Origin of the sequence: Moheibacter stercoris, assembly GCF_040545805.1 — a bacterium.
Lineage (GTDB): Bacteria > Bacteroidota > Bacteroidia > Flavobacteriales > Weeksellaceae > Moheibacter > Moheibacter stercoris.
This window is the reverse complement of sequence record NZ_JBEPMO010000016.1, coordinates 1-55,368: the sequence shown is the minus strand read 5'-3', so window position 1 is coordinate 55,368 and position 55,368 is coordinate 1. Positions and strand designations below refer to the sequence as shown.

The window sequence follows — 55,368 nt, the reverse complement described above, 5'->3', positions numbered from 1 at the left end:
TTGTATTTGGAGTGGTAAAAAACAGAGTATTTTACCAAGAAAATTATTTACAAAAATCTGCCTAAAAAACTTGTTTTTTTACACAGTTCATGTTACCTGCATTATTTTGTTGATTCTTCAGTGAATTTCTCTTTAATAAAATTTCTGTAATCTTTATTTAAAGGAACTTCTCTGATTCCATAACCTAGAATTTTACCATCTTTTTTTCTTAATTTATTATAAACGTGGTCAAAAAACATTTTTTTACCTAATTCATAATTGCTAGATTCAATTCCTTTTAACATTGATGAAAAAGTTCCAGATATAAAATCAGCTAATTGGATTCCTACACTTTGATGTGAATTCTCAATATTCAAACTATCTTTAATGTGGCTATATTCTTTTATAAAATCATCATTATTGATTAGTTCAAAGTATATATCTCTTAATTGTTTATCTGTTTTTTCACTTATAGGATCAAAAAATAATACAGCTAAATTTTCATCATCATGTTGAACTTCCATTTGAATTCGTTGCATATGCTCCTGCAAATGCATTTTTAACATTGACTTTTCTGAAATTATATTTGCTTTAATATTCTTTGTATGCGTTATTATAATTTTACAATATTCTAATTCTGATAAAAGATTTAAACTGTCACTAACAAATGCTATTAGCTTATGATAATCATAATCTTTCAAAAAATAAAAGTCCTTATCGCTTGTAATTTCTAAAGATTTTTTTTGAAATTCTCGTAATTGCCACAAATAAGACCACTTTATTTCTTTAGAAACAGGTAATTCATATTTTTCTTTTAATTCTAAATAATTAAGTTTTAATTTCTTCCAATCACAAGCATCAATTATCAGTGTACTTCTAATATAATAGGGATGAACTCTTAAACTTTTTTTACTGATTTTTCTTTGGTAAGAACCACATTCATCACTGAATCCAAAATATATGCTCATTGTTGGGAAATATTGCAGGTAACGTTTTGGGTATTGCCGAAGGCGGGGAAATCGAAGCGGAAAGTTTCGATTTTGCACCGAGGCGAGCCAAAACGAATTTTTATGAGTTAAATTTAAAAATAAAAAACGAATAAAATTCGTTTTTGGCGGAATGGTAGCACAAACCTTGAATTTAGCACTTTAGCCCCGCTTTTGGCAATACCTTGTTAGTGGTAGTTTTTCTTTCCATCACTCAATTAGTTTTGTGTCAAGCAACGATAATGATTGTTGCACTCCTTCGTCAAACAGTCGTCCGCTTAATTTTAATTTGTCTTTTGTCTTTACTTTTAGTTCATCTGATTTGTCAGCGAAGTAAATAACCAATTTTCTAAGTTGTCCTTTATAGTTAATCTCGGTCGTCAAATATATGCGTCCACCGTCTGCACCAGTTGATAGAGTTTGAAAGTCCGAAATTTAGATTTCAAAGTTGGATATTTTGTCGAACAGCTCCCAACTTTGTTCAAAACTGTCCTTGCTAATTTCGGAAACAACAAAATGTTCTTTGAAGTCATTAAGTAATAAATTATTGTCAGTCCAGTAACCGTAGTTGTCTTTGAATGGCATTTTCAATATTACACGTCCTTCTTTGTCCAAACCAATTTCACGCTCTGGTATTCCAGTTTCATTGTCGCATTCTACAAGCCAATATTGCACTTCGTCAATTTTGCCGTCAAAGTCTGGGTTTGCTTTGGGAATAATCGTTGTCAGAATACCTACCAATGCTTTTTTCAATGAACTTTTTATCAGTCCATCTTTTGCTGTCTGGCTGTCGCTTTTCGGTGCGTCAAATTGTATGTAGGTCGTCTTCATAAAATTACCACTAACGGGCCGCGGCTTGGCGATAGTGCAGGCTTGAATTGAGCGAAAGTTCAATTCAGACCGAAACTAAGCCAAAGCCAATTTATATTTGCTAATTTAATAAAAAAGCCAATAAAATTGGCTTTTGGCGACTTAATATGCAGAAAAGTTCAATTTATCACTTAACCCCGCATTTCGCCAAGCCGATGTTATATGATGTGCTTGTTTTAGAGTGAGTTTTTATAAAGTTCACCTAGATTAATTAGCTTTCTTCCTAAAAGATTTTCAGCGTCTTTTGGAGCATTTTCGATTTGAGATTTCGTGAGACTTTTTTCAAGTTCTTTTATTTCTTTTATAACTTCTTCTTGTTTTAAAATACTAAAGTCTACTTTATATTCATTGTATATTAAATACCATAAATAACTTTGATAAATATCTTTTTCAAAATATTCACCATTTTTATAAAAATTAGCAAGCTCCAATCTTGCAGATGTAATATTTCCACTTTGTGAAAGATTCTCAGGATTTGGAAGTTTTGCTAATCTAATAATCCATTCTTTAAATTTCGAAATATCTGATTTTACTCCGTTGCCGGTTAAATAACAATTCACAACATTCCACATACACGTTGCGTCATTATTGTTTGCGCATTTCAGTGCGTATTCAAAAGCTTTTTCAGAGTTTTGTTCAATTCCTTGACCATTTCCATATGCCATCATCATAGCATAATGTCCGTCATTAAATCCGTTATCAGAAGATTTTGAATACCATTTAATAGCTTCTTGTTCATTTTTTTGAATTCCAATTCCTTCATGTAAAAAGATAGCATAATTATATTGGGCTTCTGGATTACCCAATTCAGCGGATTTTTTTAATATAGGAAGTGCTTCTTCAAACTTTCGTTCTTGGATTAATTCTTTAGATTTTAGATTTAGTTCTTCTGCTGATTGAGCAAAAGTGAAACTTGAAATAAAGAGTGAAAATAATAATATAGAGATTTTGTTCATTTTCGCAATTTTGGAAAGCATATCATATAACGGTTCTCGGCTTTGCGAAGTGGCGGATTTTCAGCACAAAACTTCAATTGAAAAACTGAATTTGAACCTTGCACTAAACTGTCATAGAAGCACTTCACCCGCCATTTTGCAAAACCGATGTTATGCCTTCGCCCTTCTTTTTCTGTAGCCTGTTTTGTTGTCATTTCGTGTCGGTTTGGGTGCGTTGGCTTGGTGGCTCTTTTGCAGTTTTTTGTTTGGCTTTGTGTGTTTGGAAAAACTGCAAATGTGCTACCAAATGCGTTGGCTTTTTTTAATATAGTTCGAATGTTTGAAAAATAATATCATTACTAAATGCTTTATCAAAATGAGTTCTAAAATGGACTTTGTAAAATGCTCCCCAATAGCCAACAATTGAATAACTTAATGAGTGAGCTTTTTGAAAAGTTAAACGTGACATACCTGTAATTAGGTTTGTAAGAGCTTCTATTTCAACTTCATATAGTGAACTATGTTCTCTGCAACCATTGGCAAAAACAGAGCTAAACGCAATTACTTCTGTATTGCTTTTATCTCGCATAATTTTTCTTCTCCATACATCTGCTTCGGCAAAACTTAATCCCGAAATTTCTTTTGATAAGTGTAGAAATGTTTCTTGATAAATTAGGTAACCATAGGTTTCTTTTAAAATTTCCGAAACTCGAATATCGCTCGGACAAAAACGTTCTTCAACATTAAATTTATTTCTGATAATTACTGGAATATAATCTAATAAACCTGGACGAAACATTGCGTTAATGATCGATAAGTCGTGTATTGAATTGGGTTTAAATTGAGATAAAATCCGTTTTAATGAAGAAACATTGAATTGAAAAATGTTTTCCAAATTTCCCGAAGCGAAAAAGTCAAATACTTGTTGGTCATTTAATGGCAATCTATATGGGTGATATTCCTCTCCAATTTCATTTACTATTAATTGCAATCTGTTAAGGTATTCAAGTTCTAAAATGTCAATTTTCGTGTCGTAAAGTGGGTCGTTTACACCATCAAGAGCAAGATAAAATTCTTGTTCTTCGTATAAAAATGTAGAATTAGTTAGCTTTTCTGGTGTTATAATAATACCGCAAGGATGCTTTTTATAGTCGATATTATTGTAAACAATGACTTCGTAATCCGTTTCTCTTTGAGGTGAAAAAGCTATAAAATAAGCGTTGTATTCAGGGTGTTTTTGTTTTAGTTTTTTAATTACATTTTTTTGGTGTCCTTTAGGAATATCAATATCTATATCAGGTAACTGTTTTTGTTGTGGGGAAATAAATCTTTCAAATATTAGATTTTCATCAATAGAATTGATTTTGGTAATGTCCAAACAATAATTGACTATTGAATTTGCAGCACTTCCTCTACCAAAAGAGCGAAGCAAATTGAGTTCGTTGCATACTTCAATAATTCTTGAATAAAGAATGAAATAATCTGTAAATCCTTGTTTTTCAATGACGGAAAGTTCAAAGCTGATTCTATCCAAAACGGTGTCTGTAATTGCAAGTTTTTTATCTCTTGCTCCTTTGTAAACGAGTGCTTTTAATTGTTCGTGTTTTGCTGTCATTTCTATCATTCCAAATGTGCCACCAAAAGCGTTGGCTATTATATTACAAAGTTGATTATTATTCCAATGATTATTATTCCTATTGTCACAAATAATAATGTTTTCAACGTTGTGATTTCCTTGTCTTGCTTATCTAAACGTTCGGTAGTTTGGTTATTTTGTTTCTCAACCAATGTATTCAAGCTGTCAAAAGCTGTCTTAGTCAGTTTTGATTGTTCTTCAAAATTGTTTGATATTGTTTTTGTTACAATATTATTGGCTTCCGTTATCTTTTCGGTGAGTGAGTTTATTTTACTGTCATTATTCTGGATTACTTGCTCTTTGACCGTATTGGTCTTGTCAATAATCGAATTTTGAGTTTCGTTCAATTTAATTTCCAATGCCTGCTTTGCACTTGTTATTGACTCAATGATTAGTTGAGATTTTGACGAAAGTGCATCAAGTTTTGTAGGAAAGTCAATAACTGTCAATGTTTCAATCAAAGAATTACTTGCCTCTACAACGCTTCTGTAATGTTCTAAAAGGCTGTTGATTACTTCAATCTTTTCATTATTCGATGATTCTACTTTTTGAGCAACAGTTTCAAACTTTTCTATTCCTTTTCCTATAGTTTCTTCTGATTTGTCAACGACCTTTTGAATAGCTTTAAAATTTTCATCTTCGGTTTTTAAGAGAAACGAAGCCAATTCAAGATTTAAGTCATTTACCCTATTTTGATAATCCGTTTTTATGCTTTGAAGATGTTCAACATATTTACGTTGGACTTCTGAAATACCATTAGTAATTTCAAGTGATTTATCTCTGAAAAAATCAACTTGTTCTTTTGCTGATGATAAATCTTCAAGATTTTTTTGAAGTTCAAAAAGAACAGAATGTGTATTGTTATTGCTCATATTCCATTAAATATTTTTCGTTAAAATTCTTTAACCAATCATTATGAAATTCCAAATATAATTCTTCGATTATTACATCAAGTATTTTGGCAACTTCTTTACTGTTATTGGCATTTTCAATAATCTTTCTTTTGTAGCTTTCTATGTTTTGAGATAACTCTTCAAATGTTAGGTTGGTGTATTTATCTCTAAAAAGTTTGAATCCTAAAGTCAGACTTTCCTTGGCTTCATTTTCAATATTTTTGTTTATTCCGATACCTAAGACAAATAGGGCATAGGCTTTTAGTAATAACAAAGCTCCGTTTCTTGGTTCAGTTCTTAAAAGTCTTAATACAGCCCCTCGAAGATGCTTTGTATTGTCTTTTTGTGCACCACTTGGGTCAATTGTTGTTGCTTTGATATATTTCCAAAGAATATCAAAAGAAAATTCCTTTGCGTTATCTGTATCTATTGTAAGCGAATAATTTTTTCCGTCTATTTCGTGATTTTCTTTTGCATATTTCGAGTTAAAATACAGATGAATAAAGTCTTTTAGTTCTTCATTTCCGTTTTCCTGCATTCCGATTTGGCAAGCCAAAATCATATCTTCAATTGAACGCAAACGCTTTGCCTCAATTTCTTTATACACAAAATCAGTTAGGTATGATAAGCACTTTTGAAGTATGGTATCGCCTTTTGCTTCGTCAACTTTTTTGATTTCACTCTTAACACGATTAGATGAATAATATTTGAGCATAAATTTTGCTAAAGCTTCTTTATACTCATCATCTGTTTTCTTGACAATATGTATTTTATAACATTTTTTATTATAATCAACCGTATAATCGTCTATTATCCCAATTGATGAAAGACGAAAAATTGCTTTATCTGTATCAGGTTTTTTCCTTGGACTGTAATAAAGGCGTTTTAGATATTGGAGGTCTTCTTTATTTCTATCGACTTTAATAGTAAGTTTTCCTTCAATGTTTTTTAAAAAACTTTCAAAATCTCCCCCAATAGAATCGGTAATTATATCGTCTCGAACTTTATTTGTAATGATATTTTTAAATTGAGTTTTAAATTCTTCGTGAAAAATGTTTTTGTCAGCATATTTATTGGCAAATGGAATAATGATTTCGGGATTTACTTCCTGATGAAAATCAACTTCATTTAATCGCTTTTCTATTCCACTCTCAGATGAACCGATTTCTTTTAAATTTAGCCAACTTTTTAGTTTTTCTGTGTCATTATAATGCGGAAATTTTGATTTGATTTCAGCTATCAAAAAATCTAAAACTTGTTTTGAATATAGTTGGTCAAATGATGCAAATTTAGTATTTGGTGTTAAACCGATTAAGTTTATAAAACCGAATCCTTTTGGAAAAACTTCATTAACAAAAATTCTATTGCCTTTTAAATCAAGTTTTAAATATACTTCCTGATTGTCAATTTCTTCCTTTAAGTTTTCCGTTAGAGAATACAAGTTGTTCTTGCTTGGCAAAAGAATTTCTTCTAAAAGCTCATTGATAACAACCAACTCTTTCTCTTGTCCTTTGAATGAATTGTTGTGAAAGAATAATAAGTTGTCTTTATCCGTAAAAATCTCTCCTAAACTTTCAAGTATTTTTTTCTCGTTTTGGATTAATTCTTCGTTTCCGATAGCTTTTAGGATTTCGGGAACTTCTTCTTTATAAAACTTTTGGTTTTTGAGTTTCTTTAGAATTCTTAATGATTCTTCACTCATTTCGGATTCTAATGTTTCAAAGCATTTTTGATTAAAAATAGCCACTTTCTGTTGGTTGAAAAGAATTGAGGAAAGTGCCATTTTTCTATCACGACCTGCTCTCCCTGCTTCTTGTACAAAACTTTCAATAGATGCAGGAATATTTACGTGAACAGTAAAACGAACATTTGGTTTGTCTATTCCCATTCCAAATGCCTTCGTTGCTACCATTATGTTTTGCTCGTTCTCAATAAATTTTCTTTGGTTGTCAAATGATTCGGTTTCAATTTCTTTTCCGACCTTTTCATCTTCGTCAGAACTTCCCATAAAAACACCAACTTCATACTTTCCTGTTTTGGTTAAAGCATCTGCTACCGCTTTACGTTTGGCAAGTGGTAGTTTTACTTTTTTACCATCTTTATCTAATACAAATTCACCTTTTTTGTGAAGGATTTCACCTGTTTTATCACAAATAACATCGTGATCCCATGTATCAAATTTGAATTTGTCGGTAACTCCAAATAAGTGTGTTCTGTGCGGGCAGAATACAATTCCTCCGTTTTTGTATATTGAATTATTTTGATATTCGCTTAAAGCATAAAAAGTAGCTACGTCAAAATTTTCAATTTTTATATTTGGTAAATTTCCATCAACCGAAAACTTTTCTTTTGTCCATTTTAAAATTGTACTCGTTTGCTCGTTCAATGCTGAAAGCCTATCAGGAACTAAATCGACAACTTTAGTTAATGCGGTTTGCTTTTCAATTGCTGTTTGCTGTTTAACATCTCCCTTGATAGGCTGAAATGGCAAGGCTAATTCTGTTTTATCAGAAAGTATAAACTTGAATTTGTCATCTCTTTCAAAAGTTACAGTTGTATTGACAATCTGGTATTGTAATTCTGTTCTGTTTGTGTTTTCAAATCTTACGATTGCATCTGAATCAATGTTTGTCAATCCATTTCCCGAAAGTTCTCGTTCAACATCAGAAAGTACATCAAACGAAGCTGTTGCAGTCAGTCCGAAAATTGGAATTGTTTGTTTGTTTTTAGTTTTGCAATGTTCAATCGCATTTCTTCCTAAACTCAAATAAGAAGTTCTAAAATCGTGTCCCCATTCAGAAACACAATGGACTTCATCAATAACGCAATAGCTGAAATACACTTGATTTTTGTGCATTTCGTGTAAAGAAGTTCTAAAATCTTCTATTTGCAATCGTTCGGGTGAAACGAAAGTGAATAAAACCTTGCTTTCCACAACTTGATTGGTTGCGATAGTTTTTTCTTCACGAGTCAATTTTGAATTGATGAAATTGCAACTGTCAATTCCGTTTTTTACAAGATTGTCGTATTGGTCTTGCATCAGCGACTTTATAGGGTCAATAACCATTGTAACTCCCGCTTGCAGCAAAGAAGCGATTTGGTAAGTTAGCGATTTACCTCCACCTGTTGGCAAAAGTCCAATAACGCTTTTCCCCTGCAAAGCCCGATTTAAAATTGGCAATTGTCCTTCCCTAAAACCTTCTTTCCTGAAAATATTTTGTAGAAAATAAGTCAGACTCTTCTCAGCTTGGGGAATAACCTCATAAGTTTCATTTTCTAATTTCTTTGTGATTTGTTGGTAGTCAATAAAATCAGAAGTGTAAAGTTTCCTTTGGGAATTTACATAATGAGAGGAGCGAATTATAGCTTTATTCTTGCCATTAAATGGAATTTCAGTTTTTACAATTCCACGCCTTTGCAAAACAGAAATGTCAATTATCAAATCAAATTCTTTCTCGTTACGGAATTTATTTATGAGTTCGGGTTTTGTCTTGTGTAACTTTGAAATTGCAAATTCTTCTGTGCTTAAAACCTGCAAATCAATTTCTGGGAAATGTTGCTCTTTTCCTGCAAGTGCAAAAAGATTGCGGAAGTGTTGTTTTAAATCTTCAATTGCCAACGCAACACAAGGAACATCTCTTTCAATTGCCAAAATGCTCCATTGTTTTGCTTTCAAATCAAGGTTATTTGAAAGGATAAGTTCAATAATCGTTTTCTGAACTCTTGCAATCGCAAAAGGCGATAAGGTTAATTGAAGAATATCGAGCCAATTGCCCGATAACTCTTTGTTGTAATTGTTATCAATTATTTTTAGTGAATTTGAACGTTTTATCCAGGTAGCAAAATCCGTTGCGTTTAAATCTGTAATTCTTTTAGTAATCCATTTTGTTTCCTTTGTTGATTTATCTCGAAAGTTGTCTAATTGTGCTTGTGACGGATTAGAATGGAATTTTGCTCCGTCAATTTCAACAATCAATCCTTGATTGTATGTTTTTACTTTTTTCTCTCCGAATATTTCAATTTGATCTTCGAGTACATAAGGGAATTCGTAAGAGAAATCTACTCTCTGCGAATGAAAAGTATGTCCAATTTCAGGTGTTACAATTGTATCTAATTTTCGCTGGCCTTCTAAAAGTTGCTGTATAAAAGCTAACTTATTAGTCGGCAAATATTTGAATATAAAGTCATTTTCAAAGTTACTTTCAAGTTCAACGTTGTAATTTTCCTCGTATAGTTTTATTCTTGGGTCAATGATATGAAGAGCTGAAAAAATGCTATTTTGTTCTTCTTCGGTCAGTTTTGATTCATACTTTATGTTTCCTAATAGTTTAGTGAAATCTGAATCATCCTTTTTGAATTTTTGAAAAATCTCTAAAAATTCATTTTCAATAAAAATGCTTGGTCGGGTAGGAATACCACGAACGATTAAGTTATGAATAACAGAAGTAAAACTGTCTGCTGAGTTTGAAGAAATATTGCAATTCGTTTCAATGTCAAAGCAAGACAAATGCTTTAAGAGTCCTTTGACTTCTTTTGACTTGTCAAGTCTTTTAAGCGAATCATTGATTCCGTCAAGTATGTATCCTGCTTGAAATTGAGTTTGGTTCATAGTTTATTCGGAATTTTCAATGTGCGTTGGGGCAAAAGCAAATGTGCTGCATTAGGTTGGCTTTGAGCGTGTGGATGCAGCTCTTTTGATTTTGCAGAAGTGTTGGTATTTCGTCTTTCATTTTTCTGTTTGTTTATTGTCGGTCGTGTTGTCTTTTAGGGTGAGGCATAACGGTTTTCGTATTGGCGATGGTGCGGCTTTAACGCGGAAACTTTCTTATTATAAATTAATCTTCGGGACATCTGAAATGGTTAAACTTGCGATTGCTCCGCACTATTGCCAATACGATGTTACAAGCTGGTGTTTTGCAGTCTAATATCATTTTAAGCATTGTTTAACTGTCTTTTTAAGAGTCAAATTGATTTTTATTGAATGTTCAATTTTCCTTTACATTCAGTAAATTCTGAAAGCACTTTTTTTAATTCATCAAAAACTTTTCTATTCGGGCTGATTTGAATTACATATTTTTCGTTTTCAAATGTGATAATAAATTCAGTTTCTGTTAAAAATATTTCAAAGTCTTCTAATTCTCCAGATTTTTCAAAGTCGCGTGATTCAATGTAATAATAGTCTTCTTCAAATTCGTCTTCTCCATATGTTTTTTGAAGCATTAAATACTGGTCAGTTGCATTCATTATTTCCTCAACCGTCTCTTCGTAATCAAAGCCACTATCTTCTTTTTCAGACAATGTCACAGTGCAACCGAATTCTTCGTCATTAATTGATATTTCTTTACAAACAAAATTCATTTAATTTTTTTTATTATCCCGTTATCTTGTGCGAACCGTCCTTTACACTTGCTTGTAACGGGCCGCGTATTGGCGATAGTGGCGGATTAGAAAGCCGAAACTTTCAATTTTGCACTAAGCTAAGCAACAGCCTTTTATTATTTTCTAAATTTATGAAAAAAGGAAATATAAAAGGCTGTTGCGACAAAAAAAGAAGAAACTTTCAATATCTCCCTTAAACCGCCATTTCGCCAATACGATGTTATGCGATCGCCCTCTTTTTTCGACTTAAATTTGCTCGCTTTATATTGCTTTATATTGGTAGCTCTTTTGCATTTTTTCTTGGATTTGTGCGTTTGCTAAAATGCGAATGTGCTACCAAAAGCGTGGTCTATATTCGTGCCATTCGTTGTGATTCAATTTTATTAATGTCTTGTATTGTTACATTATTTTGGGTTATTAAACTTTCAAGATGTCCACGGTTTAGTAGCATAATGTTGTTAGACTTTGCTAATATTGTTGCCGATGAACTGTAATCATTGTTGGTTATGGTTACTAAGTTGAAACGTTCATTAAATTTGTTTTCATAGTAATTTTTTGCTGTACAAATCTCTTGTATTGCATCATTTCCAACTAAGGACTTTGTTTGCTTGGCTTGTATGAGGTAATTTTCTCCGTTCTTTAAAGCTACAACATCTACACCTTTATCGTTGGAATAAGGTGTAAGGTACACTTCAAAGCCTCGACTTTTGTAAAGCGATGCTATACTTGCTTCAAAAAGATTTGGATGAAGTCTGTCAATGTCAGTTAAAGAAAGTGTTTTATGCTTGATCTCTGTTTTTGTTCCAAAAATATTTCCAAATAGTTCATCAGGTGTGATCTCAGCTTGTTCTGTTGGAAATAAAGTACTAGCAGCTAAGTTTTTTCGATAAGCAAGAAGACTATCCAATACTTCATCAAAAGATTTCAATCTGTTACCTTCTTCATCTTTCATATCTTCAGGAAAAACTGCCATTGGATAATACACAAAGACATCTTTTTCTTGTCCAATTCGATAAGCTCTATCAGTCGCCTGTTCCTCTTTTGCAGGATTCCAATGTCTTGTATAATGAATAATATGATTAGCTTTTGTAACATTTAACCCTACACCTGCGGCAATTGGGGACATTATAATTACATTAAATCCTTCTTCTTCTTGAAAACGGTCAATAGTTTGTTGTCGGCTTAGTTTGGATTTCCCTTCAAGTTGTTTTGTTGTAGGCGTATCTCCGTTTATAATGCTCGTGAAAATTCCAAAAGTATCGTAAACAACTTTCTGCAACATCTTTTGAGTTTCTCGCCTGTCAGCAAATACAATTACTTTTTCATTTTTGGATTTTATGTCAGCTAAAATCCCAACGGTAGTTTGCAGTTTAGACGAACTATTTATAAGTTCATCGCTGGAAAACTTCAAAATCTGACTTTCCAATAAATACGGATGGTCTGAAATGTCTCTAACTGCCCAAAGTGATTTTAATTTTTGATTTCTTCCATCAACACCAACTAAATTTGGGTCATTTGCCATTTCAATTTCCTGCTTGTATCGGTCTAATTGAACGGAGGGCATCACTTTTTTGATTCTTGAATTTTGATTATCGTGTTTTTTAGGCAAATCTTTTGCGACATCACTTTTCAATCTTCTTTTGATAAAAACTCCAATATTCTTGCGAAGTTGCTCGGTTAGTGCTTTTATATCAGTTTTTTCATCGCTCAAAGGTTTTTGGTATTGCTTTGCAAAATCTTTGGCGTTGCCTAAAAGCCCCGGAACTGCAAAATCCATTAGACACCAAATATCGACCAAAGTATTTTCTACTGGTGTTCCTGTCATTGCAATTTTAAAATCGGCTTTTAGAGCTTTACTTGCATTGGTTATAAGTGTTCCTGGTGTTTTTATTTTTTGTGCTTCATCTAATGCGATAATTGCAAAATCAACCAACCCTAAGCTAATTTGATAACTCCTCAATGTTTCATAATTGGTAAGAATGATTTGTTTGAATTGTAATCGTTTAGCGTCTTGCTGGTTTTGAATTGGGTTATTTTCTTTTGTTAATGATACACCGCCATACAACTTACACAATGGTAAATTCTGTGGATTGAAAAATTTCTCGTATTCGTTTTCCCAATTTTCGAGCAAACTAACGGGTGCTACAATTAAATAAGGTTTGTTATCATCGCAATGTTGGCAATGCCATTCGATAAAATACAGTAATTGTAATGTCTTTCCCAATCCCATATCATCAGCAAGTAATCCTCCTGCAAAGTTTTCTTTGAATAAAGATTGCAACCACGAAACACCTTCTTTTTGGTGTTCTTTTAAACTTATGCCATTATTCAAATTCGGTATTTCGTAAAAACTGTGTTTTAAATTTTCGGGCAATTCATTTCCATTAGAAAATTCAGTTAACTCTGCATTTTCTTTTATTATCAGTACTTCGTGGTCTGTTTTCTTGTCTTGCTTTATTGGCTTATTAGGGTTTTCAAATTGTTTCTTGGCTGTTTTGATGAATTTTTCTGCTTCATCAATCGGTATTTCTGCATTTTCCCACTCAACTGTTTGCTTTTTATCTTTAACAGCTTTTTCCTTTTGCTCAATAAAGTCATTAAGTTTTTCGGGTGTTTTAAAATAGATTTTTTTCTCTCCGTGAACTTTGTCTTTTATTACAATTCCGGGAATCCATTGCGATTTGTACGGACTTGCAAAAGGATAAAACTTTGGACTGTAAACACCAATTTCTTTTACTCTGTCGCTATAAAAGACTGTAAAATCAACTTCATCATCATTAAAAAACAATTCGGGATGCTCAATGATTTCTTGGATTGTTTCTTTGTCAAAAATTTTTCTATTTGCTTTTATATTTTGTAATTCTACTTTTTGTTTTTCAGAAATTACTACTCTCGTTGTTTCTCCATTATTCCCCGATATTGGATATACATCTCGAATCATTGGTAATTTATCAAATGTGTTGGTGAAGCCAATAGCATTATCAATTTCTACGGTTGGGATAATTTCAAAAATGCCGTTATTGAAATCAACATCTAATTTGATTTTATCGGGAATGAATAATTCTTGATTGTTTAAAAATTGCTCTAAGGTCAATCCACTCTCTTTTGAAAGTGATTTTAATTCTGATAATTTTTTCAGATTTGTAACATTTCCTTTCTCGCTATCGGATAAATTATTGAACTCGTCAATAGCTTGACAAAGCAAATACTGGTTTTCTGATAGTAGATATTCGTTTTCTTCAACCTTAATTATTGCTCCGTTTTTTGTAGTTTTTAATCTTGTTCCGTTCGGTGCAAAATCATAAAATCCATATTTAAATTTAAAAGAATTATTGGTTAAAACCCCATCTGATTCTACAAAAATCTCATACGGATAACCGTTTGGCAAATCCATTATTTGCTTATCAATTTCATTTAACTTTAAAACATCAATACTTTCAATTTCGCAAGAGTTTTCCGTATAGTCTGCTAAACCATTATCGTGTAACTCGGTTAGAATTGCAAGTTGAGATAAAAATTCTGATTGTAATTTTTCCCATTCAGAAACAGGAATTTTTCTTCCCGATTCATTTAGGAAATAGAATAAAAATTTGTTTTTGTCCTGTGTATATTTTAAAATCATCCAAATATTTTTTTATTCATCCAACTATTAAACCTAGTTTCCCAAATTTGATTACCATCTCTGTGCGTTAGCCTTCCTTCATCGTTAAAATAATCGTAGTAATTATCACTTTGAATAGCCATCGGCATTGACGCATTACGCAAATCGTCCACACTATTTAATTGATAACTCAAACTTGGTTTATATGGACTGTTGATTTTATAGGCGTAAAAGGCGTAGCCTTCATTGCTGAACTCAATCAACATATAATCTCCAATGTATAATATAAATGCTGAAACATCTTTTTTGCTCGTTACCGTTTCAAATCTCGCATCTACATATTCGGCAATTCTTTCATCACGTTTAAGCATGTTTTTTGTGTGAAGCGGTCCATAAACCTTAAATGATGATATTTTGGAAGCAAAACGAAGCCAAAATTTCTTTCGTCTTTCATCATTGATGCAAACATTAAAAAATACATTGATAAATTGTTGTGTAATCCATTCATTTAGAATATTTCTTGCTTCTATGATTTCACTTCGTTCAATTTCAGTTGCATTCTCAAAAGCTGTCCAATTTGAAACAGTACTAGGGTCGCCAATTTGTGTGAAGGCAATTTTCTTTATTTGATCTTGTATTGTTACAAATTGAGGTTGGTTTGCTTGAATGATAATTTTACTGATTAATCTTTTGTTAGTAGTTGAACTATTATGTGTTAGTAATACTTCATTCAGATTATCTATTTCGTTCGATATTCTGTTTTTATTTCTTTCGTAATAAGTTACAATGACTTTCGAGAAATAGGGATAATCAAACCAAGATTCAGGAACGCCCAATATTCTTGTGGCTTCTTGAATTGGTATATTGAGTTTAGCGATGGTGTCGCCTAAGATTAAATCTCCATTTTTTGAATTGAAATATCGTTTATTGTTTTTGAAAGAAATTAATGTACTTCTATTTCCTGAATAATTTTCTAATTTATTAGCAATAAATTGTTCTAATTGCACTAATGATTTTTGAAACTTAGTTTCCCAACTTCTTAAATAACAATCTATCAGACCCACTAAAAATGAATCCCTCCAATTTAAATCTAACAGCGTCAGAGCATGTTTTAATTCATATTCATTGCTGAAAATTGGTAATAAATTTTGTTCTGAATAGTTTAAGGAATAAGTAAGTGTTCTTAATTCTCGACGTTCAAAACTTATATTGTTATTATTAATGGAATTTTTAAACTTTCTAAAAACTTGTGGAATAAGATTTTCTCCCGAAAATGAAAATGAATTGGCTCCAACTTCTTCTGTTATTTTTTGAAGTTTATCAATTCGATGGTCGTTCAGCGATGCAAGAGTAATCGGAATAATCTTTTGTGCCGACTGCTGAAATGTAGTCGGTGAAAAATGAAATTGTAATATGTCTTGCGTAGTTGGCATATATTAGTTTCTTCTTCCGTTTAATTTGCTAAGTTGTTCTGTGAGTTCTTCCAAAATATCTTCTTGTTTAGAAGATGCTCCTGCTAGAGATTCTGCTGTTTTTGTTAAAGCGTCTGTGTATTTGCCTAAATAGGTTTCAAGACTTTCTCTAACTGTTGCTTGATAGCCTCTTAGTCCTGTGTCAAGGTCGGCAAATACTTTTGACAAGCCTTTTTCAATAATCTCAAACTTCTGTGCGTAGTCGGCAGAAACGCTCTTTGCCGTTTCTAATGATTTTTGAATTTCTGTAATTGTATTTAGGTTGTTTTGTAAGAACTGATTAGAATGTTTTGAAAATTCATTTTGAGATTCTCCAAATCTACTTGACGATGTATTGATTTCCTGCGACACGTTTCTAAAGACGGAAATAACTTTTTCTAATTCTGTTTGAGCTTGATTAAGTTTTGATATACTTCCGTTTACTTCGGTAGAAAGTCCGTTCATTTTTTCAATACTTGTATTGAAAGCACTCAAAAGATTTTCAGAAACTTGAAGGTTTTTAGATTGTTCTGTTAAAAGTGTCTGTTGACCAGATTGTAAATCTCCAACTTTGCTTCGCAGAATTTCGCTCATATCTTCAACTTGCTTTCTCATTTGATTAGTAGATTCTTCCGACTGAGAAAGAGTTTGTTTTGAAATTTGCTGAACCACTTCTTGCAAACCTCTGAAATTTTCATTGAGGTTGTCAGTCATATTTTGTAATTTGATTGGGAAATCTGTCAATGAACCACCTGCTTGTCCAAGTAATCCTGCTAAGCGTTCCATTTCATTTTTAGTATCTCCGCTCATCGAAGTTTTAAATTCTTCAATCATTTTACCCATTGATTCCTGTAATTCCTTTACAATATTTTGAGTCATATCGGTTGCAGGATCTTTCAGCTTATTACCTAAAGATTCTATTTCGGCTTTTACTAATTTTAATTCCTCAACAACTGCTCCTGCAGGATTATTAAAAACCTCTTCAAAACCAGCTGATATTGTCAGAGCTAAATCAGAAGAAAAGGTTTGTAAAGAAGTTGATTGTTTTTGGGATTCCTTGTAAATATCACGCAAAACATTCCCAGGTTTTATGGTATTTCCGTTTTCATCAGTAGAAACAAAATCGTTTCTTAGTTCTTTTATGGCTTCAATTAAGTTGTTGATCGCTTGAGTTTCTTCGCTCAAAACACCTTCTTCTAATTTTTTCTTTTTGATGTTTGTCCAAAAAGAAAAACCAACTAATAAAGCAACTCCAAAAATTGATACAAGGAAAGCGGTCTTCAATCCGTTCATCAATTCGGGAATACTTTTTTCAATATTGTTACTGTCAAAATTCCACAAACCGATTGCAATACCTAGAAATGTAAACAGAATTCCTAAAGTAGGAAATAGGTTAGGAATAAAGTCAAATAAATGTTCATTGTTGTTTTCCTTTGTTCTTTTATTAATATATAGACCTGCCCAAATTGCAAATGCAGATATAATTAGAATTCCAGCTATAATTTCAAATGTCATAATTTACTCGATGTTTTTTAGTGCCTCGTTAATAATCGCTTCACTTGTGGTTACTATTCTAAATTCAACACGTCTTGATTTATCATTGTCAATTGGTTGCTTACTGTCAAATGAAAGTTTATAATCTTTGTCAACCGTTCTGCCATAGGAAAGTCCATTGGCTGTAAGCCAGTACTGTAACCTTTCTTTTTCTGTTGGTTGTAAATTAATAAAGCAGTTTTGAGAACGCAAAAAAGCTAAAACATTTCTTCCTCTGTCTTGTGAAAGTTTCATATTATCAATGTATGGATCGCTTGTCAACCCAATTGGCTTTGTATCTGTGTGACCTTCGATTCTGATTTCCGCTATTTTGTCTTTGTATTTTTCCTGTAATACAACCGATAGATATTTTGGAAGAAAATCGGTTAAAATGCTTTGAAAATGAGGTGTGATTTCAGATTTCCCTGTTGGAAAAAGCACTTGCGGATTCGTAAATTTTATAGACAAGTCATTGTCGAGTTTCAAATCCCATTTCGCAAAATCGTCTTTAAATGCCTGATTTAACTCGTTGTATAACGCAACTTTTGACTCCTCGTAGTCTTTGAATATTTGATTCTGTTCTTTTTGTCGTTTTTCTACCAATGCCATATATGAAATGGACATAAATAAAAAAATGACCATTAAAACCGTCATAAGGTCGGCTAAGGGAATCCAGTGACTATCCTTTTTTGTTCCTGACATTTGTACTAAAATTCAATTTGATTAACGCTTGATGTGTGGTTGGGTAAAAAACAAATGTGGTGCAATGGGTTGGCTTGGTGCGTTGGGTTGCACCTCTTTTGTTTTTTTGAAGCGTTGGCAGTTTCGTTCATCTTTCTTTTGTTTGTTGAATTTTGGTACGACTGTTCAAATAGGGTGTCGCATAACGGTTTGCGGCTTGGCGTAGTGGGGGCTTTTCAGCACTAAACTTGATACGAAGCTCGCAGTTCAAATTTAGAACAAATTTTCATACGAAGAACGTCCGCCCCCATTATGCCAAACCGCTGTTATAGGCAAGTGCTTATTTTCGTTTTGGTATTGTTCGCCTGCTACTTGGTTCAATTTCTTTTGTTACAATTTCCTTTATGTCGTCTTTTAGTTTTTTGTAGTCAATGTTTTCTTTGTAAGTGTATTGATAATATGAACCACTTATTGTTGCTTCGTCAGTTTCCATTTGTTTTTCTAACAAATAGTCAAACTTAGCATTTTTGCTGTCTTGGTGATACATTAAAACGTGAAACCTAAAAAGTTGGTCTTTATCTGTTCCGTCAGGGTTTGTGCTGTAAACATAATAGACGATTTTGGTAAAACTACTTGAAAATCTGTCTTTGGGTAATTCAGGATACCATTCATAGCCCCAAATGTTTTTGTCGTTTAGTTTGAAGAAGTCAAAATTATAATAGCCGTCAATTCCTTCTGGTAATTTCTTTTCCTTGTATGCTTTGTAAAGAATGTCTCTGTGTTTTTTCGCTTTGTCAAATTGTCCAAGTCCGAAATACGAAACGATAATGTTTTTGTGCATCCAAAATTCTTTTGAAGCAAATTTTTCGTCAAAACGACTTTTTCCTTTTTCTATTAGTTCAAGAGCTTCAAGTCCATATTTTAGAGATGTTTCAAATTGTTCTGTCATTCGGTTCTGACTTTCAAGTTCCGAAGTCGCACCCACATAATACCAAAGAATGTAATCATAAAGCGTGTCTTTTTTGTCGCACTTTGGTTCTATTTCTTTTAAGATTTTGTATGCTTCCAAGTAATTGTCAGCTTGCAGTAAACTGTCTGCCGTATGATACTTGGTTGAAATTTCTGTCTGTCCGAAAGCGAAAGTTGCAACCGTCAGTAAAATAAATGTTAGTGTCTTTTTCATTGTCGTGTCGTTTTTAGCATTGCCTATAACGTTTCGGGGCTTTGCGATGGTGGGGCAATCGAAGCACAAATCTTCAATTTTGCAAAAAAGCTGAACCGAAGAACAACCGTTGAACTTTGCAGTTTCGCCCCACTATCGCAAAACCCTTGTTGTACGATGTTTTTTTAATCTTTATTTGTTTTTACCCAATTATCATTCAAATTTTCAATTTCGACATTATATTCAAGATAATTTCTAAACGGTCCAAAATCGAAAATTTTATTTATTCTAATATTTTTTTTGTTGTTTTTCCAGTTTATATAATATTGCTTTTGAATTTTTTCAAATTTGTTTTTCTTGTTCCAGTATAAAGTTTCTACGTCATAATATTGAACTTGTGGGTCGATTTTCATAAGGTAAATGGGAAAATTTAATAATGAAATTAATAGAAAAATTCCTGTTATTAAGCCTATAAAGTATTTAAGAATTTTATTTTTTATTTTCCTAAGACGTATAAAAATTAATATTGCGCTATAAAAGCAAAAAACATTAAATAAAATACCAAAAATCCTATTTGTGTTAGATGATTTAAATTCGAGATTTGGGAAAATCAAATAAACTATACCTATTACAAGAAGAATGGTTAAAGTTAGAATTAGATTTATGTCATTTTTTTTGTTTGGCATACTTGTCTGGTAAAATATCGTACAACACACAAATATACGCAATAAAGCCAAATTATACAACACTGAAAATCAGTCGGTTAAGCGTGTGTGAGTTGCGCATTTTATGTATTTTTTATAGTAAAATATATTTTTTACGTATTGATTTTTTCTCAAAAGAAATTGCTTTTTATTGGCTATTTCATTCAGCGCTAGGGATTGCAGTGGAAATCCTTGTTAAAATTTTGTTTGGCAAGATTGTAACGGAAAGCCCGCTCGAGCGCCCAAATCATCCGAACAAGATATAGGCCAGTCCAACACAGCTCCCGATTACTGCTCCACCAAGAATTTCGGCAATGCTATGTCGTTTCAAATACCATCTTGACCAGGCCATGAGGCAGGTGAAGATGAACATAAATATACCGAAAATTGGATTTAGCGAAAAAATTAAGCAGCTTAAAAATAGTGTAAGCGAAGTATGTAGAGATACTTTGCTAAAAAAATTGGCGGCGTAACATACACTCATAAGAGTAAAGGCAAATACGAAAGGTTGGATAATATAGGCAGGTTGATGAGTAATATACAAAACCAAAATAAGCAAGACGAATAAGATCAATACCAAGGGGAAAAATCCTTTTCGCTGCTCTCTGTCAGACACATCAAAATTGGTGTATTTTCCTTTTTTGGTGCCCAAATACAAGCTTACGGCAATGGGTACAAACAGTGCCAAAACAATCAATCCAGATAACCATAAGGCCTTTGGAAAGGTTTCGTGCGTGAATAATTGATACACAATGAATATAGGAAATGTCAACAAGGGATGCGCTAAATTGGAAATGGCATGAGCCAATTTTTCTACTTTCATTTGATTGAATTTTCTAATGCTGAAAACAATTTCTTTAAATCTTCTGTTGTATTAAAAGCATTGAACGAATAACGTAAGTAAACTTTGTCGCCATGTGGCATAATGGGAATTTGAATCTGATGCTTATGATAGAGTTCGTCGTGCAATTTTTTGGGATTGCTGCACTCGATTTCGGCACTGAACATTTGCCCAATAAATTCGTCGGTCAAGGGAGAAAGTGGATTTGTTTTAAGAATGGAACAAAATTCTGGCGCATACTCTTGAACGATTTTTCGACAGGATTTTGAAACACTAACCCAATTGTTCTCTTGCATAAATTCAATGGCTTTGGGAATCGTACATAAAGCAGACAAATCTCGTGTTCCTTGCATTTCGTGATAGTCCAAATACTGCGAATGAGAAGGGAAATCGGCTTTGTAGCCCCAACTAACAACCAATGGATCTAACCATGATTGATGGCGAGAATTGCTGTACAAAAAGGAACTTCCTTTGGGAGCCATCATCCATTTATGACAAGCTCCAACATAAAAATCGGGGTTCATCTTTTGCAAATCAACAGGTACATGCGCAGGTCCATGCGCACCATCTACGAAACATAAAATGCCATGTGTTTGTGCCAATTCGCAAATTTCCTCTACTGGAAATCGTAATGCCGTGGAACTGGTTACATGACTGATGAATAGTAATTTGGTTTTGGGATTGATTCCTTTGGCAAATTCTGCAACGAATTCTTCTTTGGATGTTAAGGGTAAATTTACTTTTTGACGAATGTATTTCGCCCCTGATTTTTCACAATAATATTCCCAAGTTCGATCACATGCTCCATATTCTAAATCGGTTGTTAAAATTTCGTCTCCAGGATTTAATTTCAAATTTTTGGCTACGATGTTTACTCCGTAAGAAGGATTGGTAACGCAAACCAAATCATCGGCATGACAATTTAAATATTGTCCCAGTGCTTCTCGAGAATTTCGTAAATAAATAGGAGATTTATCAACTATAAACGAAACGGGTTCAAATTCTAATTCTCTTTGAAATTCTTGGTATTTCTCAAAAATAGGCATGGGGCAAGCTCCAAATGACCCGAAATTTAAGAAAGTAATGTCTGGATTTATTTGGAATAAGTTTTTCATTGTCATGAGAATTTATAGTTTTGGTACATCATTTGAATACGGTGTAAAAGAACAAATTAAAATTAGATAAAATGAAAAAACTTCTTCCTTTTCTTGCCTTGATTTTCTTTGGATTTTCAATGCAAAGTTGTGTTTCAGACGACGACAATGGTTCCTATACGGATTATGATACTTATTCTGTTGTATATGAAATTTCCAATGCCAACTTCTCATTAGTAAATGGTGTTTATCAGATTTCGAGAACCTTTTCTCCAGAATTGTACGAATACGATATGGTATTGGTTTATATGCAAAATGGAACCACCCAAAACGGTGCTCCTATCTGGCAACAAATTCCCATTACATTTTATTTAGATAATGGTCATGAAGTGGATTATAGTTTTGATTTTTCTCGATATGATGTCGTGATTACTGCTGGTGGAACCTTTGATCTTGGCGGAACGAATTACATTTCTAATAAACGATTTAGAGTATTAGTCGTTCCAGCTGATCCTCCTGGAAGAGGAAATGCAGAAGCTGTTGATTATTCCAATTATCAAGCGGTAATTGACCACTATGGTATCAATGATCAACAGGTCATTCAATTATAAATGAAGTAAATTCTTACTGAATTGAAAATGTCCGATTCTTATGTAGAATCGGACGTTTTTCTTTACTGTATAGCTCGTAATTTTTCTATGTTTATTTTGGTCATGATTCGCAATTGAGCGACGACTTTGAGATTGATGGCTGGGTTAACAATCCAATTATTCATTTCTTTGGGAACAATTTGCCAGGAAATCCCAAATTTATCTTTCACCCATCCCGCTGGATTGGTCGTTCCGCCAAATGCAAAAGCATTCCAATAATAATCAATTTCTGCTTGGGTTTCGCACTCAATGGTAAAGGAAATTCCTGGTGAAAAATCAAAAGGTTGCTCGGTAAAACTATCGGCCATACGTATCAAATACTCATTCAAATACAAGCCAAGATGCTTGACCAATTTTTTAGAGGAATCTTCCTCGTAACGTAAAATTTCATCACGTTTGGAATGTTTGAAAACTTCCATATAAAAATTGGAAGCCAATTCTGCTCGTCCAGAATTGGATTTCCCAAATTGAAGAAATGGGGAGATTTTTTGATGCTTTGATGCTTGACTCGTGGAAGTAACCAATTGCCAAGAAATTCCAAACTGATCTTGTAACCAGCCAACGGTATTTTTTGAATCATATAATTCCAAAGGAATCATTACAAGTCCGCCTACTTTTAAGCGGTTCCAGATTTTTCGTAATTCTTCTTCTGTTTCGAAGGAAACCATAAAGGAAACCGCTGGATTGGAACGATGATCTGGATGATTGGTGTTGATGATTTTGAAGAGTTGATTCTCAATTTCAAACAATGTGAATTGGGCAACTTCCATCAAAATTTTCCCATTCCCAAAGGTTTCTATATAAAAATTGGCCGCAAGATTGGCTTTGTTATCCAATAAAATGCACGGATAAATGCTTTGGTTATTAAAATCAAAAGTCATTTTTACTTACTAATCGTATTAGGTTGGTGGTGGTTCTAAAATTAGTCCAAACTTAAAGAAAAAATGTTAATTTATTCACAATTAAATATTTAGCTAATTTTATCTTTTGATGAATGACTTTGAATGCTCTGTTTTATTTGGCTTTCGGGAAATTTGGATGGTTTTCAACTTCTTGAATTTGTAAAGTATGTCGTGCAGTATGGCCAGGAATAAACAACATAAACTGATAAGCATCAATTGAACCAATCGGAGCAGCAACCACATGATTTCTTAAATCCTCCATGGAGTAATTTTTCAATTCTCCTAGGATGTTTTGTTGATTTTTCTCTAAGGCTGCCAATGCCGTTTGAACATCCTTGAATTTCCCAGTTGGTTGCATTTCTGCTGGAGCTTGAGCTTTGAAACTTCGGTTTACCATCATGGTCAAAATATCATTATCAGAAGATTTAATTTCGCTTCGTTTTTCTGAATTGGGTGTTTGTTTCATTGTTTCACTAACATACCCAAATAATTCGGGTTGAGTTACGGCAATATGCTCGACACATTCCAAAATAGACCATCGGTCGGGAGCTGTTTTAAAATTCAATTGTTCTTCGCTTAATCCCTGAACTGCATTGGCTAAATTTCGATAAGTTTCATTGAAATAATTCTGAACAAATTCTTTGTTATGCGCATCCGGAATTCCCGTAGGCGCATCCTTTGAAGCTGAGCGTGGAGTTGTGGAAGTTCGAACTGCTGAATTCTCAACATTTCTGTCGTTGGAATTCTGGGAATTTGTAGATTGGGTTGTTTGACAACTTAGGATTGTTAAGATTCCTAATGCCATAAGTGTATTTTTCATGAGAATAATTTTTAATGATGAATTGGTTATAGAGTATTTTAATAAGGTTCAGCCATTCCGAAAACGGCTCCAGCCAAATCTTGAACAATGACGTACATCAATTTACCTTCTTTAGTATGGTATTTTTTGATCAGTTTACCACCCAGTCCCAAGGCTTTTTGAAGGGATTTTTCGACGTTTTCAACCGTTATATAAACAATCCAAGTGGGAGGCAGGGATTGATTGACTCCTTTTAAATGACAAATCCCAGCAACAGCTTTTCCATCAGGAGATTTCATTACATAATCTTCATAAGCATTATCACCTTCTTTCATGGGAATTCCTTCTGAAGTCCATCCGATTAAATTTTCATAAAATCTTTTGAGTGCTTCCGCGTCTGGGACAGTAATGTCGGTCCAATTTATTGTCCCGATTTCTTGCTTTTTCTTTTCCATTTTAAAATTCTTTTAGGATCCATATACACAATTAATTTTTTAATTTTCCCGTTTTCAAACTTAAAAACATCACAAAATCAAATTTTACGTGAATTTTGGTTTTTAGTTTACGACAAAACAATTCCTTCTACACAGAAGTCTTGAATTTCTGTGGAAAGTCGGTCTACATGTAGTAACTGTTTTTCTTCATCATTTTCATTATTTAGCTCTCCTTCAAAATCCTTTTCCGAGAATTTTCCTATTGTCATGAATTTCCCAAATCACATCATCCCATAAACAATCCAAAATTTTTGTGTGATCTCATTTCTGAATTCATAGTTTCGTTTCTAAGTGTTGAAATTAATTCTTTGGGTTAGGCATTAATTTTTCCAACTTGCCTTTTCGTTTGACCAAATTTTTATAATCCCATTGAATTTGAACTGATTTATGAAGCCATCTATTTAAATCTTCTAAATTTATTTCATCGACAGACTGATAGAAAATAGAGGCGTCTTTGAATTTTTTTCCTCGAACCGATAAGTTTGCTTCCTCAAAGTCGGCACCGCTCCAAAACATTAAGCGCATTCCTCTTTTTTGTTTGCTAAATCCCACAATCGGATTTTCCTCAATGAACCAAACGGGAAGCGCATGCCATATTTTTGAATTTGCTTCAGGAAGCATTTGGTCAATAATTTTTTGTAACAAATGACCTATTTTTTGCTCTTCCGTAGATTCTAAATGGTCAATATAAGTTTGTATTGATTGTTCCATAATCGTTTCAATTGGTTTTTAAAAATCAAAGGCTCCTTTTCGAAGGTGAATTTTATACTCCATCCAGGCTTTTAAACAAGCTAAAAAATTGGCCCAACCCTCGGTTTGTCCAATTACCCACTGAATCCCTTTCTCATCGTTTTGATACCCCATTTCATGAACCATGACAATCGTAGTTTCAACTGATTGTTTTTCGAATTCAATCAATACTTCAGAATTTGAATCCCATGAAAAATGGATTCGTTGATTGGGAATGATTTCCATAACTTCTACTGGAAAACTTCCTTCAAATTCGGGGAATTCCCAAAGAATTTCATTTCCCATTTCCAGACGATTGGAACCTTTTGAAATGAAATAATTTTTCATGATTTCGGGATTCACAATCGCCTCAAATACGGCTTGAAGCTGTGCTTGAATTGCAATTTTCGCCTTAGCTGTTAGCTTTTGCATGATGCTTGTTTTGTTTTAATAAATAGGCCATAATTGCCGAAGCTACAAGTCCAAATAGGGCAGAGAAGAGGGTACTTTTAATCATGTAATTTTCAAGATTAAATAGTTGTTCCGCTTTTTCTAAAGTCATGATATTCTTTTCTACCACATAGTGGATGACATTTTCAAAATAATCGGGTGTAATGACGGTTGAAATGATATACTGCACCAATGGTGTTAAAATGGTGATAAATCCAGTCATAATAATTCCCGATTTGAATCCATCTTGGAAACCAAAATTTGAGGAATAAGTAGTTTCTCTTCTTTCACGAATTGCCCAATAAAAAAGCAACAAATTGGGAATCAAAATGAACATCGTCACATAGGGTTGCAACGTTAAATACCGATTCGGGTCATGTAATCCTACGACCTTTTCACCCAATATCCATAAAAGAGAGAGAAGTGAAAAAAGAATTGCCCATTTTAATTCAATTGTATATTTCATGAGCCGTGATTGGGTAAAGGATAGGAAATCATCCAATGAATACCAAACTTATCGACAAACGATCCAAAATAATCGCCCCAAAACATTTCCTCCATTGGCATTTCCACTGTTCCACCAGCCGAAAGTCCAGTGAATAGTTTATCTGCTTCTTCACGTGAATCTGTCGTGATGGAAATATTGTTGTTGTTTCCTTGTTTCAATACATATCCCATACTTGGCAAACAATCAGAACCCATTAAATGTTGTTTTTCATTGATCTGAATAGCAACATGCATTGTTCGATTCTTTTCATCTTCTGGTACTTCAAAGTCTGGAACATTGTTCATTTTTTGTAAGAAGATTTCACCACCAAAAACAGAATGGTAAAAACGGAATGCTTCTTCTGCATTGCCATCAAAATTTAAATAAGGATTTAGGATCATAATTAGATATTTTTTAAATTAAACCATAGAATACAAACCAAAAGCGTTTCCTTCAGTATCAATACAAATGGAACAAAATCCATGCTCACCCAATGACATTTTGGGTTGTTGAACTTTCCCGCCAGCTTGCTCTACTCGCGACTCCTCAACCGCACAATCTTCGCAAGCAAAATATACAATCGTATTAAGATTGGGATTGCATTCTGTTTTATCCCCAGGCATTTCAATCAAAGCGCCAGACACGCCATTTCCTGTTTCTTCCATGCTGGAAAAAAAAGACATTTTCATAGCGGTGTCTGCTTCTCCTGGAGGAGTAATGTCTTGGAAGGTATTTCCTAAAACTTGCGAATAAAAAGCTTTCGCTCTTTCTATCTCTCTCACATAGATTTCAAACCAACAGATGATATTTCTGTCCATAGTGTTTATTTTTTTTGTTCTAATTTTCGTTTTAAATTTTCTAAACCTTCTTGAAAATCCTTGTCCATCTTGTAAACCAAATTCATCAGATTGTACGGATATTGCGATTTTCCAGTAATTCCCCAAATGACTTTTGTTTGATTGGGATTGATACTCTCCGTTTTCAAATAACTCTGTGCGGGTTCCCCAAAACCAAAATCTAATTCCGTTTCGATTCCAACACCTTCATCCACTTTGGTGATTTTCTGCGAACCTTGATTTAGCACTTCGCTATCCCAACGGTAGATAAATCCTTCGGTTCCATCGACGCCTGTTGAAGTGGTTTTCATATTGGGGTCCATTAATTGCCATTTCCCAAATTCATCTTGATTTTTGACCAATTTGATATAGTCATACACGACAGATTGCGGTTGATCAATGATGATTTCACTCTCGGCTTTCATTTCTTTGGGAGCGATCGCTGCAATAAGAAGTACTAGCAAAATCAAACCAATAACTCCAAATAAAAAGTATTTTAAAAATTTCATAATGAGCGAATTAATTCTATTAAAGGTATTGAAAATATTTATTTCTACTTCAAAATTCAGAAAAAATCCTTAGACTTGTCATGGCAATTTCTGCCATGTTTAGGGGTTAAAAATGACAAAATTGAAAACAAAATGAAAATTGGATTTTTAGTTACAGAAAATAGAAGATTGCTTAGCTTGGTGGCAGCTTTAGACTTTTTTGATATGACCAAAAGATTTCTGTCAGAACAAAGCTCTTCTGAGCAATTGGAATTGATTTTAATTGGGATGGAGCAAAAGCATCCTTTTGAAAAGGATTATCCAGGAATTCCCTACAAACAATTGGCGGAAACGATAGAATCCTTGAATATCTTAATCATTCCAGCATTTTCGAGTTATGATATGAAATCCAATATTTCTATGAATGTCAATTTTATTCCTTTTATGGCTCAACAATACCAACAAGGTGCTCATTTGATGAGTTTGTGTACCGGATCATTTTTACTTGCAGCCTCAGGTTTGCTAAATGGTAAACAAGCTACGACTCATGTCGATGGAATTTCGGGTTTTAGTGAAGCCTTTCCAGATGTAGCGTTGAAACCAGAAGCCATCATAACAGAAGATTCTAGAATTTTCACTAGTGGTGGAGCAACTAGTTCCTTTCATTTGAAATTATTCATTGTTCAGAAATTTTTTGGACGCGAAATTGCTTTACGAATTGCCAAAGCATTTGCCATTGATTTGGATCGTGATAATCAATTGTATTTTGATCAATTTCGACCGAATTTGGTGGAATCAGATGATTTGGTAAGACGAATTCAATTGTTGATTCAAGAAAAGTATTTCGAAATCAAAAATTTGGAAGAAGCACTAGAAGAAATTCCTTCCAGTAAACGAAATATCATTCGTCGATTCAAACAATCTACTGGTTTGACACCGATTCGCTATTTGCAAAAAACGAAAATTGAAGCGGCTAAGAATCTTTTGGAAACGACCAATAAAGACATTGTAGACGTGATGGTTTCTACTGGATACAACGATATGAAAAACTTCCGAAATCTTTTCAAAACCTTTACAGGATTAACTCCGACAGCTTATCGTGAAAAATATGGTATGCGATTGAGTTAGCTTTGAATAGATTCTTTTAAATCTGTTGAAATGTAAAATTCTCTCCCAAATAGACACGACGAACATCTTTGTCATTGGCCAATTCTTCAGGAGAACCTTCTTTCAGGATTTTCCCTTCAAACATGATATAGGTTTTGTCTGTAATCGCCAAGGTTTGCGATACATTGTGGTCGGTGATTAAAATCCCGATGTTCTTATGTTTCAACGAACGAACGATTTTTTGAATATCCTCAACCGCAATTGGGTCAACGCCCGCAAAAGGTTCGTCCAGCAAAATAAATTTGGGTTCGGTTGCCAAACATCGCGCAATTTCGGTACGGCGACGTTCACCTCCCGACAATAAATCTCCACGATTTTTGCGCACATGTTCTAAGCTGAATTCCTCGATCAATTCGTCGGTTTTCTTTTGTTGTTGTGCTTTGGATAATTTGGTGAATTGCAAGACAGATTTAATGTTGTCTTCAACCGATAACTTACGAAATACAGATGCTTCCTGTGCCAAATAACCGATTCCTTTTTGAGCTCGTTTGTACATGGCATCGTTCGTAATGTCCAATTTATCCAAAGAAACTTTTCCAGAAGTTGCTTTGACCAAACCAACAATCATATAAAAAGAAGTGGTTTTTCCTGCTCCATTAGGGCCTAGTAAACCAATGATTTCTCCTTGCTCTACAGAAAATGAAACATTTTTCACTACGTGCTTGCTGCCGTAGTCCTTTACCAAATTTTCTCCTTTTAATACGATTCCCATTGGGTCAAAGATAATTGTTTTTCTATTCTGATTCAAAAAAGCTTAGGCAGATACGCGTTTGTTGGTTCTTGAAATGGCTTTTTCATTTTTCCATTCAATCCAATTTTGACCTTTCATTTTACGCATCAAATTATCATAATTACGCATGATAAAGATGTTGTAAACTGCTTCCGATAAATTTTTAGGTTTATGCGCAAGAGAACGCAAACTCATGGAAAATCCAGGCGTAATATACTTCATATAATGCCACCAACCTTCAGGCATATATAGCATTTGACCATGTTCCAAATCAGTAACCATGGGCTTCACATGTTTCAAAGCTGGCCATTTTTCAAAATCGGGATTGTCAAAATCGATGTCTTCTCGACATATAACCGAATAAGGGATTTTGTACATGTACTTAGTTTGATCGGGTGGTACGATGATGCATCGCTTTTTACCAGCAAAATGAAAATGTAAAATATTGGCCAAATCAATATCATAATGCATGAAGACATTGGATCCTTCACCTCCAAAAAATAACATAGGAAGACTTTTGAACAAATTCAATCCCAAATCTGGCAATTGATAATCGCTTTGAAGTTCTGGAACTTCTTTCATCAAATTATACAAAAAGATGCGTAAATCGGTTGGTCCTTGATTCATCAAATCAATGTATTCGCTCATTTTCATACGAGCGACTGGTTCATTCACTTTTTTGGAATAATCAACAGGATCGTTGTTGTACAAGGGAACGATTTTATCTCCGGCAACTTTTTTCAAGTAGTCAAAATTCCATTTTTCATAAGCGGGCCAATCCTGAATGAGATTCTCGACTACTACGGGTTTTTGAGGTTTAACATACAGATTTTGAAAATCTTTAGCTGAAATATTGGACAGTCTTTCTACCTGTGAAAATTCAAATTGCATAACCTTAATTTAACAGGCAAAATTATAAACAAATTCCTTTCCAAATTTTAATTTCTATATGAAATAGGTCAATTTTAAGTACCTTGCGAAAGGTTTGCTAGGTATGAAAACGAATTTCTCTCTCTTACTGTTTTTGCTAGGAATTTTTCTTTTAGGGCAAGAAAAACTTATTCCTCAGTTTGTTTCCGAAACTGGAAAGGTTAGTTTGACTTCACAAAATTTGGAAATTAATGTGATTGGTACCACTGCAGATGTACGATTGTATCAATCTTTTCGTGCAAGCGAAACCCAAACAGCATCCTATTTGTTTCCGGTTTCAACCGAAACTTCTTTGTATGAATTGATGGTCTATTATCCGAATAAAATTCTTTCAATGGATATTCGAAATATGGACAACATAAGGAAACAAGTTTTAGCCGAAAACAAAAAAGGAAAAAAAATCCAACTCAATCATAGCGCAGATTCCCATTTCATCAAATTAACGCTTAAAGATCTTCCGCAAAATGAAGAAGTAAAAGTGGTCTTGAAATATATGCAGAATTTGGAAAAAGAAGCAGAATGGAAGTTTTTAAATATTCCATCCTTTATTTCAGATTCTTACGACTTGGAACTAGAAAAAACACATTCACAAATCAATATCATCAGTCCGACGCCTATTTTTGATACAGAAATCAATCTGGCTGATGCCAAAATCAAATCGGTTTCGAGTAAATACCAAGAAATACAGTATGCTGGAAAGGATTGGAATTCTCCTATTCAACTAAAATTTCATACGCGAGGAGATCAAGCTGACGCTGGAATGTTGGTGTATGAAGACAAGGGTTGCCGTTATATTTTGGGAGTAGTAGAACCTCCAAAAGTTATCGATCCCGAACAAATTGCGCCAAGAGAATATGTTTTTGTGATGGATATTTCAGGTTCTATGCAAGGATTTCCCATCGAAACCTCCAAAGAATTGGTCACGAGAATTTTATATGATTTAAAACCCGAAGAGAAATTCAATATTTTATTTTTCGCAGGAGGAAGCGATTTCTTTTCCAGTCAATCGGTTTATGCAACGCCAGAAAACATCGATTTGGCTATTCAAGCCATCAATCAACAAAAAGGAACTGGGAAAACCAAAATCAGCGATGCGCTTCAAAAGGTTTATTCCTACAAACCCGATGCTTCCTACAATCGTGTTGTGGTTTTGGTGACAGATGGTAAATTGATGGAGGATCGAACCTTGTATTTGAATTTGAAATCGAATTTGAAATTTGCGCAATATTTCTGTTTTGGAATTGGCTATGATGTTGATCGTAGAACCATCCAACAATTGTCCAATGCGATGGGAACCGAATCGGTTTTGATTACAGAACAATTAGAAGCTGAAGTGGAAATGATGAAATTTTTTAATTTGATTCGAACGCCTTTGCTACGCCACATAGAAGTTCAGTCCAAAGAATTGAATTTGCAAGAAACTTATCCCAATCAGTTCAAAGGATTTTTATCAAGCGAATCTTCTAGTTTTGTGAGCAAGGAATGTAGTGGTATGCGCGATCCGAAGTTGATTTTAACAGGAATCAATGGGGAAGAGAATTATCGCGAAGAATTTCGATTGCCCTCTCAAACAAAAAATGATGAATTATCCATCTTAAAATTGGTATGGGCAAAGGAAAAAATTGAATTTCTGTTGCAAGAAGAAGAACGTTGTGGCAAACGTTGTTATGATGATGGGAAATTTAGAAATCAAATCATCAGAATAGGTGAGGAGATGAACATTGCAACGCCATATACTTCCTTTATTCAAGAAGGATACAACAATAATAATGGAAACAAAGGTCGCAAAGATTCTTTGTATGAAAATCCGTTTAATTCTTTGACATTTCAGAATGATTTCGATTCCGATTTTGACCGAATTCCCAATACGCATGATGAATGTCCGTTTGATAAAGGAACGATTGATCGAAAAGGTTGTCCAAGAACCAAAGAAGAGAAAATTACCTCTGAAATTAACCGAATGTTTGAAGGAATTGAATTTGATTTCGATTCCTACCAAATCAAGTCAGAATTTTACGACAAATTGAATACTGCAGCAGAAATCATCAAAAATCAAGCGAATCAAACATATATTGTGGAAGGACATACCGATGCAGCTGGAACGCCAGAATACAATAATAATTTATCCTTGAATCGGGCAAAATCGGTTTTAAATTACTTGAAAGAAAAAGGTGTCAATGTAAGCCAATTGACCATTGTAGGAAAAGGCGATACAGAATTGCGTCATCCAGAATGTCGTCCTCATACGGTTTGTGATGATCAAAAGAATTTCGAGAATCGTCGTGTGATTTTCAAAGTTGTTCCTTAAATTTGACAAGCATGACAACAACTTCTACCTAATTTTAAATTATTGATTTTGAAATATTTCACTTTAATAACAGTACTAATTGCATTTTTGACTGCATCTTGTTCTACCCAAAAGCTAAATGAAAAATTGGTGGATTCAGACCTAGATGGAGTACATGATGTGCGTGATGCTTGTCCAAATGAAGCCGGTTCTATATTCAATTTGGGTTGCCCTATCGAAAACAATCAATTGACATTGAGTCAAATTGATCAATTGAAATCAACCGATACCGATTTAGACGGAGTGATGGACGACAAAGATGAATGTCCACTTCTGTATGGATCACCTTTTAATCAAGGTTGTCCTATCGATTAAATAAAAATAAAATCTAGTATTTACATAAAAAAAGCTCCGAAATTCGGAGCTTTTTCATTTATTCTGTATCTACGCCACCGCCGTACATTTCTTTGTATTTTTCTTGAAGTTCTTTCATGTCGGCCATGAATTTTTCTTCGGTCACAACTTCACCTTTCGTTGGTTTGGTAATTTTAATTTCTTCTTCCTTCACCGCCACTTTCACAGCATCGATGATGATATCTGTTCCTGCCATGTTGAATTCCGCTTTTAAGACCAATCCAGGCAATCCCCAAACACGGTCTGGACCATCTTTGATGGTTAATTTTGGGGTGTACCAAGCAACAATAGAAGTAGAGTCATTTAACTCACCAGTCGCTTTGTAAGTTGGGAAACCTGCAATTTCTGCCGATTCCTTTGAAATTTTCCATTTGTAATCCCTTAATTCCTCCTTAATTAAATAGGATTTACCAGCATTCATAGGTTTTAAGTAATACTTCTCAGCTATGTTTTTATACAAAGCTTCTTTATCCATCGCCGTCATTTGAGCTAGAATCAAACCAGCAGGAGATTGATCATTGTTGATTTTCTCTTGTAATTTGTATTCAGATTCAGAACCATTGGTTTTCAATTTGTAGTCCATGAAAATTCCATTCTTGATTTCTTGACGCAAAGGTTCTTCAACCTGTGATCTCCATGCAGCAGGAACATTTTTCAATACTTCTTCCGCATCCAATTTCATTTCCATTCTGTAGTCAATTTCCATAAATTGCGTTTTGTTTTGAGCATTTAACCCAAAAGCAATCAACAAGGAAAAAGCAAAAAATATGTTTCTCATAATTAAAGTGTTTGATAAATAAGTATTCATTTAGATTGAATTGTTACAGAAATTTCGAAAAATTCCACTTAGTTTTTCAGAATTGTGGAATGTAAAAATTCTATTTTCCATCCGTCTTTTGATCGAACTAAAATCGCACTTTCCAACCATTTCATTTGGGCAATTTCCGTATCATTCATCGTGAAAGTTGCCGTATGATAAAACCCAATAATCGCTTGATTATCTTTGATCTTGGTGCTTAGGAGATCAAAATCATTGATTCGGTTAAATCGATGCTGTTTGTTTTCTTCAGACTGATACATAGCTTTTTGATTTCGAACAAATTGCTGAATCGAATCTAACGTAAAAATTTCACCATTTTCAAAAATCTGAACGTCTTCTGTAAAATAGATTGGAATCTTCCTCTCATCTAAATTTGAAAACACATCTTGAAACATTTGTTCGATGGTTTTTTGAATTTCTGTTTCATCTAGACTTTGGGCTTGTAGGATTCCGAAACTCAACATCAAGAGTAAACTTGCGATTATTTTCATATAATTTTAGTGTTATGAATTCTGTAATTTACTTTACAAATCTAATTCCAAAATTTCTACAAACAGAAAAAGTAAATAACAAAGTCGCTATTTCCTTTTAAGTAAAATTGATGAGGGTTATTGATACAAATTCATATGTTCACCTTCTGCTTGATATTTCGGCATTTGAACAAATTGAATAAAATCTTGTTTTAAAGCATTGTTATTCATTCCTGCGTATGGGACGTAAAATTCTGTATTCTGATAATTTGTCCAGAACATAATGGAAGCAACTGGCGCTCCAACTTCTGTAATGGCTTGATTAAGCTGGGTAAAATAATTGGATGTTGTAAGATTTAATTCTCCTGTTTCTGCCCAAACTATCGGTTTGTTTTTGGCTTGTCCAATGGACTTTAAAATTCCTAAATGATTTTTCAAGGTTACCCAATCTGTACCATGTCCATTGTTATTTCCATAATATCCATCGAAACCAAGTATGTCTACGACATCATCTCCTGGGTATCTCGCCATAAAAGTCGATTCATTTTGAAAATAACCTGGTGCATAACAAACCAACATATTGGTCAAGCCTTTATTTCGTAAATATTCAATCGTAAATCGAAACAATGTTTTATAATCGGCATCTGAAGATGCAGTTGAGCCCCACCAAAACCAATTGTGATTGGCTTCGTGATAGGGACGAAAGATAAAAGGAATCGGACTTCCATCATTGGATTTTAATTTGGAAAATTCAGTGTAATATTTGTCCAAGAGATTTTTGTATTGATCATGCAAACTTCCGCCTGGAATCATTTTGGCTACCAAACCTGGCGTTGCATCCCAAGAATTTCCTTGATTGTCCAATCGGTAGGGATGCATGCTAAATGTGTTGACCCCACCGCGCATAAAGGCTTTTTTTGCTTCATCCATCGTTGTATCAAAACTCACATAATCATAAGTTTCATTTGGATTATCGGGTCTCGGAGACATTTCCCAACCGTACAAAGCTGGAAATTTCCCAGATACTTCTTTGAAATCACTATGATTGGGCATTTGCCATAAACGCCATCCCACACCTGCAATGGTTGTTGCTTGATGACCTATCAAAATATTTCCTTGTTGAGCATTTTGATCTAGATTGGTTAATAATTTTTGAGCCGAACCAGAAATTGGCGTATCAATCGGTTCTTCAATTGGGTCCTCTTCGATTGGTGTTTCAGCATTGTCGTCAGAACTACAACTTCCCAAAAACAACAAGAAGAACAAACTCAAAAAAATCGAAATAGTATGTTTTTTCATGATTTAAATTATTTTAAATCAAATCTATGATAGAATCAGAATGCTTGTTATTGAAATTTCATCAACTGCGAATTTGGGTTGAGGAATGAACTTTGAAATACCTATGAGTTAGTTCTGTCTATAATTTGAATAATTTTATTCTGGAAGAAGACAAATTCCGATTCGCCATGCATTATCATCGCATCTCCTGATTTTAAATCGTCTCGTAAATCTTGAGCCAAAATTCCTTCGAAATGGATCTGAACCTTAACAGTTGTTCCTTCAAATTGCCAATTACTAGGTGTTTGTCTACGCTTAAAAAAAATAGATTTTGCTAATTCTGCATGTTCTTTAAATTCACGAAATCCAGTTAGTTTCAAAACAATTCTTCCATCTACTTGGTGTTCAAATTCTATCGTTTGGTCAAAATTTTCCATCATTCGTTCTACATCCATTTGATTGTAGGCGTTTAGATAATTTTCAATAATTCGTTTAAAATTAGATGGAAACATGTTTTGTTGTTAAGTTCGTAATATTTTCTCTAAGGTTTTACCTTTTGCCAATTCATCTACTAATTTATCCAAATAGCGAATTTTCTGCATCAAAGGATCTTCAATTTCTTCTACACGATAGCCGCAAATTACACCTTTTATTTTGGAAACGTTGGGATTGAGTAAAGGAGCATTCTTAAAAAAGTCTTCAAAGGTTGTTTGGTTTTGAAGAATTTCTTGAAGCCTAAGTTCATCATATCCCGTCAACCAAAATATAATTTGATGCAATTCTTCTTGCGTTCGTCCTTTCTATACCACCTTATTTACATAGTGCGTATAAACACTTGAAAACGCCATTTTGAAAATCCTTTCATTGTTTTTATTTGTTGACATTTGTTTGCAAAGATTGAGATGTTTTTGGTTCAATTTACAACAAAAAATCGACTGAAATTAAATCTCTAATTTGAATTTCATATAGTCAAAATCCCATTTCACACTTGGAGCAGAAAAACTATCTTTGCGCCATGGGAAGAAAACAAAGAAAAAATATCTTTCTTGAAAATATAGAAGTATTACGAGCGGGAGCGAAAGGTGTCTCAATTGGAAAAACAGAAGATGGAAAAACAGTCTTGATTCAGGATGCTGTTCCAGGCGATGTTGTGAATGTCAATGTACACAAAAAGAAATCCAGTTATTTAGAAGGAAAAGCAACCGAAATCCTTAAAAAATCTCCGTATCGAGTAGAACCCAAATGCATTCATTTTGGTGTTTGCGGAGGATGCAAATGGCAAAATTTGGATTATGCAGCTCAATTGCAATTCAAACAAGATGAAGTTGCCAATAATTTATTACGAATTGGCGGATTTCAAGATTTGGAAATCACCCCAATTTTAGGATCTCAACAAGAATACTATTACCGCAACAAATTGGAATATACCTTTTCCAATTCTCGTTGGTTAACGCTAGAAGAAATTCGTGATACCGAAGCTTCCTATACACGCGATGCACTTGGATTTCATATTCCTGGCCAATGGAGTAAGGTGTTAGACATCCAAGAATGTCATTTGCAAGAAGAACCATCCAATGCAATTCGTTTAGAAGCCAAACGATATGCCATTGAAAAAGGATTGGATTTTTATGATTTGAAAAATCAAGATGGATTTTTACGAACTCTCATGATTCGTTCCAATCAAAAAGGAGAATTTATGGTTTTGGTTCAATTCTTCCGTGAAGAAGAAGAAAACCGAATAGCCTTCTTGCAAAATTTGAAGGATAAATTCCCACAAATCGTTTCCTTATTGTATGCGATCAATCCAAAAGGAAATGATTCCATCTATGATTTGGATATCCAATTATTTGCAGGAGAAGATCATCTGATGGAAGAAATGGAAGATTTGAAATTCAAAATCGGTCCGAAAAGTTTCTATCAAACCAATCCCAAACAAGCCTATGAATTGTACAAAATCACACGAGATTTTGCTGATTTAAGCGGAGATGAATTGGTGTATGATTTGTATACCGGAACAGGAACAATTGCTCAATTTGTTTCCAAAAAAGCACGAAAAGTAGTAGGAGTAGAGGCCGTTCAAGAAGCGATTGATGCTGCCAATGCAAACGCAGAACGCAACGGAATCACCAATTGTACGTTTTACTGTGGTGACATGAAAGACATCTTTGATGATGCTTTTATTGAAGCCAATGGAACACCAGACGTGATCATCACCGACCCTCCAAGAGATGGAATGCATAAAAATGTGGTAGAAAATATTTTGAAAATCAATCCGAAACGTGTCGTGTATGTAAGTTGTAATTCTGCAACTCAAGCGCGAGATTTGGAATTGATGAAAGCGCAATATAAAATTGTGAAAACCCAACCGGTTGACATGTTTCCACAAACGCACCATGTTGAAAATGTTGTACTTTTGGAACGTATTAACAACTAATCGATGAAAAAAGGAATCTTGTTTTTGGGAATTGCCATTGCCTCAATTTTCGCTATTTCTTGCGAAGAAGATGATGTTTGCGTTGGCGAAGGAACTCCTTATTTAACCGTTGTATTTCGAAATAATTTGAATCAAACCAATTTCAAAGATTCATTGACGATAATTGCAGCGAACAATATAAATTTCGAAAATGCGGTGGAAGTTTTACCCAAAACCTTTACCGATAGTGTGAAATTGCCATTGGGCGGATTGGAATCTAGCGCTACGTATTTCCAAATCAAAAGACGCAGCAATACAGAAAACGATATTTTGACAGTCAATTATAGTCCCAAATCATCTTATGTATCGAAAGCTTGTGGATTTCGTTTGACCTACGAAAATTTGAACTATCAATCCACCGGATTCTACATAGAAAACATCATTCCAAGTGAATCAACAATTTTAGAAAATGAAGCCACTACGAACTTATATATCGCTCTTAGCAATTAGTACCATTGGACTTCAGGCGCATGCCCAAGAAGATTCGATAGCATTGGAAACAAAAGTTTTGGTCAAGGAAACTCAATCCATTGCCGATAGTTTAAAAGGCTATAAAAAAGCTGGAAATCTATTTGTAGGAGTAGATTTGTTCAATCCGGTCATGTCGGCATTTACCGATAAACAAGGAGCTCAAGCCATGGTTTCCTATCGAGTGTACAAAAAATGGAATGCCGTTTTGGAAGTCGGATACGAGAAAAACCATTACGATGAGTTGGATTGGAACGTAGATGTAAACGGAATCTATGGAAAAATCGGATTTAACTGGTTTGTTTCGCAAGATTACCAAGATGCTTCCAATGGTTTTTATACAGGGATGCGTTTTGCCTATGCTGCGTACGAACAGACGATTAATCAATATCCAATTAGAACTTCGGGCAATCAAGTTGATCAGTTCGGAAGTTTACCTTCTGCCAATGCAAGTTCCTATTGGATCGAATTAGTAGGAGGAGCGAGAGTTAAACTCTTGTCCAATTTCTATGCAGACGTATCTATTCGTCCCGAAATTTACGTTGGAAGCAGCAAACAAGAAGACATTGATCCCTTGGTCATTCCAGGTTATGGAAAAGATATTGGACCTATAAATTTCTCCGTTTTTTGGGGAATCACCTATAAATTCTTTTAGAAATAAATATTCAAGCATAAAGCGAATTTCATCAAAGGAAGTTCGCTTTTTTTGTTTTTGGGCGGCACCCTTTGGATAGATAAATCTTCATTATTAGAAAGAAATCGCCAAAAGGGTCGGGCTATCCATTGCAACTCCTCTCCGCTACGCGACTGCGGGGTTTCCATTTCTATCCCTGCCGCAAATTAGCTTTAATATCAAAACAAAATTCGTTTAGAAGAAAAGATTTAAAATCAAAACAATTAATTAAATCTTGATTCAATTTTGGCCATAAAAAAAGCCCGAACGAATCGGGCTTTTTTTGAATTAAAATTCAAATTATTTTTTAATTAGTTTTTTGGTAATGGTTCCTTGATCTGAATGGATGTAAACCATATACACACCCGGTAGGAAACCTTTCATATCAATGGTTTGCTTCGCATCAAACTTACCAAATTTCTTGTCAAATGCAATTTGTCCCGTTGGAGCGAAAATTTTCACATGTGCATTGGTCAATGATTTAGAAGTTTGGATGTTTAATTGATCCACAACTGGATTCGGATAAACCGTCAAAGCATTTGATAAATCTAAGTCTGTTACAGCCATTTGGTTGTCAACTCCATTGATAACCAAAGCAAAATTTTGGTTATTGTTCACCAAGTTTCCTTTGTGGGTTACTTTGAACGTATAGGTTTGACCAGCAACTGGATTTTCGATGAATACTTGTTCCACATTGTCCACAACATTGTCTCCTTGTGTAGCTGCAGCAGCAGGATTGTTGTAATCCAATTTCCAAGGCATATAGGTAGTTCCATTGCTTTCAATTCTGAAATCCAAATCATTTACCAATTTTGGTGTACGATTGTTTAATTCAATTGGAACAGTAGGAGTTCCCGCGATATCCAACCAAGCGATTGTCGCTTTGATAGGCTCTCCACCTTTCGCTGTGAAAGAAACTGTATATTCACCATTTTGAGCAAGTGATAAATCTGCCATGAATGAATCTTCATTGATATTTAGGATGGTTTCAGCACCTTTCAATGCATCAATTAATCCAAATCCAAATACATAATCTGGTCCAATATGTTCACCTGCTTCATTTGCTGTATTGATCAACAAAGCTTTCATCATGTCGGAACGTAAATACCCACCATCTTTCTGATGTTTGACTTGTTGCATCAACAAACCAACACCAGCAGCAGCAGGAGCAGAGAATGAAGTCCCTGACCAGTTTGCATAAGAAGTATCAGCAGTGTTGTTTGCACCATAAACGTTACTTCCAATCGCTGTAATATCTGGTTTGATACGTCCATCATCAGAAGGACCCGATCCAGAGAAATAAGATACAGTTACATCAGAAGGTTCAGAATAATAGTTCGTTCCTCCCAAAGGATTTACAGAACCAACAATAATGATGTTTTTAGCGTTTCCACCAGCAAATGTTAAACAGTCATATCCACCATTAGAACAGTCTTTTGGTCGAGCAACATTTACATATTCCACCCATCCATTGGTTGGTGTATACGCCATATGGGTTACTGGGCCATTTGGACCTTCTGTATTGTTGTTACCAGAAGATTTGAAAATACTATGCTGTGGAGCATTTAACGCAACATTGTCATAGATTGCATCTGTTTGAGCATAATACCCAAATAAAGCAGATTCTGTTTCTGATAGATGCGGATATCCATACCAATACCATTTAGATTGGTTTTCATTGTAAGACCATCCTGTTAACGATCCGTAAGAGTGATTGGAAACCATATAATCATGGTTTTCTGGTAAATTTGATTGAGCTGCCATTTCACTTGTGGTTGATCCTGTTGTGAAATTCAAGGCTTTTAAATTGGCTTCGGGCGCTATACCTTTTGCATTTGCAATAACTCCTGCACCTACGATAACACTTCCTACTGCTGTCGCATGAAATGAATTTGAACCAGTTGTTTCCACATTGGTTGCTCTACCCGAAAATTCTTGATGCGTCGTTCTTACCAAACCACCATCCCAAATATAAGCAGTCATTCCATCACCAGTAATTGTATATCCTGGAATCGTTCCATTATGTAATTTATCTACATCCATGGAGTTGATTTGCGATCTACTATCTGAAGCAAAAAATACTGGAATGCCATCGTAAATCCCTTGAAATGAAACACCTTCTGGTAAATTATCCAAAATATTTGTGGTAACATTTTTTATCGCCTCTGCTAAAGCTTGTTCTTCTTCAATCGCAATCTTTTGTAGCTCTGCTCGATTAACCTTTTCCTGGCTAAATGCCAAGACGCTGGTTAATAGTGCTGCCATAAGTATTGGTTTTTTCATATCCCTTTATTGTTTAAATTTTATAAATATCAAATATAGAAACTTTTGCAGTAAATAATCCATAATTTAATAAAACAGTTTTGCCTTCAATTTTATCAACCGTTGCGACGCTTGTACTATCTTTTATTTTTACGCGGTCTCCAACTTTCAAATTATCAATGGATTTTTGAATTTCCATTTCCTTTTTTTCTTCGATTTTTTGCTTCTCAACCACCAAGATTTCCTTGTTCTTCTTCAATTCCTTCTTGATTTCTTTCTCGACAATCTTTTCTTTCTTTTTCTCAATCGCCAAAGTTTCGGTTTTCTTGGAATTCTCCATTTCTACCCATTTCAAGAAGTTTGAAATCAATACTTTTTTGTTTTTCGATTTTAAGTATTGATCTGCCCATTCATTCATCTTTTTTCCAATTGTCAAGGCTTTCAATTCATTGTCATACAACAATTGAAAATCTACCAACTTCTCACGAATTTTTTCCTGCGTTGTTTCCAATTCTCTAGATTGCTCAACTGAGGTTTGTTTTAATTCTTCTACTTGATTTTTCGTTTTTTGAATTTCAAATTTTTCCTGCTGAAGTTTTAAAATGGTTTTATCGAGGCGAACTTTGTCTTGTTCTACTTTCTTTTTGGCGCGATTGATTAAACGGAAAGGAATTTTATTTTTTTCAGCAACTTCAAAGGTAAACGAACTTCCTGCTTGACCAATTTCCAATTTATACAAAGGATTCAATGTTTTTTCATCAAATAGCATACTGGCATTGATTGCTTCTGGTAAATTTTCAGCCGCAATTTTGATGTTGGTATAATGCGTGGTGAAAATTCCAAAAGCTTGTCGTTCATAAAATTCTTCAAAAAAAACTTCAGCCAAAGCTCCACCCAATTCTGGATCGGATCCTGTTCCAAATTCATCTACCAACAACAAAGTCTTATCGTTCACATTTTTAATGAAATAAGACATTTGTTTTAAACGATAACTATAAGTTGATAATTGATTTTCAATGGATTGATTATCGCCAATATCGGTGAAGATTTTCTCAAAAAATCCCATTTCAGATTTCGGATGAACAGGAATTAACAAACCACTTTGAAGCATCAATTGATTCAAACCAATTGTTTTCAACGTGATACTTTTTCCTCCCGCATTGGGTCCAGAAATAATGATAATTCGTTGTTGCGGATCAAGTTTCAGCGTTTGAGGTATTGTTTTTAATTTTCGTTCTTGATTGGAAAGGTATAACAACGGATGATAAGCATCTACTAAATTGATGGTTAATTCCTCTTTCAGAATGGGTAAAGTTCCATTGATTTGTGCTGAAAATTGAGCTTTTGCTTGGGTGAAATCCAAATATTCCAACAATTCTTCATATTCTTCCAACAATTCCTTGTGAACCGAAATAACGGCAGTTAAGGATTTCAATATTTTGATGATTTCTTTGGATTCCTCTTCTTTCAATTCCTCCAATTCTCGACTTGGCTTTTGAACCGATTCTGGTTCAATAAAAGAGATAGATCCTGTTTTGGAGGTTCCCAATAACCTTCCTTTTACACGTTTCCTAACAGAGGAATTAACGGCTAACACTCGTTTATCATCGACAATGGTTTCCTTGATATCGTCCAAAAATTGAGCATTGTGCTGAATGGATTTTTTAAACAATTCAGCAATTTTGGCGGAAACAAGACGGATTTTCTTTCGAATTTCCAATAATTCAGAACTTGCATCATCCTTGATTTCTCCATGACGATTGAAAACGCCATCTATTTCTTTGACAATTTCTTTCTCGTAAAGGACTTTAGAAGTAATTTGAATCAATTCTGGAAAATATTCTTCAAATTTGACCATATGCTTCGTTATTTCTTTGATTTGAAGCGCATTGGATTTTATCTGAAAAAAATGCTCCACATTGAGATAATAATTCTCAATTTCCAAATGAGGCAAATACTCACTCATATAATAGAATTCCGAGAAGGGAATTCGATTACCCGATTCAAAACTTGCTACATATTCATGCGTAGTTTTCAAATCTCTAACCAAAACCTCATGATCGGAATAAGGCTCTAAATCGAGCAATAATTGAGCGGTTTTCTCATTGAAAGCGAACTCAGAAATAAGGCTTAGAATTTTCGGTAATTCTAAATCTTTTAATGTCTGTTTGGATACCTGCATTGGTACAAAAATAATCTATATTTGGGAATTAGTTGAGGAATTTATGGACGTGAAAATGGAAGCTTCTTGGAAAGAAGTAGTAAAAGATGAATTTGACAAACCTTATTTTCAAAATTTGGTTGAATTCGTCAAATCAGAATATCAAAACCAAACAATCTATCCGCCAGGCAATAAACTATTTACTGCTCTTGACCATACGCCCTTTGAAAAAGTAAAAGTGGTGATTTTAGGTCAAGATCCTTATCATGGACCAGGTCAAGCACATGGATTGAGTTTTTCAGTTCCCGATGGAATTCCGCATCCACCAAGTTTGAAAAATATATTCAAAGAATTGCAAACAGATTTGGGTCTAGAGATTCCAAAATCGGGTAATTTGGAAAGATGGGCAGATCAAGGCGTTTTATTATTGAATGCAACTTTAACTGTGAGAGCAGGACAGGCAGGTTCGCATCAGAAAAAAGGATGGGAAACATTTACAGATGCAATCATTCAAAAGTTGTCGGAACAAAAAGAACAATTGGTTTTTATTTTATGGGGAGCTTATGCACAGAAAAAAGGCTCCATCATTGACCCATCAAAACATTTTATCATCAAATCGGCGCATCCATCGCCTTTATCTGCTTACAATGGATTTTTTGGAAGTCAACCTTTTTCCAAAACAAATGCGTATTTAAAATCAATGGGTAAACCTGAAATCCAATGGTAAGAGTAAATTGAAGTTGGATAATTATTTCCTTATGGTAATTATCGTTATTTTTGACAACCAAAATTATAAAGCATAAACAAGATGAAATCATTCATATCTTACGACACAAATTCTGATTTTTCTATTTACAATATACCTTTTGGTGTAGCAATTTTAGCAGACGATTCTGTTGCATGTGTTACACGAATTGGTCATACAGTTATCGATTTGGCAACTTTGTTTGATCAAGGTTATTTTGACAAATTTGATTTGGAAGAAAATGTTTTTGAGGCTTTTACATTAAATGAATTCATTTCGTTAGGAAAAGAAGTAACAGTTCCTATTCGTGAACACATTCAATCATTATTATTAGAAGGATCTGAATTGTCCAAAGATGAAGAAACGCAAAAATTGGCTTTTCATACCTTGCCAAATGTTTCCATGCAAATGCCAGTTCACGTTCCCAATTATACCGATTTTTACAGCAGCATAGAACATGCAACCAACGTTGGGAAAATGTTTCGCGATCCAGAGAATGCATTATTGCCCAACTGGAAACATATTCCGGTAGGATACCACGGAAGAGCTTCCTCTATTGTAGTTTCGGGAACGCCAATCCATCGTCCAAAAGGTCAATCCAAACCAAAAGATGCCGATTCACCGATTTTCGGACCTTCTTTACGTTTGGATTTCGAATTGGAAATGGGATTTATCACCAATTCCTACACGGAATTAGGCGAAACAATTTCTACAGCAGAAGCTGAAGATCATATTTTCGGAATGGTTTTATTCAATGATTGGAGTGCACGCGATATTCAACAATGGGAATATGTACCATTGGGGCCATTTTTGGCAAAGAATTTCGGTTCGTCGATTTCACCTTGGGTTGTAACCTTGGAAGCTTTGAATCCATTTAGAGTAGAGGGTCCCGTTCAAGACCCTGAAGTATTTTCTTATCTACAATATGAAGGAAAGAAGAATTTCGATATCAATTTGCAAACAATTTTGGTTCCAGAAGAAGGAGGTGAAAATGTGATTTGCACCTCGAACTTCAAATACATGTATTGGAATATGGCGCAACAATTGGCGCATCATACCATCAACGGATGTAACCTTGAAGTGGGTGATATGTATGCGAGTGGAACCATCAGTGGAAAATCGGAAGATTCGTATGGTTCTATGTTGGAACTAACATGGGGAGGAACAAAACCTTTGAAATTATCCAACGGACAAGAACGTAAATTTATCGAAGATAATGATACCATCATCATGCGAGGATGGTGTGAAAAAGACGGAATTCGAGTTGGATTTGGCGAAGTTTCAGGGAAAATTTTACCAGCTAAATAAATATAGAAACGAAATCGTTTAATGATTTGGAAAGCCTGCATTTTGCGGGCTTTCTTATTTATTTTAAAGTTTTAATTTTCAAAATGTTAATAGAGTTTTGAAAACTTATTGAAATGACTTTTGTCATGTGGAATGATAATTGTACCTTTAAATTTATTAACCATTAAACGTATTTTATGAGAAGTATTCTTTGGTTAGTTGCCGTAATTTGTATCATCATTTGGGTCCTTGGATTGATGGGAATCGGTGGTGGAATGGGAATGGGCAACTTAATTCACATTTTATTAGTGATTGCAATTATTGTTATTTTGTTTAATGTCATATCAGGGCGAAAACCCCTTGATTAATAGTTGAATTCAACTTAAAAATGCGTTTGATGAAAAATTCTAACGCATTTTTTTTTATCCAATTCTACTCCAAATAAATTTATCCTTATGATTTTTATCGAAAAAGATTTTCATTGCTTGATGCTGTGGTTTAGATAAATTTGGATCATCTTTTAAAATATGTTCCACCATATATCGTGCAGCTTGTAAGATTTTTTGATCTTTGGCAATGTTGGCCAATTTAAAATTAAGAATTCCACTCTGCTGGGTTCCCATAATATCTCCAGGGCCTCTTAATTGCATATCCACTTCAGCAATTTCAAATCCATCATTGGTTCGAACCATCGTTGAAATTCGTTGGTAAGCATCTTCTGTTAAACCATCTTTGGTCATCAATATACAATAACTTTGTTCCGCTCCACGACCTACGCGACCACGCAATTGATGCAATTGAGAAAGTCCAAATTTTTCAGCACTTTCAATCACCATAACCGAAGCATTGGGTACATTTACTCCAACTTCAATAACAGTTGTAGCGACCAAAATTTGGGTTTCGCCTTTGGCAAATCGTTGCATTTCAAAATCTTTATCAGCAGGTTTCATCTTTCCATGCACAATACTGACCGCGTATTGAGGCAAAGGAAAAGCTCGTGTGACACTTTCGTATCCATCCATCAAATCCTTGTAATCCAATTTTTCCGAACCTTCTATAAGCGGATATACCACATATACTTGACGACCTTTTTGAATTTCATCTTTCATGAATTTGAACAAAGCCAAACGATCTTTATCCTTTTTATGCAAAGTCATGATGGGTTTTCGTCCAGCTGGTAATTCATCAATAATGGAAATGTCCAAATCTCCATACAAACTCATCGCCAAAGTCCTAGGAATCGGCGTGGCTGTCATCACCAAAATATGCGGTGGAATGGTGTTTTTCTTCAAGAATTGCGCTCTTTGCGCAACGCCAAATTTATGTTGTTCATCAATAATGGTCAATCCCAAATTTTGAAAAACAACCGTAGGTTCCAACAAAGCATGCGTTCCTACCAAAATATGGATCTCTCCATTTTGCAGTTTCTCGAAAATCTCTCTACGTTCTTTTGCTTTGGTAGAGCCGCTTAAAATTCGAACTTCAACATTCATTTCAGCCAAATAGTCTTTCATCGCCTGATAATGTTGTTGAGCCAAGATTTCGGTCGGCGCCATGATGGCAACTTGAAATCCATTGTCAATTGCAATCAAAGAGGAGAGAAGTGCTACCATGGTTTTACCACTACCAACATCACCTTGTAATAAACGATTCATCTGAACCGGCCGAGCCAAATCCGCACGGATTTCCTTCAACACTCGTTTTTGGGCATTGGTTAATTCAAAAGGCAAATAATTCTGATAGAAATCGTTGAAATTTCGTCCAACTGTACCAAACTCAAAACTTTTGAATTTACTTTGATGATTGAGTTTCTTCACCAACATCCCCAATTGTAAAAAGAAGAATTCTTCAAACTTAATTCGATTTTCTGCAGCCTTTAAATCTTCAATGGTTTTGGGAAAATGAATTTGTTTATAGGCGTCCAATCGTTTTGGAAAATTAAATTTGGCCATAATATCATCGGGCAAATTCTCATCCAATCGCTGAATGTCCATCAACAATTGAGCTTGCAATTTCTGCATCACTCGATTGGTAATTCCTTTCTTTTGTAATTTTTCGGTACTCGAATAAACTGGATACAATCCTTGCGGCGAAGTTTTATGACTTTCAACCGTTTCGATTTCAGGATGTACGATGTTGATTTTTCGGTTGAATTCGTTGGGTTTTCCATAAATCACCAAAGGTTCAGATTTCATCTTTTGGAGATTTTCTTTCATCCATTTGGTGTATTTGAACCAAACCAATTCGATTGAACCCGTTTCGTCTTCAAATTGTCCGACCAATCGTTTTCCTCGATTTTGACCAATTTCTTCCAAAGTTCTAAGTCTACCTATAATCTGAATTTCAGCCAAAGAAGCTTGAATTTCCTTGATTTTATAGTATTTGGATCGATCAATATGACGAAATGGAAAATAATTCAACAAATCCTCAAAACGAAATATACCCAATTCAGTCTGTAATGTTTGACCTCGTTCGGGTCCAACACCTTTTAGATATTCAATAGGAGTTTTGAGAAAATCGCCAGACATTTTGCTAATTTAAAGGGAATTTTAAATCTGAAAAAATATACCTGGCAATTTCGTTTAGTTATAAGCCCAAATCAATGCTTTTTCCTTGGTTGCTCTATAAATGGTATGATGCTCTTCTGTAGGTTCATCCGAATAAATCCATTTCAACTGAGTAGGAGCATTGTTCTTTAAACTTTCTTCTAAACTTTTTGTATGCGGATTGATGTCCGTAGCTTTTGAACCTGCAAACCAAAGTTTCGTTTCTTTCTCTGGGAAGTTTGCTAAAATTTCTTTTGAATTGGTTACCATTTGATGATTGTTCCACCATAAAGAAGGGTCCATCGCGATATAGGTATCAAACATTTCGGGTTGAACGAAAAAAGTTTCCATTACAAACAAACCTGCCAATGATTCTCCAATGATTCCTTTGTTGTCCGTAGTTCTATATTTTGATTGAATTAACGGAAATAATTCTTGCTCAATAAATGCTCGAAATTTAGCAGATTCCCCAACAACGGGAGCGATTTCTTTGTCTTTCTCAACTTGGGTAGGAGGAGATAAATCTCTTCTACGAATGGTGTTTTCTATTCCAACCAAGATAACGGGTTTGATTTTTTTTGCTTGAATTAATTCAGCCAAGGTATTGGCAATATGCGGAAAATCCTCTTTCGTTCCGCCATCGGGCATATACAAAACAGGAAAGTTTTCTTGGGTTGTAGCATAATTTTCTGGCAACCAAACATTGATTGTTCTGGTTTCGTTTAGTTGTTTAGAATCGACTGTAAAAGTTTCATGATTGGGAACTGGATCTGCTGGAACAGATGGCTTTTGACAGGATAGAATCGTAAACGCTAATAGAGCAATCGTAAGAAATTGTTTCATTTATTTAAGTATTTAGTGCTCCAAAATAAAACAAAACTCCCTAACAGCCAAGGTTATTGGTTGTTTTTAAATGAATCCATCAAAAATTTAACCCTAAATTAAAACAGATTGGGATCATCTGTTTCATCTCCATGCCTTCCTTTGAATGGTCGAATGATCAAACGAACGCTTTTGTTGTATTGAAAATATTGGATAATCCAATTCATCAAGGCGATCATTTTGTTTCGGAATCCCACCAAGGAAACCAAATGAATGAACATCCATACAAACCAAGCAAACCATCCGGCAAATTTCCAATTTGGCAAATCGACAACGGCTTTGTCACGACCAATCGTCGCCATAGAACCTTTATCCTTGTATTTAAAAGGAATCAAAGCGCGATTGTTTTTGAGGTTTTCGAAATTTTTTGCCAATAATTTTCCTTGTTGAATTGCAACTTGCGCAACCATTGGATCTCCTTTTGGTTTTTCTTCTGTCATCATCAAGGATACATCGCCAATCGCAAAAATATTTTCGAAACCTTTTACTTGGTTGAATTCATTCACAGAATAACGACCACCCACAACTACACCATCACCTTCAATACCCGAAATCAAGGTTCCCTTTACACCCGCTGCCCAAATCAAAGTGGTTGCTTCAAAAGGTCGTTTATCGGTGGTGATAATTTGACCATCATAATCTTTCACGGTCATGTTGAACCAAACTTGAACGCCCAATTCTTCCAAATATTTAAAAGCATGGTCAGAAGCGTGTTGAGACATCGAAGGCAATAAACGATCGGAACCTTGAATTAAATGCACGTTCATCCTTCTGATATCCAAATCGGGATAGTCATGCGGCAAAACGTGTTTTTTCAATTCACCCATTGCACCTGCTAATTCCACTCCGGTTGGACCACCTCCAACAATTACATAATTCATTAAACGATAACGTTCATCTAAATCATTGGTTAACAAGGCAGCTTCCAGATTTTGTAACATCAAACTACGCAAATCCAATGCTTCTGGAATAGATTTCATAGGCATTGCATTTTTGGCAATGTTCACATTACCATAATAATTGGTTTCGGAACCTGTTGCGATGACCAAATAATCGTAATGCAAATCCCCAATATTGGAAGAAAGAATTTGGGTTTCAGGATTAATGGATTGAACCTGAGCAATTCGAAAAAAGAAATTCTGCTTTTTAGCGAAAATTTGACGAATTGCATGCGCAATAGAATCGGGTTCTAATCCTGCTGTTGCAACCTGATACAATAAGGGTTGAAACGCATGGTAATTGTGTTTGTCCAATAAAACGACTTGATAGTTTTGAGTGGATAATTTTTTCGCCAATCTCAAACCTCCAAATCCGCCTCCAATTATAACGATCCTCTTTAAGTTGATATCAGGTATATTCATTTATTTCGTTTTGTAAACTCTTGTTAAATCTAATAATTTCACAGGACTCATGGTAAATCCATGAACATTTTTTCGTAAAAATATGCTCGTTTGATCATAAAACAAAGGAACAATCGGCGCCGATCTCATCATCAAGCTATCCATTTCTTTGTATAAAACTTCGCGTTCTTTTTCATCACTAATTTGAAATGCCTTTTCGTACAATTCATCAAATTTTGCATTTTTATAATGCGAATAATTGGGACCTTCTGGTGCGAAATTTTTGGAATAATACAAGGAAAGAAAGTTTTCGGCATCGGGATAATCGGCTCCCCAATTTGCTCTAAAAAACGAAAATTTCCCTGTTGCTTTTCCGTCTCGCATGGTTGGTCCAGGCACGACATTAATCGCAAGATTCAAGCCAACTTTCGCTAATTGTGCTTGGATATATTCGCACACATCAGCATATTCTTGAACAGTTGTCAACTGTATGATGGGCAAATTTCCTTTTTCATTTTGATATGCTTGAATTAATTCTCTTGCTTTTTGTGGTTGATAGGTATAACCTGCATTTTCAGTAAACCCAGGCAAACCTTTTGGGATGAATCCTCCATTGGCTACGGTCGCCATATTGTTCATCATGTATTTGACCATTTTGGGTTTGTCAATCGCATAATTAATGGCTTGACGCAATCGTTCATCAACTGCCTCATTTCCTTCCAAATAAAAACACAAATAAACCGTACTTAAATAATCGAATTTATGGAAATTGAGAATGTCCTCATATTTAGGATTGAGTTCTCCAATTGGTGTCAAAATTTCATTTTTATAAGACGGATCTAAATCGGCCATCATATCGACGTTTCCTTGGATCAATTGTAAAAATTCTGAATGTTTTTCGGGTAAAAAAGTCATGGAAACCGCTTCCAAATAGGGAAGTTGATTACCTTTTTCATCTTTTTCGAAATACAATGGATTTTTTCGAAACACCAATTTGATGTTGTCTTCCCATAACTTAAATTGAAAAGGACCCGTTCCAATTGGATTTTTGCGAAATTCTTCTTGTCCATTTCGGAACATTTCTTCGGGAACAACTGAACAGTATTTCATACTTAACAATCCCAAAAAAGGAGGGAAGGCTTCTTTTAAATTGATTTGAAAAATTGAATCATTCACTGCCTTAAACGTATCGACATTATTCAATACCCAACTTCCAGCTCCACCCACTTTAGGATCAATCAATCGAGTGAAACTATATTCGAAGTCTTTTGCATTTACGACACGAGTTGAATCTTTTCCAAATGCTTGATTTTTATGAAAATAAACATCTTTTCTTAACGTAAAACTATAGGTTTTCCCATCCTCTGAAATTTCCCAAGATTTGGCAATATCGGGAACGATTTTCAAACTATCATCCAATTTCACCAAACCATTGTACATCAAATTACACACCCAATTATTGGCTTGTGTACGTGCAAAAGTCGGATCTAAAGAAGAAATATTATCATACCGATTGAGACGGAAAATTTTGGATTCATCGTATTCATTTTGTTGGCCACAACTGAATAGAATGCTTGTAAACGTCAGAAAAAGTAGTGCAAGTTGAAAGTTCCTTTTCATGCCGCTAAGATAATCAATTGATTTGGTGAGAAGAAATGAATTATTGAAAGTCAACTATTAAGTTTTTAGGTAATTTGTATGTAAGATATCATCAGCTTAATTACCAAATACAACATGGGATTCATTGATATAAATAATCAAAAGCGCAACTCCTGCCGGAACCAATTGAAATGTGAAAATCTTTTTGTGAACGGTAATTCCGCCATAAAGACCAGCCAAAACAACACAACTCAAAAAGAAAATCGCAATATTTTTCTGCCAGATTGGATCTTGAATCAACAAGGACCAAATCAATCCAGCCGCTAAAAAGAAATTGTACAAACCTTGATTATTTGCCAGCTTTTTGGTGTAGGGAAATACTTCTTTTGGAATCAATTTGCCAAAGGTTTTTCTACCCAGAGAATTCCACGCAAACATTTCCATGTATACGATATACAAATGAATCGCAATCACAATTCCGATGAAAATTTTGGCAAGTATGTCCATGTTTTGAAAAGATTAACAATCAAAAATAGGAATTAATCTTCGATCAAACATGGTTCTGCTTAACTTTGCAAGATGCAAGAATATGATTTAATCATCATCGGCGCCGGCCCAATTGGAATGGCTTGTGCGATCGAAGCGAAACGTAAAAATCTTCATTATTTGGTCATTGAAAAAGGTGCATTGGTCAATAGTTTGTACAATTATCCTTTGTATATGACGTTCTTTTCTACAGCAGAACGACTGGAAATTGGGCAAGTTCCCTTTACCAATATTTCGTCCAAACCTGGAAGGCAAGAAGCATTGGAATATTACCGTAGAATTCATCAGTATTTTGATTTAAACATTCAATTTTACGAAGAAGTTTTATCGGTAGAATCAAAGAAATCGCTGCATACCATTCAAACGTCCAAATCAACCTATCAAGCCAAAAACATCATTGTAGCGACTGGATTTTATGATATTCCTGTGAAATTGGGAATTCCGGGTGAAGATTTACCCAAAGTTTCTCATTATTTCAAAGAGGCTCATCCGTATGCTGGACAAAAATTGGTTGTTGTTGGCGCTAATAATTCTTCGGTTGATGCAGCTTTGGAATGTTGGAGAAAAGGAGCAGAGGTGACCATGGTGATTCGAAAAGGAGAAATTCATGATCGGGTGAAATATTGGGTAAAACCCGATATAGAAAACCGAATTGCGGAAGGAAGCATCAAAGCGTATTTCTATTCCAATTTACTATCCATTCAAGAAGAGTCGGTTACCATCGAAACACCCGAAGGTATACTTGCAATCGAAAATGATTTCGTTTTGGCTCTAACAGGTTACCGTCCGAATTTTGAGTTTTTGGAATCTTTGGGAATTGAGTTATCCAAGGATGGATTGTTTATTCCAACTTACAATCCTGAAACAATGGAATCAAACGTTGATGGAATCTATTTAGCCGGAGTCGTTTGTGGAGGAATGGAAACGCACAAATGGTTCATTGAAAATTCAAGGGTGCATGCGGAGATGATTTTGGGGGATATTTTGGAGAAAGAAAATAGAAAATAGAAAATAAAGGATAGACTTTTCGAAAAACCTTGTCAAGGTTATCTGCGTTGTGAAAATTAACCTTGACAAGGTTCCATATTTATTTTATAATATCTGCAGAATAATATTCCCCAAAAGTAGAAAGACTGTCATTTGGCACATCGTAATCAACTAAATCTTCATCGCTGGTAATAACGATTTCAAAGCGATGATTTTCAAATTGCCCGATTGCACCCAAGCCTCGTTCAGATTTATTTTTAACGGTAATACCTTTTGGTAAAAAAATAAAAGCACTATCTCCTCTCAATAATCCGGCTTTCACCTCGGTTTTAAGTACTCCCAGTTCCCCCGATGGAGAATTCATCCAATTAAAAAGCAAGATTAAAATAAAAATTATATTAAAACAGATCGAAATTCTAAATAGCCATTTGTTTTTCATAAGACTTTTTTAAAAAAACTTGTCAAGGTTATAGAAATTATTTAATCAGTCCGATTTCTCTTAACCTTTGCGTTAAAAATTCACCAGCAGTGATATCGTCAAATTGTTTGGGATTTTCTTCATCTATACAATTTTCCAACACATTCAATTCCATTTCGCTAACGGGATGCATGAAAAATGGAATGGAAAATCGCGGTTTTCCCCATTCTTCTTTGGGCGGATTTACCACTTGGTGAATGGTGGATTTCAATTTATTATTGGTATGACGCGAAAGCATATCGCCCACATTTATAACCAATTCATCGGGTTCTGCGATGGCATCTACCCAAACTCCATCTTTGCGTAAAACTTGCAATCCACTTGCAGAAGCGCCCATCAAAAGCGTAATCAAATTGATATCTCCATGGGCTCCCGCACGAACTGCGCCTTTGGGTTCTTCCAGAATTGGCGGATAATGAATGGCACGCAAAATGGAATTTCCATTGATTACTTTATTGTCAAAATAAAATTCGTCCAAACCTAAATACAAAGCCAAAGCACGTAAAACGTAAATTCCGGTTTTTTCCAATTGTTGATAAGCTTCTTTTCCAGCCGAATTAAAATCGGGAACTTCAGATACCTCTATATTTTCAGGATAATCGAAATTTGCCTTCTCTGATTCGTCCAAATATTGCCCAAAATGCCAGAATTCCTTTAAATCTCCTTCGGGCTTGTCTTTCGCATGCTCTTTTCCAAATGAAGTATAGCCACGTTGGCCACCGATTCCTTCAATTTCATATTTTTCTTTTGTTTCAACCGGAAGTGAAAAGAATTCTTTAACCGATTTGTATAATGTGTCAACTAATTGATCTGAAAGAAAATGTCCTTTCAAGGCAACAAATCCAATATCTTCGTACGCACGTCCAATTTCGTTTACAAATTTTTGTTTTTTCTCAGGGTCATTCGATATAAAATCGGTCAAATCAACAGATGGAATTCCCTTGTTTTTCATTGGGATAAAATTAAATTTAGACTAAAATTACAGTATTAAAATAAATAAATTCATAAGAAATTAGAAAATTACGCTTTATTCAAGGCATCTTAAAGAAACAATCAAATTATGACTAGTCCTGAAAAATAGATACAGATTTTCAGTGATTAAAAATACATAAATTAAACAGTAGTAGCTATTAAGTTGCTACTGTTTTTTTTTTATAGGTTCTATATTTTACATTATCTTTTTGATGCATTTGATTAGGAGTTAGCATATGATTGGACCAATGTGGTCTATCATTATTGTAAATC

50 protein-coding genes and 3 pseudogenes are annotated in these 55,368 nt (G+C 34.4%); 11 read left to right on the top strand and 42 right to left on the bottom strand.

The genetic code is table 11. The features are described 5' to 3' along the window. Nucleotides 1-101 precede the first annotated feature (101 nt). The 16 genes and pseudogenes from ABID46_RS11245 to ABID46_RS11175 form a co-directional block, all read right to left on the bottom strand. Nucleotides 102-947: a DUF3800 domain-containing protein gene (locus ABID46_RS11245; protein WP_354510128.1), complete on the bottom strand. Its 846-nt coding sequence runs from the start codon at nt 945-947 to the stop codon at nt 102-104. A gap of 453 nt (nt 948-1,400) precedes the next feature. Next, on the bottom strand, nt 1,401-1,796 hold the full coding sequence (locus tag ABID46_RS11240) for a hypothetical protein (protein ID WP_354510126.1): 396 nt from the start codon (nt 1,794-1,796) through the stop codon (nt 1,401-1,403). A 215-nt stretch (nt 1,797-2,011) separates the two neighbouring features. Further along, on the bottom strand, nt 2,012-2,791 hold the full coding sequence (locus ABID46_RS11235; protein WP_354510124.1) for a tetratricopeptide repeat protein: 780 nt from the start codon (nt 2,789-2,791) through the stop codon (nt 2,012-2,014). A 301-nt stretch (nt 2,792-3,092) separates the two neighbouring features. Further along, the gene (locus ABID46_RS11230; protein WP_354510122.1) at nt 3,093-4,385 is read right to left on the bottom strand and encodes a hypothetical protein; all 1,293 of its coding nucleotides are present in this window, start codon (nt 4,383-4,385) and stop codon (nt 3,093-3,095) included. A 38-nt stretch (nt 4,386-4,423) separates the two neighbouring features. Further along, on the bottom strand, nt 4,424-5,278 hold the full coding sequence (locus ABID46_RS11225) for a hypothetical protein (RefSeq protein ID WP_354510120.1): 855 nt from the start codon (nt 5,276-5,278) through the stop codon (nt 4,424-4,426). A 1,810-nt stretch (nt 5,279-7,088) separates the two neighbouring features. After that, a pseudogene (locus ABID46_RS13525) lies at nt 7,089-7,685 on the bottom strand (helicase-related protein); the annotation flags it as partial. 294 nt (nt 7,686-7,979) lie between these two features. After that, a pseudogene (locus tag ABID46_RS13520) lies at nt 7,980-9,908 on the bottom strand (DEAD/DEAH box helicase); the annotation flags it as partial. A 365-nt stretch (nt 9,909-10,273) separates the two neighbouring features. After that, nucleotides 10,274-10,657 carry a hypothetical protein gene (locus ABID46_RS11215; protein WP_125022152.1) on the bottom strand — a complete coding sequence of 128 codons (384 nt, stop codon included), beginning with the start codon at nt 10,655-10,657 and terminating at the stop codon, nt 10,274-10,276. A gap of 370 nt (nt 10,658-11,027) precedes the next feature. Continuing rightward, nucleotides 11,028-13,619, bottom strand: coding sequence for an SNF2-related protein (locus tag ABID46_RS11210; protein WP_354510116.1), 2,592 nt, complete (start codon nt 13,617-13,619; stop codon nt 11,028-11,030). Between the two features lie 677 nt (nt 13,620-14,296). After that, a complete protein-coding gene (locus ABID46_RS11205; protein WP_354510114.1) occupies nt 14,297-15,712 on the bottom strand; it encodes an EH signature domain-containing protein in 1,416 nt (471 codons plus the stop codon). A 3-nt stretch (nt 15,713-15,715) separates the two neighbouring features. Then, a complete protein-coding gene (locus ABID46_RS11200; protein WP_354510112.1) occupies nt 15,716-17,245 on the bottom strand; it encodes a hypothetical protein in 1,530 nt (509 codons plus the stop codon). A 3-nt stretch (nt 17,246-17,248) separates the two neighbouring features. After that, nucleotides 17,249-17,965 (bottom strand): OmpA/MotB family protein, encoded by a 717-nt coding sequence (locus tag ABID46_RS11195; RefSeq protein WP_354510110.1) that lies wholly within the window; start codon nt 17,963-17,965, stop codon nt 17,249-17,251. A gap of 319 nt (nt 17,966-18,284) precedes the next feature. After that, complete coding sequence (locus tag ABID46_RS11190) at nt 18,285-19,127, bottom strand: hypothetical protein (RefSeq protein ID WP_354510108.1); 843 nt, start codon at nt 19,125-19,127, stop codon at nt 18,285-18,287. A gap of 164 nt (nt 19,128-19,291) precedes the next feature. Further along, the gene (locus tag ABID46_RS11185) at nt 19,292-19,792 is read right to left on the bottom strand and encodes a hypothetical protein (protein WP_354510106.1); all 501 of its coding nucleotides are present in this window, start codon (nt 19,790-19,792) and stop codon (nt 19,292-19,294) included. 265 nt (nt 19,793-20,057) lie between these two features. Next, a complete protein-coding gene (locus ABID46_RS11180) occupies nt 20,058-20,633 on the bottom strand; it encodes a phosphatase PAP2 family protein (protein ID WP_354510104.1) in 576 nt (191 codons plus the stop codon). Continuing rightward, a complete protein-coding gene (locus ABID46_RS11175; protein ID WP_354510102.1) occupies nt 20,630-21,766 on the bottom strand; it encodes an aminotransferase class V-fold PLP-dependent enzyme in 1,137 nt (378 codons plus the stop codon). Before ABID46_RS11175 ends, ABID46_RS11180 begins: the two co-directional genes overlap by 4 nt. A gap of 71 nt (nt 21,767-21,837) precedes the next feature. On the opposite strand from ABID46_RS11175, the gene ABID46_RS11170 reads away from it, so the two are divergent. Further along, nucleotides 21,838-22,356 carry a hypothetical protein gene (locus tag ABID46_RS11170; RefSeq protein WP_354510100.1) on the top strand — a complete coding sequence of 173 codons (519 nt, stop codon included), beginning with the start codon at nt 21,838-21,840 and terminating at the stop codon, nt 22,354-22,356. Nucleotides 22,357-22,418: 62 nt separating this feature from the next. On the opposite strand, the gene ABID46_RS11165 is transcribed toward ABID46_RS11170, so the two are convergent. The 10 genes from ABID46_RS11165 to ABID46_RS11120 all read right to left on the bottom strand — a co-directional run bounded on the left by ABID46_RS11165 (nt 22,419) and on the right by ABID46_RS11120 (nt 27,601). Then, on the bottom strand, nt 22,419-23,276 hold the full coding sequence (locus ABID46_RS11165) for a VOC family protein (RefSeq protein WP_354510098.1): 858 nt from the start codon (nt 23,274-23,276) through the stop codon (nt 22,419-22,421). A gap of 133 nt (nt 23,277-23,409) precedes the next feature. Continuing rightward, entirely contained in the window at nt 23,410-24,117 is a 708-nt protein-coding gene (locus tag ABID46_RS11160; protein WP_354510096.1) for a DinB family protein, read from the bottom strand. Nucleotides 24,118-24,155: 38 nt separating this feature from the next. Next, entirely contained in the window at nt 24,156-24,551 is a 396-nt protein-coding gene (locus tag ABID46_RS11155) for a VOC family protein (protein WP_354510094.1), read from the bottom strand. 107 nt (nt 24,552-24,658) lie between these two features. Next, on the bottom strand, nt 24,659-24,799 hold the full coding sequence (locus ABID46_RS11150) for a hypothetical protein (RefSeq protein ID WP_354510092.1): 141 nt from the start codon (nt 24,797-24,799) through the stop codon (nt 24,659-24,661). 91 nt (nt 24,800-24,890) lie between these two features. Beyond that, nucleotides 24,891-25,301, bottom strand: a complete 411-nt coding sequence (locus ABID46_RS11145) for a DUF1801 domain-containing protein (RefSeq protein WP_354510090.1) — start codon at nt 25,299-25,301, stop codon at nt 24,891-24,893. A gap of 18 nt (nt 25,302-25,319) precedes the next feature. Continuing rightward, nucleotides 25,320-25,751, bottom strand: a complete 432-nt coding sequence (locus ABID46_RS11140; protein WP_354510088.1) for an SRPBCC domain-containing protein — start codon at nt 25,749-25,751, stop codon at nt 25,320-25,322. After that, the gene (locus tag ABID46_RS11135; protein WP_354510086.1) at nt 25,732-26,235 is read right to left on the bottom strand and encodes a DUF4199 domain-containing protein; all 504 of its coding nucleotides are present in this window, start codon (nt 26,233-26,235) and stop codon (nt 25,732-25,734) included. The genes ABID46_RS11140 and ABID46_RS11135 overlap by 20 nt, the downstream gene beginning before the upstream one ends. After that, nucleotides 26,232-26,657: a VOC family protein gene (locus ABID46_RS11130; RefSeq protein WP_354510084.1), complete on the bottom strand. Its 426-nt coding sequence runs from the start codon at nt 26,655-26,657 to the stop codon at nt 26,232-26,234. The genes ABID46_RS11135 and ABID46_RS11130 overlap by 4 nt, the downstream gene beginning before the upstream one ends. Nucleotides 26,658-26,675: 18 nt before the next feature. Beyond that, nucleotides 26,676-27,074 carry a VOC family protein gene (locus ABID46_RS11125; protein ID WP_354510082.1) on the bottom strand — a complete coding sequence of 133 codons (399 nt, stop codon included), beginning with the start codon at nt 27,072-27,074 and terminating at the stop codon, nt 26,676-26,678. 5 nt (nt 27,075-27,079) lie between these two features. After that, nucleotides 27,080-27,601, bottom strand: a complete 522-nt coding sequence (locus tag ABID46_RS11120) for an SRPBCC family protein (RefSeq protein ID WP_354510081.1) — start codon at nt 27,599-27,601, stop codon at nt 27,080-27,082. Between the two features lie 132 nt (nt 27,602-27,733). On the opposite strand from ABID46_RS11120, the gene ABID46_RS11115 reads away from it, so the two are divergent. Further along, nucleotides 27,734-28,708 carry a GlxA family transcriptional regulator gene (locus ABID46_RS11115; protein WP_354510079.1) on the top strand — a complete coding sequence of 325 codons (975 nt, stop codon included), beginning with the start codon at nt 27,734-27,736 and terminating at the stop codon, nt 28,706-28,708. 16 nt (nt 28,709-28,724) lie between these two features. Here ABID46_RS11115 and lptB read toward each other — a convergent pair whose 3' ends face one another. Further along, the gene (lptB, locus tag ABID46_RS11110) at nt 28,725-29,453 is read right to left on the bottom strand and encodes an LPS export ABC transporter ATP-binding protein (RefSeq protein WP_354510132.1); all 729 of its coding nucleotides are present in this window, start codon (nt 29,451-29,453) and stop codon (nt 28,725-28,727) included. A gap of 48 nt (nt 29,454-29,501) precedes the next feature. Continuing rightward, complete coding sequence (locus ABID46_RS11105; protein WP_354510077.1) at nt 29,502-30,368, bottom strand: cupin-like domain-containing protein; 867 nt, start codon at nt 30,366-30,368, stop codon at nt 29,502-29,504. Nucleotides 30,369-30,471: 103 nt separating this feature from the next. Here ABID46_RS11105 and ABID46_RS11100 point away from each other — a divergent pair, with 103 nt between their 5' ends. Both ABID46_RS11100 and ABID46_RS11095 read left to right on the top strand, forming a co-directional pair. Then, nucleotides 30,472-32,715, top strand: a complete 2,244-nt coding sequence (locus tag ABID46_RS11100) for an OmpA family protein (protein WP_354510075.1) — start codon at nt 30,472-30,474, stop codon at nt 32,713-32,715. 48 nt (nt 32,716-32,763) lie between these two features. Beyond that, on the top strand, nt 32,764-33,069 hold the full coding sequence (locus tag ABID46_RS11095; RefSeq protein ID WP_354510073.1) for a thrombospondin type 3 repeat-containing protein: 306 nt from the start codon (nt 32,764-32,766) through the stop codon (nt 33,067-33,069). A 58-nt stretch (nt 33,070-33,127) separates the two neighbouring features. Here the strand turns inward: ABID46_RS11095 and ABID46_RS11090 are convergent, their stop codons facing one another. The 5 genes and pseudogenes from ABID46_RS11090 to ABID46_RS11070 all read right to left on the bottom strand — a co-directional run bounded on the left by ABID46_RS11090 (nt 33,128) and on the right by ABID46_RS11070 (nt 36,560). Then, complete coding sequence (locus ABID46_RS11090; RefSeq protein WP_354510071.1) at nt 33,128-33,886, bottom strand: GLPGLI family protein; 759 nt, start codon at nt 33,884-33,886, stop codon at nt 33,128-33,130. Between the two features lie 68 nt (nt 33,887-33,954). Beyond that, nucleotides 33,955-34,419 carry a hypothetical protein gene (locus tag ABID46_RS11085; RefSeq protein ID WP_354510069.1) on the bottom strand — a complete coding sequence of 155 codons (465 nt, stop codon included), beginning with the start codon at nt 34,417-34,419 and terminating at the stop codon, nt 33,955-33,957. 117 nt (nt 34,420-34,536) lie between these two features. Then, the gene (locus ABID46_RS11080) at nt 34,537-35,697 is read right to left on the bottom strand and encodes a glycoside hydrolase family 26 protein (protein ID WP_354510067.1); all 1,161 of its coding nucleotides are present in this window, start codon (nt 35,695-35,697) and stop codon (nt 34,537-34,539) included. 101 nt (nt 35,698-35,798) lie between these two features. Further along, nucleotides 35,799-36,188 (bottom strand): nuclear transport factor 2-like protein, encoded by a 390-nt coding sequence (locus ABID46_RS11075; protein WP_354510065.1) that lies wholly within the window; start codon nt 36,186-36,188, stop codon nt 35,799-35,801. Between the two features lie 9 nt (nt 36,189-36,197). Beyond that, nucleotides 36,198-36,560, bottom strand: a pseudogene (locus ABID46_RS11070) (DUF2200 domain-containing protein). 131 nt (nt 36,561-36,691) lie between these two features. Between ABID46_RS11070 and rlmD the strand changes: the two are divergent. Genes rlmD through ABID46_RS11055 form a run of 3 tightly spaced genes read left to right on the top strand, consistent with a single transcriptional unit; the run spans nt 36,692 to nt 39,272 of the window. Beyond that, nucleotides 36,692-38,110 (top strand): 23S rRNA (uracil(1939)-C(5))-methyltransferase RlmD, encoded by a 1,419-nt coding sequence (rlmD, locus tag ABID46_RS11065; RefSeq protein ID WP_354510063.1) that lies wholly within the window; start codon nt 36,692-36,694, stop codon nt 38,108-38,110. Between the two features lie 3 nt (nt 38,111-38,113). After that, nucleotides 38,114-38,599, top strand: coding sequence for a DUF6452 family protein (locus tag ABID46_RS11060; protein ID WP_354510061.1), 486 nt, complete (start codon nt 38,114-38,116; stop codon nt 38,597-38,599). After that, nucleotides 38,559-39,272 (top strand): DUF6048 family protein, encoded by a 714-nt coding sequence (locus ABID46_RS11055; protein ID WP_354510059.1) that lies wholly within the window; start codon nt 38,559-38,561, stop codon nt 39,270-39,272. Before ABID46_RS11060 ends, ABID46_RS11055 begins: the two co-directional genes overlap by 41 nt. A 318-nt stretch (nt 39,273-39,590) precedes the next feature. Here ABID46_RS11055 and ABID46_RS11050 read toward each other — a convergent pair whose 3' ends face one another. Next, the gene (locus tag ABID46_RS11050) at nt 39,591-41,555 is read right to left on the bottom strand and encodes a S8 family peptidase (RefSeq protein ID WP_354510057.1); all 1,965 of its coding nucleotides are present in this window, start codon (nt 41,553-41,555) and stop codon (nt 39,591-39,593) included. Nucleotides 41,556-41,586: 31 nt separating this feature from the next. Next, the gene (locus tag ABID46_RS11045) at nt 41,587-43,734 is read right to left on the bottom strand and encodes an endonuclease MutS2 (protein WP_354510055.1); all 2,148 of its coding nucleotides are present in this window, start codon (nt 43,732-43,734) and stop codon (nt 41,587-41,589) included. Nucleotides 43,735-43,777: 43 nt separating this feature from the next. On the opposite strand from ABID46_RS11045, the gene ABID46_RS11040 reads away from it, so the two are divergent. The 3 genes from ABID46_RS11040 to ABID46_RS11030 all read left to right on the top strand — a co-directional run bounded on the left by ABID46_RS11040 (nt 43,778) and on the right by ABID46_RS11030 (nt 46,113). After that, a complete protein-coding gene (locus tag ABID46_RS11040) occupies nt 43,778-44,440 on the top strand; it encodes a uracil-DNA glycosylase (protein ID WP_354510130.1) in 663 nt (220 codons plus the stop codon). A gap of 81 nt (nt 44,441-44,521) precedes the next feature. Continuing rightward, the gene (gene fahA, locus ABID46_RS11035) at nt 44,522-45,766 is read left to right on the top strand and encodes a fumarylacetoacetase (protein WP_354510053.1); all 1,245 of its coding nucleotides are present in this window, start codon (nt 44,522-44,524) and stop codon (nt 45,764-45,766) included. Nucleotides 45,767-45,942: 176 nt separating this feature from the next. Continuing rightward, nucleotides 45,943-46,113 (top strand): lmo0937 family membrane protein, encoded by a 171-nt coding sequence (locus ABID46_RS11030; protein WP_354510051.1) that lies wholly within the window; start codon nt 45,943-45,945, stop codon nt 46,111-46,113. A 54-nt stretch (nt 46,114-46,167) separates the two neighbouring features. Here ABID46_RS11030 and recG read toward each other — a convergent pair whose 3' ends face one another. The 5 genes from recG to ABID46_RS11005 all read right to left on the bottom strand — a co-directional run bounded on the left by recG (nt 46,168) and on the right by ABID46_RS11005 (nt 52,619). Then, nucleotides 46,168-48,273, bottom strand: coding sequence for an ATP-dependent DNA helicase RecG (recG, locus tag ABID46_RS11025; protein ID WP_354510049.1), 2,106 nt, complete (start codon nt 48,271-48,273; stop codon nt 46,168-46,170). 54 nt (nt 48,274-48,327) lie between these two features. Beyond that, on the bottom strand, nt 48,328-49,134 hold the full coding sequence (locus ABID46_RS11020; protein ID WP_354510047.1) for an alpha/beta hydrolase: 807 nt from the start codon (nt 49,132-49,134) through the stop codon (nt 48,328-48,330). Nucleotides 49,135-49,232: 98 nt separating this feature from the next. Beyond that, on the bottom strand, nt 49,233-50,534 hold the full coding sequence (locus tag ABID46_RS11015) for an NAD(P)/FAD-dependent oxidoreductase (protein WP_354510045.1): 1,302 nt from the start codon (nt 50,532-50,534) through the stop codon (nt 49,233-49,235). Continuing rightward, on the bottom strand, nt 50,535-52,133 hold the full coding sequence (locus tag ABID46_RS11010) for an ABC transporter substrate-binding protein (protein ID WP_354510043.1): 1,599 nt from the start codon (nt 52,131-52,133) through the stop codon (nt 50,535-50,537). A 96-nt stretch (nt 52,134-52,229) separates the two neighbouring features. Continuing rightward, nucleotides 52,230-52,619, bottom strand: a complete 390-nt coding sequence (locus tag ABID46_RS11005; RefSeq protein WP_354510041.1) for a DUF1304 domain-containing protein — start codon at nt 52,617-52,619, stop codon at nt 52,230-52,232. Nucleotides 52,620-52,691: 72 nt separating this feature from the next. Between ABID46_RS11005 and ABID46_RS11000 the strand changes: the two genes are divergently transcribed. Continuing rightward, the gene (locus ABID46_RS11000; RefSeq protein ID WP_354510039.1) at nt 52,692-53,666 is read left to right on the top strand and encodes a YpdA family putative bacillithiol disulfide reductase; all 975 of its coding nucleotides are present in this window, start codon (nt 52,692-52,694) and stop codon (nt 53,664-53,666) included. A 79-nt stretch (nt 53,667-53,745) separates the two neighbouring features. Here ABID46_RS11000 and ABID46_RS10995 read toward each other — a convergent pair whose 3' ends face one another. Beyond that, a complete protein-coding gene (locus ABID46_RS10995; RefSeq protein WP_354510037.1) occupies nt 53,746-54,084 on the bottom strand; it encodes a hypothetical protein in 339 nt (112 codons plus the stop codon). Nucleotides 54,085-54,121: 37 nt separating this feature from the next. Next, nucleotides 54,122-55,075, bottom strand: coding sequence for an isopenicillin N synthase family dioxygenase (locus tag ABID46_RS10990; RefSeq protein ID WP_354510035.1), 954 nt, complete (start codon nt 55,073-55,075; stop codon nt 54,122-54,124). Nucleotides 55,076-55,368 lie beyond the last annotated feature (293 nt).

What these genes read in the sequence shown, in the direction of transcription:
- ABID46_RS11015 (WP_354510045.1), bottom strand. Translation starts at nt 50,534, where the DNA reads ATGAATATACCTGATATCAACTTAAAGAGGATCGTTATAATTGGAGGC.
- ABID46_RS11085 (WP_354510069.1), bottom strand. Translation starts at nt 34,419, where the DNA reads ATGAAAATAATCGCAAGTTTACTCTTGATGTTGAGTTTCGGAATCCTA.
- ABID46_RS11225 (WP_354510120.1), bottom strand. Translation starts at nt 5,278, where the DNA reads ATGAGCAATAACAATACACATTCTGTTCTTTTTGAACTTCAAAAAAAT.
- ABID46_RS11120 (WP_354510081.1), bottom strand. Translation starts at nt 27,601, where the DNA reads ATGAAATTTTTAAAATACTTTTTATTTGGAGTTATTGGTTTGATTTTG.
- ABID46_RS11150 (WP_354510092.1), bottom strand. Translation starts at nt 24,799, where the DNA reads ATGACAATAGGAAAATTCTCGGAAAAGGATTTTGAAGGAGAGCTAAAT.
- ABID46_RS11175 (WP_354510102.1), bottom strand. Translation starts at nt 21,766, where the DNA reads ATGAAAAACTTATTCCAAATAAATCCAGACATTACTTTCTTAAATTTC.
- ABID46_RS11040 (WP_354510130.1), top strand. Translation starts at nt 43,778, where the DNA reads ATGGACGTGAAAATGGAAGCTTCTTGGAAAGAAGTAGTAAAAGATGAA.
- ABID46_RS11160 (WP_354510096.1), bottom strand. Translation starts at nt 24,117, where the DNA reads ATGAAAAATACACTTATGGCATTAGGAATCTTAACAATCCTAAGTTGT.
- ABID46_RS11235 (WP_354510124.1), bottom strand. Translation starts at nt 2,791, where the DNA reads ATGAACAAAATCTCTATATTATTATTTTCACTCTTTATTTCAAGTTTC.
- ABID46_RS11045 (WP_354510055.1), bottom strand. Translation starts at nt 43,734, where the DNA reads ATGCAGGTATCCAAACAGACATTAAAAGATTTAGAATTACCGAAAATT.
- ABID46_RS11215 (WP_125022152.1), bottom strand. Translation starts at nt 10,657, where the DNA reads ATGAATTTTGTTTGTAAAGAAATATCAATTAATGACGAAGAATTCGGT.
- ABID46_RS11180 (WP_354510104.1), bottom strand. Translation starts at nt 20,633, where the DNA reads ATGAAAGTAGAAAAATTGGCTCATGCCATTTCCAATTTAGCGCATCCC.
- ABID46_RS11020 (WP_354510047.1), bottom strand. Translation starts at nt 49,134, where the DNA reads ATGAAACAATTTCTTACGATTGCTCTATTAGCGTTTACGATTCTATCC.
- ABID46_RS11090 (WP_354510071.1), bottom strand. Translation starts at nt 33,886, where the DNA reads ATGAGAAACATATTTTTTGCTTTTTCCTTGTTGATTGCTTTTGGGTTA.
- ABID46_RS11230 (WP_354510122.1), bottom strand. Translation starts at nt 4,385, where the DNA reads ATGACAGCAAAACACGAACAATTAAAAGCACTCGTTTACAAAGGAGCA.
- ABID46_RS11210 (WP_354510116.1), bottom strand. Translation starts at nt 13,619, where the DNA reads ATGATTCGAGATGTATATCCAATATCGGGGAATAATGGAGAAACAACG.
- ABID46_RS11165 (WP_354510098.1), bottom strand. Translation starts at nt 23,276, where the DNA reads ATGACTTTTGATTTTAATAACCAAAGCATTTATCCGTGCATTTTATTG.
- ABID46_RS11170 (WP_354510100.1), top strand. Translation starts at nt 21,838, where the DNA reads ATGAAAAAACTTCTTCCTTTTCTTGCCTTGATTTTCTTTGGATTTTCA.
- ABID46_RS11190 (WP_354510108.1), bottom strand. Translation starts at nt 19,127, where the DNA reads ATGAAAAAGACACTAACATTTATTTTACTGACGGTTGCAACTTTCGCT.
- ABID46_RS11185 (WP_354510106.1), bottom strand. Translation starts at nt 19,792, where the DNA reads ATGCCAAACAAAAAAAATGACATAAATCTAATTCTAACTTTAACCATT.
- ABID46_RS11240 (WP_354510126.1), bottom strand. Translation starts at nt 1,796, where the DNA reads ATGAAGACGACCTACATACAATTTGACGCACCGAAAAGCGACAGCCAG.
- ABID46_RS11005 (WP_354510041.1), bottom strand. Translation starts at nt 52,619, where the DNA reads ATGGACATACTTGCCAAAATTTTCATCGGAATTGTGATTGCGATTCAT.
- ABID46_RS11125 (WP_354510082.1), bottom strand. Translation starts at nt 27,074, where the DNA reads ATGGACAGAAATATCATCTGTTGGTTTGAAATCTATGTGAGAGAGATA.
- ABID46_RS11155 (WP_354510094.1), bottom strand. Translation starts at nt 24,551, where the DNA reads ATGGAAAAGAAAAAGCAAGAAATCGGGACAATAAATTGGACCGACATT.
- ABID46_RS11000 (WP_354510039.1), top strand. Translation starts at nt 52,692, where the DNA reads ATGCAAGAATATGATTTAATCATCATCGGCGCCGGCCCAATTGGAATG.
- ABID46_RS11060 (WP_354510061.1), top strand. Translation starts at nt 38,114, where the DNA reads ATGAAAAAAGGAATCTTGTTTTTGGGAATTGCCATTGCCTCAATTTTC.
- ABID46_RS11115 (WP_354510079.1), top strand. Translation starts at nt 27,734, where the DNA reads ATGAAAATTGGATTTTTAGTTACAGAAAATAGAAGATTGCTTAGCTTG.
- rlmD (WP_354510063.1), top strand. Translation starts at nt 36,692, where the DNA reads ATGGGAAGAAAACAAAGAAAAAATATCTTTCTTGAAAATATAGAAGTA.
- ABID46_RS11130 (WP_354510084.1), bottom strand. Translation starts at nt 26,657, where the DNA reads ATGATCCTAAATCCTTATTTAAATTTTGATGGCAATGCAGAAGAAGCA.
- ABID46_RS11105 (WP_354510077.1), bottom strand. Translation starts at nt 30,368, where the DNA reads ATGCAATTTGAATTTTCACAGGTAGAAAGACTGTCCAATATTTCAGCT.
- ABID46_RS11145 (WP_354510090.1), bottom strand. Translation starts at nt 25,301, where the DNA reads ATGGAACAATCAATACAAACTTATATTGACCATTTAGAATCTACGGAA.
- ABID46_RS11140 (WP_354510088.1), bottom strand. Translation starts at nt 25,751, where the DNA reads ATGCAAAAGCTAACAGCTAAGGCGAAAATTGCAATTCAAGCACAGCTT.
- recG (WP_354510049.1), bottom strand. Translation starts at nt 48,273, where the DNA reads ATGTCTGGCGATTTTCTCAAAACTCCTATTGAATATCTAAAAGGTGTT.
- ABID46_RS11075 (WP_354510065.1), bottom strand. Translation starts at nt 36,188, where the DNA reads ATGTTTCCATCTAATTTTAAACGAATTATTGAAAATTATCTAAACGCC.
- ABID46_RS11010 (WP_354510043.1), bottom strand. Translation starts at nt 52,133, where the DNA reads ATGAAAAGGAACTTTCAACTTGCACTACTTTTTCTGACGTTTACAAGC.
- ABID46_RS10995 (WP_354510037.1), bottom strand. Translation starts at nt 54,084, where the DNA reads ATGAAAAACAAATGGCTATTTAGAATTTCGATCTGTTTTAATATAATT.
- ABID46_RS11030 (WP_354510051.1), top strand. Translation starts at nt 45,943, where the DNA reads ATGAGAAGTATTCTTTGGTTAGTTGCCGTAATTTGTATCATCATTTGG.
- ABID46_RS11245 (WP_354510128.1), bottom strand. Translation starts at nt 947, where the DNA reads ATGAGCATATATTTTGGATTCAGTGATGAATGTGGTTCTTACCAAAGA.
- ABID46_RS11135 (WP_354510086.1), bottom strand. Translation starts at nt 26,235, where the DNA reads ATGAAATATACAATTGAATTAAAATGGGCAATTCTTTTTTCACTTCTC.
- ABID46_RS11205 (WP_354510114.1), bottom strand. Translation starts at nt 15,712, where the DNA reads ATGCCAACTACGCAAGACATATTACAATTTCATTTTTCACCGACTACA.
- ABID46_RS11050 (WP_354510057.1), bottom strand. Translation starts at nt 41,555, where the DNA reads ATGGCAGCACTATTAACCAGCGTCTTGGCATTTAGCCAGGAAAAGGTT.
- ABID46_RS11195 (WP_354510110.1), bottom strand. Translation starts at nt 17,965, where the DNA reads ATGTCAGGAACAAAAAAGGATAGTCACTGGATTCCCTTAGCCGACCTT.
- ABID46_RS11200 (WP_354510112.1), bottom strand. Translation starts at nt 17,245, where the DNA reads ATGACATTTGAAATTATAGCTGGAATTCTAATTATATCTGCATTTGCA.
- fahA (WP_354510053.1), top strand. Translation starts at nt 44,522, where the DNA reads ATGAAATCATTCATATCTTACGACACAAATTCTGATTTTTCTATTTAC.
- ABID46_RS10990 (WP_354510035.1), bottom strand. Translation starts at nt 55,075, where the DNA reads ATGAAAAACAAGGGAATTCCATCTGTTGATTTGACCGATTTTATATCG.
- ABID46_RS11080 (WP_354510067.1), bottom strand. Translation starts at nt 35,697, where the DNA reads ATGAAAAAACATACTATTTCGATTTTTTTGAGTTTGTTCTTCTTGTTG.
- ABID46_RS11100 (WP_354510075.1), top strand. Translation starts at nt 30,472, where the DNA reads ATGAAAACGAATTTCTCTCTCTTACTGTTTTTGCTAGGAATTTTTCTT.
- ABID46_RS11055 (WP_354510059.1), top strand. Translation starts at nt 38,559, where the DNA reads ATGAAGCCACTACGAACTTATATATCGCTCTTAGCAATTAGTACCATT.